Here is a 57,671-nt window from a genome sequence, read left to right as displayed (position 1 = left end):
TGGGGGCGAGAAACTCGACATCCCCGAAAATAACCGGAGGTTTGACGCAGCGGGAGCCATAGGATTGAACCCATCCATGGGATGTAAACGCGAATCCGCCCAGCTTTTCGCCGAAAAACTCGACCATGTCCGTCCGCTCGAATTCGCCGTGGACAAGCACGTCAAGCCCGATGTTTTCCTGGATCGCGATCCATTTTCCGATTTCCTCCCGGATGAACTCCCGGTAACGCTCGGGGGACCATTCCCCTTTCCTCCAGAGCTGGCGGGCTTTCCGCACTTCGGCGGTTTGGGGGAAGCTGCCGATGGTCGTTGTCGGCAGCAAAGGCAGGCGCCATTTTTCCTGCTGTTTTTTCGATCGCTCCGCAAACGGGGAGATCCGTTTCGACGGCTCCTGATCCAGCTTGGCCATCCGATCCTGAACCTGCTGCCTGCTGCGCTGAGGAGATTGGTTCAGCCGGCTTACCGCCAGGCTCGCAGCCTCGAATTCCTGCCGAACGGCATTCTTGCCTTCAATGACGGCCCGCTGCAGCCATTTCACTTCGTTCAGCTTTTCCGCCGCAAAAGCCAGCGCATCATGCAGAACGGGATCCAGCTTATGCTCTGATGCAACCGTCACCGGAACGTGAAGCAAACTGCTGGACGGCTGAACGACGATGCGGTCCTGCGGCACATAAGCCGTCAGCCGTTCAATCAGGTCAAGCTGCCGGTTCAGGTCCGCCCTCCAGATGCCTCTCCCGTCGATGACTCCCGCTCCCAGTACTTTATCCTGAGGGAAACCGTGCTGCTGAAGTCCGGCCAGGTTGCCTTCCAAACCGTGGACAAAATCAAGACCGACGCCTTGAACCGGCAAAGAAACCACTCTGTCATAAAACTCGACCGAATCAAAATAGGTCTGGAGCATGATGTTCAATTCCGGGGCTTGTTCATGCAGCACGCTGTAGATACGTTCAACCCGCGCCATTTCGTCCTCGGTCATCGTGGCGACAAGCGAAGGTTCGTCCAGCTGAAGCCACTGCACTCCCTCCGCCTGCAGTTCTTGAAGTACCTGTACGTACAGCGGCAGCAATCGGTCCAGGATGCGGTCCACATTCCCGGCGTCATATCCCTTGGACAGCTTTACAAACGTGTACGGCCCTACGATAACGGGCTTGGCCTCGATGCCCGCTTCGCGCTTTGCTTCACGATAGGCTTCCAAAGGACGGTTAACGGTTAGCACGGGCTCGCCCTCGCCCAATTCCGGGACGATGTAATGGTAATTGGTGTTAAACCATTTCGTCATCTCGCAGGCGGAAGCGGTTTTGCTCCCCCGGGCCATGGCAAAATAGGTGGACAGCGACGCCCCATTGCCGCCGCTTTTGAACCGCTCGGGAATCAAACCAAACATGAAGGCCGTATCCAGCACGTGATCGTACAGGGTAAAATCGTTAACCGGAATCCAGTCGATCCCTTTCTCCTTCTGCGTTCTCAGATGCGATAGACGGATTAGCTTCATTTGTTCAAGAAGCTCCGCTTCCTCCAGCTTTCCGGCCCAATGGGCTTCCAATGCCTTTTTCCATTCCCGGTTCTCGCCAATGCGAGGATATCCCAGGTTACCGCTTTGAATATGATTCATTTCTTCCCCTCCATAATCAGTCTGACGGTTTCTATATCCCTCTCCGATGGACAAACACGAAAAGGGACACCTCCCCCTATAGACATAGGTAAAGATGCCCCGCATACTTTAAAATCGACGCGCCGCTTCTTAACACCTCCCTATCTCCCGTAGGTACAGCAGTGTTGTCAGAACAGGCAGGTCTCCTGGCTTCCGGGTCATCGTCTTGAGGCCGTCTTCCCGATCCATCGGATCAGTGACATGTCAAAGCCCTAAACTCTTCCGTTACAGTGGCGGGACCGCGCCGGTATTTCACCGGACTTCCCTTTTAAGCAGAGATCGTAAAACCCCCGCACCTGTTCCCACATCATTCAATTAAAAAAAATCACATTATAGTCGCCTATAATTTAGATCATCATAATACACCGTGTCGAATAACGCAATCCTAATTTTATGTTTTCCGATCATTTTTGTTGGGATTTACCTGCCGAACGTTTTTTTTAATGCCTTATTAATCCATATCGCGGCTGTAGCGCCATCCCCCATGGCTACGGTGGCGAGTTCGGAGTGAACGCCTAAGTCCCCGGCCACCCAAACGTTTTTGAATGTTTGTCATTTTCGTCCTTGGATCGGCTTTTACATGCCGGTTGTGTTCAATTTCCGCTCCCAGCTGTACCGCAAGCTCCGAATGGACCTGGTTGCCGCCAAAAGAAATAAACCCCCGTTCCGCCGGCAGGACCGATCCGTCTCCCAGGCTGACCCCCTGGATCAGACCATCTTCCTTCAAAAGAATCCGGGCAATGCTTTTGTCCACATAGGTTATTCCCCTGGTTTCCATTTCTTCCATCCGTCCCGGATCAACAGGCGTCTGTTCGTGATTCACGTAAGTAATGTCCGGCGTACGGTCCCGCAGCAGAATCGCCATGTCCGCCCCCGGGTTGCCCGCGCCCATCACGATGGTTTTCCGGTCCTGCACCTCGTACCCGTCACAATCGGGGCATACATAGACCGTCCTTCCGAGAGTCGGAACCAGCCCCGGAATGTCGGGAAAACGGTCGGTCAACCCCGTCGCGAGCAGTAGCATTCTCCCCTCATACAACTTGCCGCTTTCGCCGGATAGTACAAAACCGTCCTTTATGGTCTCGGCTTTAACGATCGTATCCCGTCGAAAGGTCACGCCGAAGCTCTCAGCCTGGCCCCGCCCGCGATTCCTCAATTCTTCGCCGGGTATCCCCCCGGGCCATCCCAAAATATTATGATAGCTCCGGCATAAGGTTGAACGTCCGGTTCCCTTATCGATCACCACGACATTATACGCACTGTACCTTCCAAGCTGAATGGCCGCCTGCAAGCCGGCGATCCCCCCGCCCACAATGATGCAATCAAACATTAATGTTCACTTCCTCTTATCCGGAGTTATTGACTTTTGGTTTTCCCAAGCCGCCTGTCACCCTATACATTAAACAAAACCCGCCTTTTTTACTCCTTGCCGAATCAAGGATGAACAAAAAAACCTTGGCGCATGTTCGCCAAAGCTTTGGATAAATCCCCGTATTTTCGCTAGAACAGAAGCTGTCCCGCAATAGCTCCGGCCAATACCACCGCCCAGGGCGGAAGCTTCCAGATCGCGAGCATCACAAACAAAACGGCGGCCAGTGCAAAATCCAAAGGGGTATGGACGGAGGAAGTCCATATCGGGTCATATAAAGCAGCAAACAGAATACCTACCACCGCCGCATTCATTCCTGCGATAGCCCCTTGAAGGGCTTTATTTCCCGTGAGTCCGCTCCAAAATGGCATGGCCCCGGCAACCAGAAGAAATCCCGGGAGAAAAATCGCCAAAATCGCCAATACTGCTCCGGGAATACCTTGAATCAGCACGCCGAGATAAGCTGCAAAAGTAAACAAGGGGCCCGGTACCGCCTGCGTCGCTCCGTATCCGGCTACAAAATCCTCATGGCTGATCCAGCCTTTCGCGACCGTCTCCGTCTCCAGCAGCGGCAAAACCACATGTCCTCCCCCGAACACAAGCGACCCGGTCCGGTAAAAGCTGTCGATGAGCGAAATCCATGGATTGCCGCCGGTCCATTCGGTTAACAGCGGCAGCCCTGCAAGCAGAACCGCAAAAAGAGCAAGACAAGCAAAACCTGTACGCCGTCCGATAAGAGGCTTATCTTCGATCGCTGGCGTTTCCTTCTCCTCACGGAACAGCAGCCATCCCGCCATTCCGGATGCGGCGATGGATGCAGCCTGAACCCACGGGGTTTGCCAAAGCAGAACAAGAGCCATGCAGCCGACAGCCATGCCGGCCCTTACCCGTCCAGATGCAAGTTTGTTTCCCATGCCGAGCACAGCTTGGGCCACGACGGCTACGGCAACCAATTTCAAGCCTTGTACGAAACCCTGGGCCGAGGCATCAACCCCCCGTAATATGTAAGCAAAAGCGATGAGAAGCAGAACGGACGGAAGCGTAAATCCGAGCCATGCCACCAAACCACCGATCATTCCCGCCCGCCGGATCCCGATGCCGATGCCTACTTGGCTGCTGGCGGGACCGGGCAAAAACTGGCATAGAGCGACCAGTTCCGCGTAAGTTCGCTCGTCCATCCATTTTTTTCGTTTCACATAGGTATCGTGAAAATACCCCAAATGCGCGACCGGTCCGCCAAAAGAAGTTGCTCCAAGCTTCAACGCCGTCCACCAAACCTCATTCAGCAGCCGCAGCCGATTGGGTCGGGACTGACTGTTTACTTCGACTTTTCCGTTCACAGGCTGTTATGACCTCCTGTCCGTTAAATTCAAATGTCTGTAATTGTATTTTACCCGTTTATTATTAACCCGGTGTAAACATGGCTTTATTTACGAATGCATCTATAAAATGAATGATCCTTGAGCCCGGGGGAAAACTTAAAAAAGTACTAATTAAATGGTACCTTAAAGCTATGCAGGAGGAAAACAAGATGAGCACACCGTTCAAAAAAAGAAAACCGCGACAAATACACCGATGTCTCAACGGTAGAGTCACAGCGCAACGACCTGGTTGCCGAGGAATTCCCGGAAGGGCCTTACGGTTCCAGCCTTGAGTCGTCTCTCGGCAAGAGCAGTCCCTGGAGAGCCGATCAACGCCCGCCGAACCGGTTTGATTATGAAAACAGATCTCTGCATAAGGATTGGAGCAGGGATCACGCCGGAGCCGATGAATCCATCCAGACGGATATGGAGCAAGACTCTTGACGTATCGATACAAAAAGAATCCCCGCAAATTCAGGAACGGGGATTCTTTAATCTGTTCAGTTCTCCCAAAAAAAGGTCGCGTGCATTTTATGCCTTCTTCTCGGCACCTGAGGATACATACCCCGGCTTAGCCGCCCCCATGCCAAAAAAGAAGAGCAGGACCACGACACCGGACAAGATGAGAAGCGATGTCTTCCATCCGCCGGTGAAATCATGCATGTAACCGATCAGCATCGGTCCGACGGCCGCCAGAAGATAACCCAGCGACTGCGCCATGCCGGATAACGCGGCGGCTTCATGTACCGTGCGCGTTCGCAGCGTAAAGAACATCAGCGACAGACTGAAGTTGGCCCCGCCCGAGATCCCGACCAGCATCACCCACAACAGATTTAAAGATTGCAGACCGGAGAACAGTCCGACATATCCCGTAAACATGCATAAAGCGGATAAGAACACAAGCAGACGCTGATTGGGTCTGCGTCCGGCCAGCACGGGAATAATGAATGAAAACGGAAGACTGACGAATTGCAGTATGGAGAGCATCCATCCAGCCGAGCTGTAATCGAGCCCCTGGCTGTGAAGGATTTCGGGAAGCCAGGAAATATTGCAGTAAAAAGTAAAGGACTGCAGACCCATAAACAAGGTGATATTCCAAGCCATGCGGGAGCGAATCAAGCTCTGCCCTTTCACCGCAGACGTTGACCCGCTTACCTCGGCACGCTGTTTACGCTGCACCGTCCAGACCAGGATCGCCAATACCGACAGCGCCGACCAGACCGCAAGGGACCCCTGCCATCCCAAACCTGCCTGAACGGCCAGAGGTATGCTGATTCCGGACGCAACAGCGGCCAGCAAATTCATGGACATGGAATAGGTTCCCGTCAATAAGCCAATGCTTCGGGGAAAATCCCGCTTGATCAAACTTGGAAGCAGGACGTTCCCTACGGCGATGGCGGAACCGAGCAGAGCCGTTCCAAGCATAAGCGTCCACGGGGACGAAACCGACCGGATCCAGATGCCTGCGGTTAACACGACCATGCTGAGCAGGAGTGCCGATTCGATGCCGAATCTCCGGGCAAAACCCGGCGCCAGCGGGGACAATATGGCAAACGCCAGAAGCGGAAGGGTCGTCAGCATTCCGGCCAGCGCATTGGAAATACCCGTATCCTCGCGAATCATCCCGATTAAAGGACCGACGGAAGTAATCCCGGCCCGCAAATTTACGGCTATTAAAATGACTCCCGCGAAGATCAGCCATTTTTGAGCGGTACGCTGCCCATCTTTCTCTAGTGTTGTTTGCGTCGAAGCCATTTTTTGTAAACTCCTCACTATGTAACAATATGTAAAAATAAACTTATCATACTTTGAAGCTTTACGGCAACCGCTCTTATGCTTCGAAAAACCTCAACGAATCCATCCGATTCTCTTTCATAGGCAAGTTCTCTTCAAGATTCGATGCAATTCGCCAGGGGTGTGATTGGAACGAAAGCGGAAAAAACGGAAGAAACCGCATCATATCGATGCGGTTTGCGAAATACCGGTATTACTGGCTGGAAAGCCGGCATTCGAAAAACAAATCCTAGCCAAGCATCAACCGGTCATCGGACAGCTTATGTCCGCTGATTTGTTCAAATTCGCCGAGCAGCTGCTCGACGGTGAGATGTTTTTTGCGTTCTTCGCTTACGTCGAGGATGATCCACCCCTTGTCCATCATGATAAGGCGGTTGCCGAGACGGATCGCCTGCTCCATGTTGTGGGTAACCATCAACGTGGTCAGTTTCAGCTCGCGGACGATCTCCTCCGTCAGGCGAGTGATTAATTCGGCACGAGCCGGATCAAGGGCCGCCGTATGTTCGTCCAGCAGCAGGATCTGAGGCTTCGTAAACGTCGCCATCAGCAGGCTAAGCGCTTGGCGTTCACCGCCGGACAACATGCCTACTTTGGCGCGCAGCCGGTTTTCCAGCCCGATGCCGAGACGGGTCAGCTGTTCACGGAACATCTTGCGTTTGACGGCGGTTACCCCAATGCTTAATCCCCGCGAGGCACCGCGACGGTAAGCCATCGCCAGATTCTCCTCGATCGTCATATGGGGAGCCGTTCCCGCCATCGGATCCTGGAATACCCTGCCGATCCACCGGCTGCGCCGGTATTCCGGAAGGTGACCGATGGAATTGCCGTCAATGCTGACCTCCCCGGCATCCGGCTTCATGACGCCGGAGATGATATTCATTAAGGTGGACTTTCCCGCCCCGTTGCTTCCGATAACGGTAACGAAATCTCCCGGCTTGAGATGAAGATTTACCCCTGTCAACGCAATTTTTTCATCCACGGTACCCGGATTGAACAGCTTGGACACATGGTTCATGTTCAGCATTATACCGCACCTCCCTCGGTCTTTCCGTCCCCGGCCAAAATTTGCGCGGAACGCTTCCGTGCCATGGATTGCTGCTTCAGGGTCCTGCGGATGGTCGGCACAACGAGGGCGACGATCACGATCACGGCGGTGATCAATTTCAGGTCAGAGGCTTCAAACCATTTAACCTCGTAGGCAATCGCCACGACGATCCGGTAAATGATGGAGCCGAGAACGACCGCAAGCGTGGTTCTGAATACCGTTCCCGTTCCAAGGATAGCCTCTCCGATGATGACGGAAGCAAGCCCGATAACAATCATTCCGATCCCGGAGCTGATATCCGCAAAGCTGGACTGCTGGGCCACAAACGCACCTGATAGCGCAACCAAACCATTGGAGATGCTCAGCCCCAGAACCGTCGTAATATCGGTGTTCACCCCAAAACTTCGGATCATCCGTTTGTTGTCGCCTGTAGCCCGAAGGGACAGCCCCAAGTCCGTCCGGAAGAAAGCATCCAGAAGCAGCTTGCCGGCAATAACGATGATGGCTATGATCACGATGGGATCCAGCGTTGAAAACACCGTGTTCTCTCCGCTGAGCGAGACATTGGGCTTGCCGAGGATCCGCATATTGATGGAGTGCAAAGCAATCATCATGATAATCCCGGATAAGAGTCCGTTAATCTTGCCCTTCGTGTGGAGCAAGCCTGTGCAGATCCCGGCAAGCATGCCCCCTCCAAATGCCGCCAGGGTTGCGATCCAGGGGGATGCCCCATCCGTAATCAATACGGCTGCGATGGCCCCGCCTGTAGTGAAGCTGCCGTCAACGGTCAAATCCGGGAAGTCAAGGATACGGAACGTAATATAGACGCCGAGCGCCATGAGTGCGTACAACAGACCCAATTCAATCGGGCCATCCAATTTGCTTATGAAATCAAACATGCTCAAGACCTCCTCTAAGATTAAGCAAGGCGCGGGCAATCCTGTCCGCGCCTTGCCGTTATTCGATGATGTTGTTGTCCGGGTCTTTGACTTCCTGCTTCATGGCGTCCGTTACTTCGATTCCGTAATCGGCTGCAGCCTTGGCATTCAGGATCAAGTCCAATTTATCCGGAATCGTGATTTTCATGTCCGCCGGATTCTTCCCGTTCTTCAACACATCAACCGCCATTTGGCCCACCTGGTAACCGTGGTCGAAGTATTTGAAACCGACGGTTGCGAATGCGCCTTTTTCCACCGTATCCCGGTCGCTGGAGAAGAATGGCAGTTTGTTGGCTTTAGCCGTCTGGATAACCGCGTCCACGCCGCTGACAACGATATTATCCAGCGTGATATAGAAGGCATCTACCTTGCCGACAAGCGATTCGGCAGCCTGCTTCACCTCGGATGTGTTGGTTACCGGAGCTTTGATAAGCTCAATGCCGTACTCCTTCAGTGCTTCTTCAGCCGTCTTGGACATCACGACGGCATTGGCTTCGCCTTCGTTAATAATGATGCCGACTTTTTTTGACATTCGGAAAATGCGTGCTGACAAACTTCATCAGCTGTTTGGTTGCTTCGGGGTTCGTATCGGAGGCACCGGATACGTTACCGCCTGGTTTTTCGAGATTCGAAACCAGCTTTGCATCCAGCGGATCGGTAACCGCCGCAAAGAGTACCGGCTTCTCCGTCACATTGTCTTTTACCGTCAGTGCGGAAGGGGTTGCAATGGCGATGACCAGATCCGCTTTCGTATCCTTCAGCTTTTGGCCGATGCTCAGGTTGTTGGTAGGGTCGCCCTGGGCATTGCTGTAATCCAACTCCAGATTATCGCCCTCCGTAATCCCTCCGTCTTTGAGTGCGGCCATGATCCCTTCTCTCGTAGCGTCCAAGGAAGGGTGCTCAACGTATTGCGAGATCGCAATCGAGTAAGACTTCTTATCCGTGTCCCCTCCCGAACCGTTGGAAGGGCTTCCCTCTTCAGGCTTGTTGCCGCATCCGGCCGATGCCAGGAGCAAAGCCGACAAAGTCAATGACAACCACATGTTCTTTTTCAATCCGATAACCCCTCTCTTTAACAACCCATTGATTAAACGACACAAAGCGACACCGCATTGACGCTTTTATCGATAAAAGCGTCAAGTCAAAAAAAAATAGATTTGAACAACGGTTTATTATGCATATTTTTATATGTACGATGCGGTTCGCGTCAATTGGGATTTTTCTCTTCCTTTGCTTGTAAACTTTCTATACATTTCAGTTGACTAAGTAACGTAAATTCACTACACTTTTATAAGTACTTCCTAAGTATAAGCAGGCCTTTCAAAAATCCATAAAATAGAACAGGTGATATATATGACGAAACAACTTCCATATCAAATTTTGCTTTATTATAAATTCGTTCCCATCCCGGATCCCGAGGCGTTCCAAAGCGAACATTTGCAGTATTGCAAGGACCTGGGACTGAAGGGCCGGATCCTCGTTGCCTCGGAAGGCATTAACGGTACCGTGTCCGGCACGGTAGAACAGACTGAAGAGTACATGCGCCATATGAAAGCCAATCCGTTGTTTGCGGACATGGTATTTAAAATCGACCCCTCCGAAGGGCATGCATTTCGCAAAATGTTTGTGCGGCACCGGAAAGAACTCGTAACCTTCCGCGTAGACGAAGAGCTGGACCCCAACATTATCAGCGGGAAACGATTGTCGCCAAAAGAATTTTATGAAACACTTCAGCAGGATGACGTTATCGTTCTGGACGGAAGAACGGATTATGAATATGATCTCGGCCACTTCAGAAACGCGATCCGTCCGGATGTGGATTCATTCCGGGAATTTCCGGAGTGGATTCGCGAAAATATGAGCCAGTACAAAGATAAAACCATTCTAACGTACTGCACGGGCGGAATCCGCTGCGAAAAGCTGACCGGCTTCATGCTAAAAGAAGGCTTTAAGGATGTCGCCCAGCTGGAAGGCGGGATTGTAACCTACGGTAAAGATCCAGAGGTACAGGGGCGTCTTTTCGACGGCAAATGTTACGTGTTTGATGAGCGCATTTCCGTGCAAATCAACCGAACCGATGAAGATATCGTGGTTGGAAAATGCCATCACTGCGGCAAGCCTGCCGACCGGTACATTAACTGTGCCAACGACGCTTGCCATCTGCAGCATATCTGCTGCGATCAATGCGAAGAGCTTCATCACGGATTTTGTTCCGAAACCTGCGAAGAGACCGTAGCAGCCGGTTAATCCGCGTCCCTAGCAAGACTAAAATCTATATAAAAGGCATGCCGCGATACGCGGCATGCCTTTTAATATGGTAACATCATCATCCGACGATTAATTTTCATGATAAATGGCCAGCTCGGATTCAATGGCGGCCTTGATGTTCTCGATGCATTCCTCGGTAGTTTTACCGAAAACCCGTTTCCCGTTAACCAGTGCGTAGGGACGCAGCTTGCACAAACCGCAAAGGTTCATACAATCCGCGCGAAGCACGGCAATCTCAGGGTAAAGCTCCTCCAGATGTTCGAGATCCAAGGCACTCATCAAATTGCTGTCGCAAATTTCCACTACAACGATACCCATGTCTGATCACCTGAATTATTTTTTTGAAAACATGTTCATTTATTATGAAGAATTCAGGCGTGTTTGTCAAACGCATGCAAAGCTTAATGAAGGAGCGATTCCGCTCCATCAATGTATACTTCCGTACCGGTGATATGGGACGAGTCATCGGAGGCAAGGAACAGCACCAACTGAGCCACCTGGGACGGCTTCCCCGGCCCCTCGGCCAAAGGCTGGTCGCCTTCGGGATATTCAATGGGGATCCGGACTTCTTCAAGCTCGGGCCTTTCGTCGGTGGAATCATCGATATTCGTGGCGATCGCCCCCGGACAAATGGCATTGACGCGGATTTTGAATTGGGCCAGCTCCAATGCCGCCATCTTCATAAACGCGACCTGTCCGGCTTTGGTTGTGCTGTAAGCGGAAAATCCAAAACTGGTATATACGCGGTTTCCGTTGATGGAACTCGTGATGATAATGCTTCCGCCATTTTTCTTCAGGTAGGGGATCGCATACTTGACCGTTGCAAAGGTTCCCCTTAGATTGGTGTTGATCGTTCGGTCCCAATCCTCAATCTCCATCGTTTCAATCGGCGCCTTCGTTCCGTTGATGCCGGCGTTCGCGAACACGATGTCGATCTTTCCCCACCTGTCGGCAGCCTGCCTGAAACACTCGGTCAACGATTCCGGCTTCGAGATATCGCAGTTCCCTGCCAGCGCTTCGCCGCCTCCCCGCTCGATTTGAGCCTTCACTTTCTCAACGCGCTCGCGTTCAATATCGATAAGCAGCAGCTTCGCTCCGTGTTTTGCCATAAGAAGGGCAGCGGCACGACCAATTCCCGAACCAGCTCCCGTAACAATCGCAACTTTTCCGTCCAAACGCTTCTCTGATGGCATTGGCAACCCTCCTTGATTAGTTAGCATGATAATACATACCCTAACCGTTCGGGTTCTGAATCGAAGAAGAATCAATCAGAACCACCCGTCCAACGGGTGGTTTACACTTGGGGTATAACCCCCTGTTGCCAAACTGCGCCTAAAGACGCTAGCCTGACCTCAAATCTGTTCAGGCTCAGTGTTATTTGTCACTTCCACTTACCAGTTAAACTGGTTTATTTCTTTTTGCTACTTTTACCACTGAATGGATCTTTATACTCTTTTACACTCAGCTTATCTATTGCTTGATCATGTGCTTCTTGCTCGCGAATATACTTAGCGACGGTTGCTTCATTTAATCCTACTGTGCTTACATAATAGCCTTCCGCCCAAAATTTTCGATTCCCGTACTTATACTTTAATTGGGCATGCTTCTCAAAGATCATTAGCGCACTTTTCCCCTTCAGATATCCCATGAATGTTGATACAGCTATTTTAGGAGGTATTGCTACCAGCATGTGCACATGATCTGGCATCATATGACCTTCTATGATTTCCACTCCCTTATATTTACATAGACGCTTGAAGATCTCGATCAAGTCTCTTCTCACTTGATTATATATTTCTTTACGTCTATACTTCGGGGTGAACACGATGTGATATTTGCACATCCACTTCGTGTGAGCTAAGCTATAATTCTTGTTTGCCATTAAGACCATTCCTTCCGTTGAGCCTGAACATCTCAATGTTATCGGAATGGTCTTATTGGTGTAACCCTTGATCCCTCCACCCGCATAGCAGGTGGTTTTATGTTTCGCACGCTTCGCGTGCTCAACTGGCTAAAGCCTAAAAAAGAAGCTCTGCCGTGAGGCAGAGCTTTCGACTTTGAAATACCTTCGACCTAAATCTCGAATACTGCGGGTTTTACGCATACCGGCTTGGATTGCCGAACCGTTTGACCGGTAAACCGAAGCGTTCCGTCTTCCGAGTGAACTTCATACAGCACCAGATTGTTGCCATCCCGGTTTGCCACGACCATAAAACGGTCCCCCGGCATCAGGGAGAAATGGCGCGGATGGCCTCCCTCCGTGGAAACATACTGGACTGGAGCAAGCTCACCGGAACTTTGGTCGACGGAAAAGACGGCGATGCTGTCATGTCCGCGGTTCGAACCGTAAACCGTGCGTCCGTCTCCCGATACCGCGATCTCGGCACAGTAGCTCTCCCCTTCGAAATCTGCCGGCAGCGTTGATACCGTTTGAATCGTTTCCAGACGTCCATCTTCGGGAAGATAGCGAAAAGCCGTTATGGTCGATTTTAATTCATTGATGACGTAGGCATATTTTCCGTTTGGATGAAACGCGAGGTGACGGGGGCCCGACCCCGGCTCGATAACCGTTTCTCCATTGAACTCAAGTTTCCGCCCGTTTTTGTTGATGCGATAGGATATGATTTTGTCCAAACCCAAGTCCTGGACGAATATGTACTGGCCATCCGGGCTGAAAAAGGCCGAATGCGCTCTCGGCTGCTGGTCGGATGCTGTCTTGTATCCCTCATGGCTCTGTTCGTCCAGAAGCTGGTCGGCCACGCCTTCCCGGTTTAGCGAAATAAGATCGACCAATCCTCCGTGGTAACTCGTCACGATCAGGAATTGATCTTCGGGATCCCGCTGAATATGGCAGGTCGAACTGCTGCTTCCCTGAACGCGTGACAGTTCCTTTAATTTGCCCGTCGACGGTCGATTTCAAAAGTAACGACTTCTCCCGATTTACGGCCGTTATCGGAGGTTTCGCCGATCGCGTAAAGACGGTTGTTTTGGGTATCCACATTTAAAAATGTCGGATTCTTTATGCCGGATTGTTGATCCAACAGCTCCATGTCTCCCGTTTGCCGGTCAAATGAATAAACGCAAATCCCGTTCTCCTGGCTTTCCGCATAAGAGCCCGTAAAAACGAATGTCCGATTTTCCGATGATACCTTCAATGATATTACTCTCCTTTCAACAGCCGTCCTGTCGGAAGGCTTATGCCTTTCTATCCATGTTACACTCACGCCACGGAGGAATCAACCTAACCCTTATAGCACACGAATTGTTTGTTCTTCTTGTCGTAAGGGTATGTACTACTATACCGAACTTATAAAGGAGGAATTCCAATGACACAGCCATCCGGAGATGAGGTTAGAAACAAACAAGATACCAAAAAACGACTCCAAGGAGCAAAGGGATAAGGCAAAGAAAGGGCAGGATATCGAGCCTCAGGCCGAAGAATGGAACCCTCGCAGCTCCTCTGAGACCGATAAGAAAGACCAATCCGGCTCTTAAACTCTTAAACCCTCTTTTTAAACGCAGACTTATAACTTGCAACCTAAAAAGACCGTCCCCAACAGCCAAGCGCTCCAACTCCGGGGACGGTCTTATCATTGCATATTTAAATACCTGAATTAGCCTTCCAACAACAGCGATTCCGGATCCTCCAGCAGTTCTTTGACCGTGACCAGGAAACGAACGGCTTCCGCTCCGTCCACGATCCGGTGATCATAGGACAGGGCAATATACATCATCGGACGGTTTTCGGAACGCTCGGCGTCAATGGCAACCGGGCGAAGCTGGATCTTGTGCATTCCCAGAATGCCTACCTGCGGCGTATTCAGGATCGGCGTGGAAAGGAGCGAGCCGAACACGCCGCCGTTGGTAATCGTAAAGGTTCCTCCCTGCAGCTCGGACAGAGACAGCGTGTTGCTGCGTGCTTTATTGGCCAGATCGACGATTTCTTTCTCGATCTCCGCAAAGCCAAGCCGGTCGGCATCTCTAACTACCGGCACGACCAAGCCTTCTTTAGCCGATACGGCGATTCCGATATCGTAGAATTTTTTCACGATGATATCCTCGCCGTCAATTTCAGCGTTCAGAAGCGGGAACCGTTTCAAGGCACCTACAACGGCTTTCGTGAAGAAAGACATAAATCCGAGACTGACATCATGCTTTTCCTTAAAAGCGTCTTTGCGGCGCTTGCGGACATCCAGAATGGCAGTCATGTCGACCTCGTTAAACGTGGTCAGCATCGCGGCGGTATGCTGCGCTTCGACCAAGCGGTTCGCGATCGTCTGACGGCGGCGTGACATCCGCTGGCGTTCAACGGGCTTGCCGATGCTGTCCGCAGATGCGGCCGGAGCCGCGGAACGCTGTTCCGGCTTGCCCGCGGCGGCAGGTTTGGCGCTTTCGGCAGAATGATTCTTCACATCATCATGATAGATACGACCGATCGGGTCGCGGCCCTGTACCTGATCCAGATCAATCCCGCGCTCGCGCGCCAGTTTACGGGCGGATGGAGAAGCTGTTGGCGTTGATCCGTCTGCGCTCTCTGCCGCCGGTTTAGGCGGCTCGGGCGCAGCTTTCGTCTCCGCTTGAACAGGCGCCGGAGCTTCTTCGCCCTTCGTTGGCGCAGGCTCACTCCCTACGCCTTCTTCCGGGGAAATCTGACCGATGACTTCACCGATCGTGACATTGTCCCCTTCCTGGCAAAGGATTTTTTGAACAACACCGCTTGCCTCCGCACTGATTTCCAGATTGACCTTATCCGTTTCTAACTCGAGCAACACATCACCGATATTAACGCTATCCCCTTCTTTGACATGCCATTTGAATATCGTTCCTTCGGTGATGGATTCGCCCATAGCTGGTACAGTTATTTCGTTCACAGCCGCTTACCTCCCCAATGAGATATGTTGATTTATAGTTTTCCGATTCAGGGCAAAAGAAATGATGGTCTGCTGCTCGTACAGGTGTACGTCCTGGTATCCGCTTGCCGGGCTGGAACGCTCCGGACGGCCGCTGTAGCAAACCTCGGTTCCCTTCGGCGCAATTTCGCGAATCCGCGGCTCCATGTAACTCCAGCCGCCCATATTTTGAGGCTCTTCCTGAACCCACAAGATTTCTTTCAAATTCGGATACTGCTTCATAATCCGGGCGATTTCTTCTTTAGGGAACGGGTAGAGCTGCTCTACGCGCACAATGTGAAGCCAGGAATGATCCTCATCCTTCTGCTTCTCCAAAGCCTCTTCCAAATCCACCGCCACTTTACCGGAGCAAAGTACAAGGCGTTCCACGTTTTTAGGCGTTTGCCCCAGGCCCGGCTGCTCCAGCACCTCTTGGAAGGAGCCTTGGCTGAATGCCGTAACCGGCGAGGCGACGCGCGGATTACGGATCAGGCTCTTCGGAGCCATCAGCACGAGCGGACGCGCATCCTCTGTATTCATGATGGATGCCTGACGGCGAAGCAGATGGAAATACTGGGCTGCACTTGTCAGGTTAGCAACCGTCCAGTTGTCTTCTCCGGCGAGCTGCAGGAATCTCTCGAGTCTGGCGCTTGAATGCTCGGGTCCCTGTCCTTCATAACCGTGCGGAAGGAGCATGACCAAGCTTGATTTTTGTCTCCATTTGGAGCTGCCCGACGTAATGAATTGGTCAATGATGACCTGGGCGCAGTTTGTAAAGTCACCGTATTGAGCCTCCCAAATGACAAGCGTTTCCGGCGAATATACGTTATAACCGTATTCGAAGCCAAGCACGGAGGCCTCGGACAACGGGCTGTTATGAATCGCGAACGAGGCTTTTGCCTGCGGCAGACGATGCAGCGGGCAGAAGGTTGAGCCGTTTACCGAATCATGAAGAACAAGATTTCGGTGTGCAAACGTCGCGCGTTCCGCATCTTGCCCGGTGATCCGGATCGGCTTGCCATCCGCAAGGATCGAAGCAAACGCCAACGTCTCGGCATGACCCCAATCCACCTTCTGGCCATCTTCCAGCGCGGCGCTGCGGCGCTCAAGAATCCGTTGAAGTTTCGGATATACGGTGAAATCCTTCGGCCAGTTCAGAAGCGCGGTATTGATCGCCCGAAGCTGATCCACGGGAATGCTGGTTTTCGCCTTTACCTTCCGGTTATCTCCGGACGGCTTAAGGTTCAACAGCACATGGTCCGAGGATTCCTTCGATTTTACGCTTTCGTAAGCATCCTTCAGGCCGTTTTGGACTTTGGACTTCAGCTCGTCGGCTTCCGTCTGATTCAATACCTTCGCATCCACCAGTTTCTTCATATAAAGATTCGCCACGGTCGGATGCTGTTTCACTTTTTGGTAGATCAAAGGCTGGGTCGTTTCCGGATCGTCCGTCTCGTTGTGACCGTATCTGCGGTATCCTACGAGATCGATCAGGATGTCCTTTTTAAACCGATTGCGGTATTCGCTGGCCAGACGTGCAGCGTAGATGCAAGCTTCCGGATCATCAGCATTGACGTGGATAATCGGGATCTCGTATCCCTTGGCCAAGTCGCTCGCATAATGAGTAGAACGGGAATCCTTGCCTTCCGTCGTAAACCCGATACGGTTGTTCACGATCACGTGAATCGTTCCTCCGTTGCGGAAGCCCGGAAGTTTGTTGAAATTCAGCGTTTCCGCGACGATGCCTTCGCCAGGGAATGCCGAATCGCCATGGATCAAAATCGTTGCAGCCTTGTTGACGTCCTGTTCCGGGTATCCCGGCTTGCTGCGGTCTTCCTGCGCCGCACGCGCAAAACCTTCGACCACCGGATTGACGAACTCCAGATGGCTCGGGTTGTTCGCAAGCGTAATGCGCATTTCGTGAGCATCGGCTTCCTTTACGAAACGGTCGGCGCCAAGATGGTATTTCACATCCCCCGTCCAGCCATAATTGATGCCCATCGATCCCTCGGAAGGAACCAGATGTTTGTTCGGCGAATGAAGGAATTCCGAAAAAATCTTGCTGTAGGACTTGCCCAGCACATGGGCAAGCACATTCAGACGACCGCGATGGGCCATGCCCATCAGGACGGAGCTTACATTCTCGTGTGCCATCTCACGGACGATTTCGTCCAGCATCGGAACAAGGGCGTCGTTGCCCTCAATCGAGAAACGCTTCGCTCCGACAAAAGTCCGGTGCAAAAATTCCTCGAACTGTTCCGCTTCAAGCAGGCGTTTCAGCAGATGCTTGCGTTCATCGTTGTTCAGCCGGGTCTGATGAATCACGGACTCGGCCTGGCTGTTCAGCCAGTTACGCTCCTCTTCTTCGTGCACATGGCTAAACTCATAGGCAATCGTTCCTGTATATATTTGATACAGCCGCTGGATTGCCTCCCATCCGTTCTTGACATCTCCGGGAGCTTCCTCCCAGACGATCTCTGCAGGCAGGGCCGCCAAATCCGCTTGGCTGAGATTATACGTTTCCGGTTGAAGAAGACGGGTGTCCACTTCGGTTCCGATACCAATCGGGTCAATGTCTGCTGCCAAATGGCCGTAAGTTCTGATGTTCCACACCAGTTTGCCGGCATCTACGCTTTTCTTCAGTAAATTGCGGTCAATCGTACCCCCGGATACGTGCGTATCCGCTTTCTTTTCTTCGTTTGGCAAAGATGGAGGAGATCCCCAGCTGGCAAACAGTTCACGGAATGCCGGCTCCACGGATTGCGGATCTTTCAAAAACATTTCATACTGGTCTTGAATGTACCCTAAGTTCGGACCGTGATATTTTTGCCATGGTCCTTCTGCCATTCTGTCAAGGGTCTTCATCGCTGACTCCCTCCGTCAGATTATTTTGATAGTTCATGGACGGAAATTCTTTTACAGCCCCATTATAATACACTTAACCACCAGACCGAAAATAGCCTTTTTATATAATAATGATCTCATAAACAGATGAATTTACGTCAAATTCGTGACGTTTTCACTCATTTTTGAGCATCAAAGGCCAATTTTCTTACATTTATAGGATAACCATCCATATTTCTAGACATTTTTACCACTCCAATTGCCTGACAGCCTGGGGACCGGTTTCCATATCCAGCAGTTGAAGCAATTGTTTGGCATTCGCTGCAGCGTCCCCTCCGGAATTATTATTGAAGATAAGCCAGCATTCCCTCGTGGATTGGAGCAGCTTAAACAGGTTTTCCTTCCATTCTTCCAGCTCCTCGCGGCTGTATCGGTACAAATACCGGACCTCGCGCCAGTTCTCTTGTCCACTGGCATGCCAGCCGGCTGCATCCCGTCCGTGAAGGCGAATCATCGTAGCGTGCTCCTGCGTCGGTTCCAGTACGAGCGGAATGGAGCCGGGGCCGGCCTGCGGCTCGTCTGCGATACTGTGAATCCAGCCTTCTTCCTGCATGAATCGAAGCGTTTTTTTCCCTATACTCCGGCGTGAACCAGCTGCGGTTCCTAAATTCCAGGGCTACCGGAAATTCGTCCATCCATTCCCTGGTTACTTTCAGGATATCCACGTGTTTCCTCTCGCAGTCAAACCAAGGAGGATATTGGAACAAAACGGTTCTTAATTTTCCGTCCTTTTTCAGCACCTCAACCGAATCTTTAAAAGCCTGGAACATCGTTTTGGTGTCGGAGTAAGGTTTTTTGGCCCTGGAATGCCCGGTCATCCCCTGATAGGCCTTCACGATAAAGCCGAAACCATCCGGCGTCTGGGAGCTCCATTTAAGCATTCTTTCCGGCGAAGGAATGCCGTAAAACGTATTGTCCATCTCAATGATCGGGAAGTGTCTGGTATACGCGCGCAGTTTTTCCCCGGCCTTCGTACCCTTTTCATAGAGCTCATCATGATCTCCCCAGCCGGACAGACCGATTTGAATACGCCCTTCCCTCGTTTCTTCTATACCCATGGCCATCCTCTCCAACGTTAAGGATTAACATTTTATCTGTCTTTCATTAATTAACCCGTTCTCGCCCCATTCAAAAGTCATCTTCCCCACGGTTCGGCCCCTTGTTCCTCCGCCAGCTTTACGATCCGTTCGCAGAGGCGGTGCGTTTCCAGCGCTTCGCTCATGGAAGGATATGGGTCTTTCAACCCGGATGCGCTTTGCAAAAAATGACGTATGATATCCTCAAACCCCCGACGCTTCAGGACGGGCACCCAATCCCCGAATTTGCGCAGCTTTTCTTCCCCCTGCACAAGGTGGATCGTCGAATTCAGGTCGCGGACCATCACTTTTTTGTCCTGTGCCGATGACCTCAAGCCGCTCCTCGGTCAAGCCGCTGTCCCGGTTCATAAGACCGATCGATGTGAATCCTTGCCCCTCCAGCTTCAAAAGAACTTGATAAAGCAGCCCGTCCTTAACCAGAGCCGAAACGGAAACATCCCGGATCTGTCCGGGAGACAGAAAGGACAGGGTATCCGCCACGTGAATAAAGTCGTCAAAAATAAAACGTCTGGCATAATCCGGATGGCGCACCCGGTTTTTCTCCATATAAATGTAACTCCGTTCTTTCACGGAGGTAAGTTCGGACACCATGGGCGAATACCGGCGATTGAACCCGGTCATCAGCACGCAGCCTTTTTCCCGGGCCAGCTCGGTCAGCCTTAAGGTTTCCTCATAGGCGTAAGCAATCGGCTTGTCCACATAAACGTGGATTCCAGCATTCAGCAATGGTTCGATGACGGCGGGATGGGACTCTGTCGCCGTGTGCACGAATACCGCATTTACGCCTTTTCCGATTAACTCATCGAGTGTTTGGACCCCTTCCGTTATACGATATCGGGCTTTTACGCCCTCCAAAACGGATGTGTTTCGGGTACAAAGTACCCAATCTACTCCCTCCATCCCCGCCATTATCGGAAGATAAGCTTTCTGGGCGATATCGCCAAGCCCCATAACTCCTACTCTCATTGCATTGCCCCCTATACATGGATTACCGATCACCCTGTATTATAAAACACGTAGCAACCAAAACAAAAAAAACATGCCCCTCTTACGGGACATGTTTTTCAATAAAGCATCCTTCAAAAAGCTACAAATCATCGTTTTTGCCGGGGACCACCATGATATGATCCCATATAAATTTCTTTTCCTGCTCGTTAAATGTCGTTTTTTCGATTAAGGAATGAATGCGTTCTTCCAGATGACCAACAAGTGCCAAAAACCGTTCCAAATCCGGCAGCTGTTCTGTTGCCATGCGTTTTCCCCGCTTTCCGCATTACTGAGTGAGTCCGGGATGATGAATCAAATCCATTCATAGTTTACGACTTACAGTACCAGCATACACGAAATTCGTTAACGAAGCATCAAGCGAACGTGAAATTTCACTTCTCTTAAGAAAAAMCGTCTATCGACGTACTTTCTCAGAAGACAGACCGCATATAGCGGAAGTTTTTTCTTGCGAGATAAGGATGGCAAACCTCTGGAGTTTATACTTTCTTATCTCTAAAAAAAACGTGCCTTGCTTCTAATCTTCCATCTTCAATCTCCAAAACCCCATAAGAATACAGCGGTTGCCTCCGCTTGTCTGTCGGTGATCCGGGATTGAACAACAGCGTCTCCCCGACGTGCTTGATCAGCGGAATGTGGGAGTGCCCGAAAATAATGCAGTCCGCCTTCTGTCCCTCAAAAGCTTTCAAAGCGCGGCTTTCCGTTGTCCCTCTCGTTCCATGCCCGTGAACAATGCCTATCCGCAAGCCCCCGATCTCGAATAATTCGGTCGATCCGAAGTGTTCCTTGATTCTCCCGGAGTCGGCGTTTCCGGTTACGCCCTTCACCAGGGCGATTTCCTTTAGCGCCTCGTAAACGGACCAATCCGACCAGTCGCCGGCATGGAGGATGTAATCCGAATGGGCCAATCCCTTGAGCAGCTCCGCAGGCAGCGCTTTCGCCATCCGGGGCATGTGCGTGTCCGAGAGTACGCCGATCTTGTATTTTTTTCGCCACCGTTCACCCTCCTTAGCTTCTATCATACAAGCTTTAACCGAGACGGCAAAATTTCTGTTTGCACGTTCAATCCACAAAAAAAACCGAGCCTGACGGCACGGATTCATTTTAAACAATAGGATATTTCAGCAATACGGCATGGCCACGGATTACGCTGAATATAATGTGTACGAGCTCCTTGCAGCTCGAGCTATTCCTTCGGATGGGAGAGAATAACCATGAGCCTATTTTTAAGCTATATCATTTTGGGTTTGTCATTATCCGCCCCGGTCGGGCCGATTAACGCCGCTCAACTGGACAAGGGCCTGAAGAAAGGATTTTGGCATGCCTGGCTGTTCGGACTGGGTGCGGTAACCGCGGATATCCTGTATATGGTCCTCGTATATTTGGGTGTCGTACACTTTCTGAGCACTCCTTTCATGCAAACCTTTCTATGGCTCTTCGGTGCATTTGTCCTGATCTACACGGGGATCGAAAGTGTCATCAGCGCCGGTAAAGTAACGGTCAGTTCGGATAAAAAAGACGATTCCTTGCTGTCCTCCATGATGTCCGGATTCTTGATGTCGCTTTCCAATCCCATGACCATTTTGTTTTGGCTCGGCATATACGGTTCCGTCTTGGTTAAGACGGCTGCGGATTACGGAACCGGGGATCTTTTATTATATAGCGCCGCTGTCATATTCGGCGTTTTGCTATGGGATTTCGCCATGGCCGGCATGGCCAGCACCTTCCGAAAATTCCTCAGTCATCGCGGGATCGCATTCATTTCGGTCATTTCAGGACTTTCCTTGATCGGCTTCGGGATTTATTTTGGCCTTAGGGCCATAAAGTTATTGTTTTTCTGAAAAAAAAACATCCGTTGTCTCGTGGTAACAGTCTTCATCTCACCGGTTTCGTCCGAAGCTTGGAGCGTTTAAGCCGTTTTCGTTCCTCACCGTGCTTTTCGGATTTTCGCCATACCGACTGCATGACAAGCACAACCCCGGTGATGACGACGAGGAAACCGAGACTGATCCAGAAGCCCGGACGGCTTGTGGCATGAAACAAGGTTCCGCTGACCGCGAGCAGGATCAGAAGCATACCGGTATATCTCTTGATCTGCCCCCAAGCGGTCAAGTCCAGGTTTCGTCCAGCCGACACCAATATAAAAAACCAATTGTACAACAGCATCAAGCCGGCAGCCGTCGTCAAATACTCATAAATTTTACCGGGCATAAGCAAGGACAAGACAATGGAGACGACCAGCCCGGCTGCCGTCAGCCCCAAGGCATAGATAGGCGTTTTCCGTTTGAACATTTTCCGCGAAAACAGCTTGGGTGCGTCGTGATCCTCGGAAAGCGTCACCAGCACTGTAGTCACGGCATACAAGGCTGCCACCATCGTCGAAAATCCGGCAATAATCAAAACCGCGTTAAACACGTGAGGGACGAACGGCAAATCATAAGTGTTTAGTGCCACGATGAACGGGCTTTTGGTCGTGGGGAATTTATTCCACGCTACCATCGTAACGGCCAGGGCCAGAGACAGTAAATATATAACAGCTAAAATGAGTATCATGACCCGGCCGGACTTGGGAGCTTCTTTCGGATCCTTTAGGCGAATCGCCATGACTCCCATCACCTCGATTCCTCCAAAAGCATAAAAGGCAAAAATGAGAGATGACCATAAGCCAAGCCCCCCGGTCGGGAAGAAAGATGAAGCGGTTAGCGGTACCTTCGGCTGATTTCCGCCTTTGATCCATCCCATTAATGCCGCGACGGCAAGGATAAGAAACATCAGGATCGCGGCAATTTTGATGACGGCCAGTATATTTTCCAGACGGTCAAAACCTTTGTTGCCGATCCATATAACCAGAAGCCCCAAAACGGCATAACCTGCCGCAAAAAGCCACATGGGCAAGGCCGGGAACCAAAATCTCGAAAAAAATGGCCAGCGCCGTCATTTGGCTTCCCATAATGAGAACCTCCGAACACCAGTACATCCATCCCGTCGAAAACCCGGCCCATCGTCCATGGGCCTTTTTGGCGTATGACCGAAATGAGCCCTTCATCGGGTCCTCGGCCGTCATTCGTGACAGTACGTCAAAAACGATGAACGTGCCCGCTGCGGCCAGCACGAATGAAATCAGAATGGCCGGTCCTCCCAGCTTAATTCCCAAACTGGAACCAAGGAAATAGCCTGTTCCAATGGTTGAAGCTACGCCAAGCAGGGACAATTGCCACCATTTCAGTGTTTTTTCACGCCCTGCTCCCGATGGTTTTGCGGTTGAGCTCATGTCTATTTCCACCTTTCCAGGAATTGATCATAAGGACAGAAACGTTCCATCTCATTATGTGCTTTCGTCCGTGTGCATAATCCCCCCTGCTATCGCGAAAGTTATCCATAATAACCGTTTATTGGGGAAGGATATTCATGGCAGCGGATCGTGGCATTCCCGTTTCCCAAGATGGGGCGGCGAAGGTGAGGAAATAATAAGCGAGAGACAGAAAAAAAGCGGGCAGCTGCCCGCTTTTTGCTTCATGATTATATCATCTTTTTGATTTCATCCTTAATGGATTCCGCTTGCGGTCCGAAGACGATCTGAACCGCGCCTTGACCGAGGCGCATGACGCCGGAAGCGCCAAGCTTTTTCAGCTCCGAATCCTTAACGGCTTTGTCGTCCTTGACAACGAGGCGCAAGCGGGTGATGCAAGCATCGATGCTCGTAATATTATCGGCACCGCCGATGTTTTGCAGAACCTTGGCTGCCTTGGACTCTTTGGATGCTGTGCCTGCTCCCGCCGAAGTACCTGCGCCAGCGTCGGAAGATTCCTCCTCGGTGTCATCCTCCCGTCCCGGTGTCCTCAGGTTCATTTTAACGATCAGAATCCGGAAGAGGAAATAGTACACAACGCCGAAGGCCAAGCCTACCGGAATGAGCAGCCATGCATTCGTGGACAGCTTCATGTTGACCAGGTAGTCGATCAAACCAGCAGAGAACGTGAAGCCTAAATGCACATCCAGCATATACATGATCAGGCCGGAAAGACCTGTCAAAATCGCATGAACCACATACAATACCGGGGCAACGAACATGAACCCGAATTCAAGCGGTTCGGTAATGCCCGTCAAGAATGAAGCCACAGCCGAACCGATAAAGATGGAGCCAACGAGCTTGCGTTTGGATGGCTTGGCGGTATGAATAAAGGCCAGCGCCGCCGCAGGCATCGCAAACATCATGATCGGGAAGAAACCGGACATGAACATTCCAGCCGAAGGGTCTCCGGCAAAATAGCGCCACAGGTCACCGTGAACGACTTCGCCTGCGGCATTGGTGTAGTCGCCGATTTGGAACCAGGCGATCGAGTTAAGCACGTGATGCAATCCCAGAGGAATCAACAAGCGGTTGGCCGTACCGAATACAAAAGATCCAATGCCGCCCAGTCCCACTACCCAGTTGCCGAAGTCGGCAATCACGTCTTGAACCGGGCTCCACACCATACCGATCAGAACGGCCAAGACCATCGTCGAGGCTGCGGTAATAATCGGCACGAAGCGTTTACCCGCAAAGAAACCGAGCCAATCCGGCAGTTTGATATTGTGGTATTTATTATACAGGAAAGCAGACCATAAACCGACAAAGAAACCGCCCAGAACACCCATATTCAACTTCACGTCGTCCGGTATAAACGGCATTTGCAGCGGCACTTGCGCGAGTACTTTTGTAAGCACCATATATCCGATAAATGCTGATAAAGCCGCTACAGCGTCTCCGGCGAACCCGATCGCAACGCCGATCGCGAAGATAAACGGCAGATTGTCCAGAATCGCAAGGGCACCGGAGGTCATGAACGGAGTGACATAATGATTCAGAAAACCTCCTAGCGCACCCAAAGGTATATCTTTTTGATAGTCGATCAATCCAAGACCCTGCAAGATACCTGCCGCAGGCAATGTGGCCACCGGCAGCATAAGGGACTTACCCAGCTTTTGTAATTTAGCCAGCATGTAAATCATCCTTTCCACTTCAATAATTTAGCATTGTGTTGAAAACGTTTACATAATGCGTCGAATGAATAACCATTTTTTTCTTCCCATCCGGGAACGAAAAGACCTCTGTGGATCCTCCTCCTCGCGAGTTCTTGTATTCAGCATTTTAAGGCTTGCGATATGGAATCCCATCAGCTCCGCTGAACGCTTATGAATTCTATATCCACAAAAAAAGCCAAGAAGAATGGCGACTATAAATTATAGTCCGCATCTTCTTGGCTCATGCCCATTGTTTATGGTAACACGCCTTAAAACGTATTCTTTTGATGTTGTTATCTTAATTCAGGCTTTCCATATTGTCAATAACAAAAAAATCATTTTTTAGGAATTAAGGGTGATGCTTAAGACGGAATCCGAGCCTGCAGTCACATTTCCGGTATGTCCTTCAACGGAAGATGTGAGCTCATCGGCATTGGTAACAATGACCGGGGTCACGACCGGATAGCCGGCGGCCTTAATGGCGTCAATATCGAATTCAATAAGCGTCTGGCCGGCTTTAACCGAGTCCCCTACATTCACATGGCTTGTATAGCCTTCCCCTTTCAAACCGACGGTGTTGATGCCGATATGAAAGAGATACTGCAGGCCGGTTGCTTTCTCCTCCAGCATGACGGCATGTTTCGTTTTGATGACATGCGCCACCGTTCCGTCAAAAGGAGCGACCAAACGCCCTTCCGATGGCTCTATCGCGATGCCCTGGCCCATGTGTCCTGCCGCAAATGCTTCATCAGGCACCTGGGATAAAGGTACGACTTTACCCGTGAGAGGAGAATTTACCTCGACTTTTTTTAGCGGATTTCTTTTTGAAGCGTTCAAACATTATGATTCCTCCTTGGTCTGTTGCTGCTTATGTTGTTTTGCGTCCTCTAAACAGTCTGTACAAATGCATGGCCAAAAAGCAAACCTCCGCCTCCGGCACAGGTCTGCCCAGATCCAACTCCATCACTTCGGCCAGCCGCTTGGCAAGGCCGTATTCGCTTATAAACTGGCTTTTGATCTGATCCGCGAACGGGTTGTCCACATTCACCGATTGGTTCAGGATACGGTCTACCGAGAATCGCAGATGCATCAGCAGCCGGACATGGTCCATGCTGCCGCTTTCAAATGCGACGCCCCGCTCCCGCTCGATGATTTCGATCAGGCGCCCAACTATATTGGATGCCTTTACCAATTGCCCGACAGGCACATGGCTGACGGCGGAGTATACGTGATAGGTGAGAAAACCCACTTCATCATCGGGCACCTCGATATCAAAGGCCTTGCCTATCATATCGGCCGCCTTCTGGGCTATTTCATATTCTCGGGGGAAGCTGATCTTGGTTTCCTCCAAAAACGGATTGATAATATCCATACCCTTGCGGATCCGGTAAATCGTAAACTGGATGTGGCTCGGAAGAGCAAGGTATACCTTGTCATTCAGCTTTCCCGGAAATTCCTTGGTGATACTGTTCAGAATTTCGTCGGTAATTTCCAACACCTTCGGATCAAAATCCTCCAGCAAATGGTGATACTGACTCCATTGCTCCCGGTCTTCCAGTTTAAACAGCTTCTCAACGCGGGGATCATCCGAGGTGATCGTTCCTCCCGTTTTGGCCCCAAAGCCGATTCCTTTGCCAAGTATTACGTATTCAAGTTCTTTTTTCCCGCCGCCCTGTACCATAACGACATTGTTGCCGATCACCCGTATGACCTTAAACGTCTCCGTCCCGCTCATGCACATCCCCCTTTCTATAAGCTTAAACCGATTTTGGCAGAAGGATTCACAAAAAATAGAAAAGCCAAGAAAAGGCCTTTGAAAATCAAAGGCTTCCTCTTGGCTAATGCCCGCAAACGGTAACACGCCACTCCCCAGTGTTATAAGTTATATGATAAAGCATATGCAAATGACCGTCAACCGGAGGGCATGTCAGTCTCGTGTCAAACGGAAAGGAGCAGGCGGAAAAGAGGCATGGTCGTCATAGCGCCTACATATTTGAACCACGCAGGGAAATACTGTGTAATGCCAATCATGACACGTGGAAGGAGGCCCTCATGGATCATACAGCATACGCCTGGTACCTCGTAGGCATACTTATCGTCAGCGGAGTGATCCTGTTCGTGCTGGATGCCAAATTTGCCCGTTCGGAGAACCGGCAAAAAGAACGGGCCATTGTCCGCTCGTTCGGATGGGTCCATCTCGGCCTTTCCATTATCGGCCTGGGTGTCCTGCTGTTCTATCTGTTACTTCTTTAAAAAGGTGTTTTTGTTATGGTATGGCTCCAAAAAACATTTTTACGACTGCAGATCCAGCAGGCAAACCCGGATGGCGGCGATAATATCGCTAAGCTGTGCCGGCTTGCTCATATAACCGCTCGCTCCGGCCGCAAGGCACTTGTCTTTGTCCTCTTTCATGGCTTTGGCGGTTAACACGATGACAGGCAGCTCTTTGAAAGGGGGATTCTCGCGAATACGCTTCAATGTTTCGAATCCGTCCATTTCCGGCATCATGATATCCAGAAGAACCACGTCAACGTTGTCTTCCGTTTCCAGGATTTCCAGACACTCATAACCGTTCTGCGCCGTCAGCACCTTCATGTTGAATTTCTCCAGCGCATTGGTCAGACCGTACACGTTCCGGATATCGTCATCGACGATCAGAGCCGTCCTGCCTTCCAACTGAAGGGCTTCCTCCATTCCGTCCATATCGTCTTCCAGCAGCAGGGCTGCGTTCCAGCGCGGATTCTTCTCCGTTGTCGCCGCTACTTCGGGAAGGATAAACAGGGTTTCCTGAACATCAGCCTCTGTGCGTGCCGGGAGAAACAACGTGAATTTGCTGCCGATCCCCTCCTTGCTTTCCACCGATATATGGCCGTCAAGCAGCCTTGCCAGCTGCAGGGAGATCGAAAGACCGAGACCGGTTCCTCCAAACTTTCTTGCCGTTGCTCCATCCCCTTGCCGGAATGCTTCAAAAATCGGTTTCAAATTCTCTTCGGATATACCGATGCCGGTATCGAGCACCTCGAATATCACCGCTTCTTCATTCAGCTGGTAATCGTTAAGCTTTACGGAGCCAGCGGTTCGAATGGACAGCTTCACGAATCCCTCGTCGGTAAATTTAATGGCGTTCGAGATGAGGTTTCTCAGAATCTGATGCAGCCTCATTCCGTCACTGTATATCATATCCGGTACGGACTTGTCCATGTCAATCTCGAAGCGAAGCTGTTTGCTCTCCGCCGACTTGGCGAAATAATCGCGCATGGCCTCCGGCAGCTCCGTCATATTGACGTAATCTCTTTCGATCTGCATTTTGCCGGCCTCTACCTTGGACAAGTCCAGAATATCGTTAATCAAATTGAGCAGTTCGCTTCCCGATTTGTGTATGACGGCCGCGTAATTTTTTCTCCTCTTCCGTCAGGTTTCCCTGTTTGTTCTCCGATAAAATCTGGGACAAAATCAGCATGCTGTTCAACGGCGTACGAAGCTCATGGGACATATTCGCCAAAAACTGAGACTTATACTTGGAGCTTTGTTCCACCTGCTCCGCATAGCGTTCGACTTCCTTTGCGGCAAGTTCGGCGGCATTTTTTTTGAACCTGCAGGCGCTCATTAAGCATTTGCGTTTCCGCGGCATGCATTTGGAGTTCTTCCGTCCGCGCTTGAAGCTCTTCGGTCTGGGATTGGAGTTCCTCCGACTGAACTTGAAGCTCTTCGTTCAGCGCTTGGGATTCACGGTATAACTGCTGAATCTCCATCTTATTATACATGGAATTCATCGCTGCCCCGAAGACATGAAGCAGCTGCTCCAACAGCTGTTTCTGCGTTTCATCCATCGGCTTGAAGAGAGCCATTTCCAAAACGGCGAGCACTCTTCCTTCAAACATGGCAGGAGCCACGATCACGTTTTTCGGCTCGGAATCCCCCAGGCCCGACTCGATCCGGACATAATTCGGAGGAATATCGTCAAAGTGGAGAATCCGCTTCTCCACCATACACTGCCCGATCAGACCTTCCCCCGGCAAGAAACGATCCCTCACCTTGTCCCACGGTTCCCCGTCGGGATCGGCGAAGGCCGCAGCTTTGACAAGCTCAATATCATTGCGGTTTATGAAGAGGGCCGCATAGGGCACGCCCAATACCCCCGCTGCCCGATGCGTAAAAAATCGGGTCATGGTATCCAGGTTATCCGCATTTTGAAGAAGAGTCGACATGACATTAACCTGGTCCTTTACCCAAGCTTGGCCGCTGACATTCTCAAGCAGCTTGTTCGTGTTTTCCGCCAGATCGTATACCTCATCGCGCGTATTCACCCTAATCCTGCGGGACAGGTTGCCGCCGTCCGCTATATCCGAGATCATCCCGGCAACCTCGGTAATCGGCTTTACAATGCTCCTGGAAATAACAAAAGCAGCTGCCACGACTGCCAGTGCTATGGCTGCCCATAAGCCGTACATGGTTACGATCAGGTTCGTATTGCTTCTCTTCATGGCCTCAATCCGATCCGAGGTCAATTGTCTTTCGGTGCTGCGAAATGCGGAAAACTGACTTCTCATCGTCTCCATGGCAGGCTGGCCGGGATCGTTGATAAAAAAAATGAAGCGCCTCTTCATCGTGACCGGCCTGCTTCAACCGGACCGCAGGCTGACCGGCAATCTCAATCCATTTATCGATGTTCTCTTTGATATTCGTTAGATCATTCAACTGGCTTTCATTGTCTTTGATCATTTGGTAAAGCTTATTATAATTCGTTTCCCAAGTGGACAAGGCCTCTTTATACGGCTCCAGATAAGCAGGATCTCCCGTAATGACATATCCGCGCTGTCCGGTTTCCAGCTCAAGCATGTTCTTCTCTATCTCATGGGTAAGGCGGTGAACCTCGACATCATGCTGTCCAATAAAATCGGCTTCCTGTTGAAGGGATGACAAACGCCCGGAAACAACCCACAGAAACACACCAAGACACAAAAGCACCAATACGTAGCCGAGGACAATCTTCATGCGTATATTTAGTTTAAGGTTGCTAGGCAAAGTCCAACCTCCCCGTATCCATCAATCTAGTGCCATATATAATATAGTAATTGTTATAAAAATGGTTTACAAGCCATAAGCCGAGCCCTCTCGCCGGTTGTGACTTTCGTCGTAGGCCGATGGCATACTACGGTTTTACCTGTTGAGCTCGCGAGTTGTTTTTGATTTCATGCCGTTGTTATTTGGAAGATTACCGGACCCTATCACATACATATAGTACAAACAGTCTCAATTTACGTTGAAAGGCGGTACGCCGATATGCGCTTTCAAAAGCCGGATGACCGGGGTCACCATGATCGGATCATATGGAATGCCATGAAGCATCGAAGCCACACATTAACCGGATCCCGGGCTGATCTTGCGCCGGATATGATTTCCTGTTTGAAGTCGCTTTCCATGACCGATGCCGTTTTCCGTCGGGGACACGGAACGGCTCCGCACCGCCATCCGGATTCGGACGAACTGCTCTATGTCCTGTCCGGAGACATCAGTTTTTCCAGTCTCGATCCCGTTACGGGCATCCACCAATCCTCCATCCTGACCCCAGGCAGCGCAGCTTTTATAACCGCAGGGCAGTGTCACTGGTTCGTGGGCCTTACGGAAGAGTCTCGGATTCTTTCGATTTATAACGAAGCAGAGCCTCATGTGATTGAAGTCTCGGACACATGGAATCGTCAAAATAGAAAGCAAGGGGATACGGAAGAGAATGGGGGGGCCCGGGCAGTCCCGGTTCACCATAAACGGAATAACGGAAACGGCGATCATGCACATGATACCGTATCCGGAGGCGGCATGGCTGCAAGACGGTCATCGAACCCAGCCCCTCCTTGGGTTTATCGGGGGATGTAAAGGAAAAGGGGCGCCCCGGGTCAACGGACCTTCGGGACACCCCTTATGCCAAAACTGAATTTCCGTGATTATCGACGGCATTAACCTGATAATCATCCGGGTCATCTTTATGTAATGAATTAATCAATATAAAATTGCTGTTCCGGACGGATTCGCTTCTTAAGAATAGCCACGTCGGCTTCGAGCCTGGCCACAACCTCTTCTACCGCGACCGGATCAATCGCCGGTCTTTCCGTCTCCGGTTTGATCCCGGCCTTCAGGTCACGGATGATGATCTGCTGTTCCTGCCACTTATCCATCAGATCGGAAATGGTCGCGTAAAACCGCTCGTAATCCTTTATGACGTCATCCAGGAAGGAATCCACTTCCTCGGCGTCATAACCCCTCAGCTTGTTCGAAAATTCTTTTTCATGGATAGACAAAGCGTCCAGTTGAATGCCCAGCTGTCGGAAAAGCTTTTTTTGTTTGTCCAATCGGCGTTTCATATGTTCATCCATACGCGCATACCTCCAAATATTGGTGCAGGCCCTGCTCCTGTCCCTTTCTTTTTTTATATCACATCCCGGGCAGGGATTAAAACCGTTTGCTTGTTTTTTGGAGAAAGTTCCAAAATCGTCTGTAAGCTTGCCATGCAGCAAATGATTGCTTCCCTCTCCATCGGGGTAAGGAAATTACAAGCGGGTCCCTACACGGCATCGGGAAGGAGAGTAACTGCAATGAACCATTTAAACCACGAACAGCTTCATACCTTGAAACAGATGCTTTTGGATGAAAAAAAGTTTCTTGAGAACCATTTTGAAGCAAGCGGCGAAAAGAACGCCCTTCTTGGAGACTCGCTCCGGGTATCCACCGGCGAGCTGAGCTCGGTCGACAATCACCCTGCCGACGTTGGCACGGAAACGTTTGAACGTGGGCGCGACCTTGCCGTTAACGAAACGTTGAATGACGAGCTGGATCAAATATCGGCAGCCTTGGACCGTATGGAAAAAGGAACTTACGGAACGTGCGCGGAATGCGGGTCAGAAATTCCGTACAAACGGCTGGAAGCCCTCCCCTATACGGCCTACTGCGTGAAGCACGCGCCCGATAAGCGCCTTTCCGGCAGCCGGCCGGTTGAGGAAGACGTCATTACGCCCCCTCTGGGGAGAGCGGGCGTGGGCCGCCGGAAAACGGACGGACGTTTTGACGATGCCGAAGCGTGGGAAGCAGTCGAGGATTTTGGAACCGCAACTTCTCCGGTCAGATCTTTCAAACCGGACAAAGACGATGACGAATAGAAACGTCTCTCGTCCTATCAAGCGAAAGCGCTTTTCGCCGGAAGTTTGCAATGCCGTAGCCTTTCAGGTATTCACGCAAGCCGGCACCGCGCATCCGCGGTGCCGGCTTGTTATGATCATTCGGAGTCATTCCTGATCGTCGTCGCAAAAAATTCGTATGACCGGTAATCCCCGCCCTTTTTCTTGCTTTTGTAGGGCTCGCACAATTGGTTAATTCGTTCAAAAAAGCTGCGGGCTTCCTCATCCGTCATATACAGCGTAGTGTTATTCATCATTGCATGAGGTTTCTGCGATGCTTGAACCTGCTTGAAAAACCGCTGTTTATTCTGTTCATACAGCTCGGACAGCAGTTTGAAGGTTTCGGAACGGAGCATTTCATCCGCGGAAGGCTCATTATGCGATTCCTTACGCTTGATTTCAATCGCACCGGAGAACGGTTCGTAATATTTCGCGACGATTCCGTTAATTTCTTTGGTGGAAACCATATTCAAAAGGCCGATTTTCTCCAGCTTTTTCACATGATAATGTACTTTGGCCGGAACCTCCCCCATTTCATCGGACACTTCCTTCACGGTTGCCGGACGATCCAGCATGTAGAAAGCATTCAAAATTTGGAGCCGGTAAGGATCCGAGTATATTTTTATTTCCTCCAGCGTAGTCAGTACCTTTTTCTCCACACCCGAACACCTCTGTTATACGATTCACTTGTATTTACTTCATTATAGGCGGCGCGGATGCAAATATCAAAAAAGATCAGACGGCACGGAAGCTTTTCTTGCGGAAGAGGAAGGCAACCGGAATGACCATAAGAACTCCCATCCACAGATAAAGGGTTTGCGGAGTACTGTATTTGGCGACCCATCCGGTGATGACACTGCCGAGCGGTATCGCAGCGGTACATAGGACCGCGACAACGGAACCGATTCTTCCGAGCATTTCTCTCGGCGTCACTTCCATGACATATGTGGACAATGGCGTGCCGGCAAGCGTAACCGCAAACCCGATAACGGACATGCAGAGTCCCGCCGTTTCCATTTGCAGACCCGGGAGCATTGCAGGCAAGTACAAGCTGCCGTAACCCGCACCCAGCATCAGGGTACCCGATAGGATCAGCGTGCTCTTGCGGAACCGTCCTCCATAGTTTCCAATCCAAAGCCCCCCGGCTATCATGCCGATCAGCATCGCGGTCCCCAGGATACTCATTCCTCCCGCGCCGGCTCCCAGGCTCTCTTTCACATAAACAGGTTGAAGAACATTGATCGGCGTGAGGCAGAAGTTAATGAATGCAGAAAATAGGGTCGTCGTAAACAGAAGCGGATGTTTGCGGATAAAGGCCATGGCTTCGAGCATATCCCCGAATACATTTTTCTTCCTTATCACATCCGGCTTTTCCTTGAAATCGTTCCCCTTTTCCATACGTTCCCCTTCCTCCGGATTTCGCATAAAACCGATAACGGCCGCAGAGAGAATAAATGTGGCGGCATCGACCGCTATGGTTCCCGCTATGCCGATCAAGGCGATCAGGGCACCCGCGACCGATAGACCGATCAGTTCGGAAGTTTTGCTCAGGGACGAGGAGAACGAGTTTCCCGCAAGTAATTTGTCCTTGGGGAGCAGTCGCGGCACAAGCGACATTTCGGCAGGCCTGGAGAAGCATTCCAGCGTGGAGTTCAGAAAAGTGATTACGAACAGATGCCAGACTTGAAGCTGGCCAATCGCGTACAACAAGGCTGTAAGGGATACGAACAAGCCCCGTCCGGCATACGTCAGGATTAGAACGGCTTTTTTCGGCCATCGGTCGACCAAAGCGCCGGTAAACAGACTGAAGATCAAGCCGGGCAAAAAATTAAAAGCAAACAGGGATCCCATAAGCAGTTCAGAGCCGGTCAGGGCGTAGACCATCCAGCTGTATGCTATGGAATCGACGGAATCCCCGAATCTGGAAATCGTCTGGGCCAGCATATAAAACATATAAGGCCTGATTTTGATCAACTGGCGAAAACCTTGCTTTTCAACAACGGCAGCGTTCTCCATGTCATTGCTCCTCTTCATTAAATAAATTATATCGTTAAAATTATTTTATTGTTAAGTTTATTTTATCGATATTCGTTTCAAATGCAATAGGCAAAAAAAATAAACCGCTGGTTTCAGCGATTTATTGTCCTGCCGTTCTTGTTTAACGGCCTATGGTAACCCGGGTCGATGTATGAATGGATTTCAAGCAGGCGTCGATCACCCGCATATTGTTTATGGCGTCCTCCGGGCCGTATGGCAGCGGAATGCCATCCAATACGGCCGCGGCCAAGGCATCCGCCTGCAGCGCGAAATGATTGTGGGCTCCGAGTTTCTCTTCGCGTGTCCCTTTTGCCGTATGAATCAAAATTTGGGCCTGGTCCTCCATTCTCTCCCAGCCGAATGCCGATGGCAGCTCTATTCTCCCCTCCGTGCCGGCAATTTCCAGGCTGCATCTGGAGTATGCCCACATGCCGCATTCAAAGGTCAAACCCAGTCCCCGGTCGAATTCAAGCATGCCGTGCGCCATCATGTCCACGCCATCATGTTCCTCCGAAAAGAACGCATGGGCGGTAACGGCCTTCGGCTCCATGCCATAGAACATTCGCGCCGCGGAAATCGGATAGCACCCGACGTCATAAATGGATCCGCCGCCCATTTCACGGCTGTATCTGACATTGCTTTTATCGTCCGCGTTATTAAAGGTAAAGCTTCCGTGGATGCCGCGTATTTCTCCGATTTCCCCCTGATCGATCAGTTCCCTGACCCGGGCATGTTTGGGATGATAGCGGTACATAAAAGCCTCGGCAAACACGACCTTATGCTCCCGAGCCGCTTCCGCCATCTGGCGTACCTCCAATTCGTTGAGGGCCGCAGGCTTTTCGCACAAAACATGTTTTCCCGCTTGAATGGCTTTAATGGTCCATGGCTTGTGCAAGTGGTTAGGAAGCGGAATGTATACGGCATCAACGGCGGGATCATGAATCAATTCTTCATAGGAACCGTAAAAGGTCGGAATGTTGAACCGTTCAGCCACCTCGGCAGCTTTTTCAGCATTTCGGCTGGCAATGGCGGCTGCTTCACAGCGTTCGGATTTCAGGATGCCGGGAATCATCGAATTCCTTGCGATTCTTGCCGTACTCATAATCCCTAAGCGCAGTTTTTTGCCCATGAAGCGATTCCTCCTTTGGTTGCATTAATAATTGTCTGTCACCGCTTTGTTCAGTATTCCCAGACAGCGGTCCAGATCCGTTTTCACTTGTTTTTTTATAAAGCTTGGCCTTCTCCTGGCCGTCATCCGTAAAATGATATAGCACGATTTCCTGAAAATCGACTTTCGGGTCGTTGCCCTTCAGCTGTTTCGTCCGGTAAAATATTCCTTCCTGCACCAGTTCGTGAAGCGCCCTGTAAATCTCGCTTTGCGGCGGCGAATATCCATAGTTTTTGAACTCCTGCCTCATCTCCTCCAGCATCTGATAACCGTAACCCCGCTGCTGCTCTACCATCGTGATCAGGTAAACCTTGATAAATGCCCTTTGAGCGACCATGAATGCCATGAATGCCGCCTCCTCCCGGTAAAGATTCACTTCTTTTGTGTACCATTATAAACCACAGTTTTCCAATTTGCACAACAGGTCTACACTCCCTTTTAACCAAGGATTGCGGTTGGTAAAAGCGTTTATGATGGAGTTTGTGTGAAGGATGCGAGAAAGTGTTTTCAAAGCTTTTGCTATTATGAATTTTTTCATATGTTGAAATTTTAATCTGTTGTCTGTCGTTAAAAAAATTGGAAAACATGAGAAATGGAACCCAAATAAAAAAACCGCCTGCCTGGTCATGCCAGCCTGCGGTTATCGCGAATGGGATTTAATGGGCCGTTGAGCCTCTTTTGATCAATTTCCCCTTATATACTTTTTTCTGAAAAGGTTCGGTTCGGTCTCCTTTTATTCTGTTCTTCAAGCGACGGACCAGGTCCCTGGACATCTCTTCAATGCTGTTCGAGATCGTGGACAGCTGCGGCTCCGTAACAAGCGAGACCGGATGATTGTCAAAACCGAAAACCGCAAACTCATCCGGCATTTTTATGTTATTCGCCGAGGCGGATTTAACCAAACCGGCCGCCACAAAATCGCTTCCCGCAATCGCTCCGTCAGGATGGTCCGGGCTGTGAAACAGCTTTGATCCCAGCCCGATTCCATCTTCAATCGACGATATGCCGTCAAATATATAATTTCCGTCGCACGGAAGCCCCCTCGATTCATGAGCCCGCATAAACCCTCTTAAACGCGACCGCTGGGACGGATGATCCAAATGGTCCGAACAGAATATCAGCCCGGTCTTCCCGCTTTTCAGCAGGAAATCCGTTGCTTCGAAAACGGCCGCTTCCTCATCCATGCAGAACACGTCAAACCGGTCTCCCGGAAAATCCTCATTGCAAGCGACCACCGGGTATTCGTCTGCGTATGCCGCGATTTCCCGGTCCGAAAAAATAGACGAAGCCAGGATCACGGCATCCAGTTCTTTGTTCCGCAGGTGGGCATATACTTCCTCCTCCAGCTTCCCGTTCCCGAAGGTCTGGTAGACGGCCGTCTTTAACCCATGGTTGTTGCATTCCAAAGACAAGGCGCTGACCAGCTGGCTGAAATAGGGGTGATCAAGCGTTGGGACGATGATTCCGACCTGATTGGACTGCTGAAGCCGAAATTGGACGGCGCGGGCATTTTGGGTGAACTGAAGCTCTTCAACGGCTTTGAGGACTTTTTGCCTTTTCTCTTCCGAGACATAGGGATGATGGTTCAAGACTCGTGAAACCGTCGATTTCGAAACTCCGCTTAACCGTGCAATATCATAGATGGTTGGCATGACTCCTCCAATAAAAAAATAGTTGACCTGGGAACAATCCCACCGTTTATCCTGGGGGTAAATCATAGAATGGGAGTGTACAGAGATGTCGCTAAAATTCAAAAAGCCGTTTTCCAAGCCTTGCGAAACGAGATATTTATTGATGCTTGATTTTGACGAGACTTATTATCCTCATGCCTGTTCATCCCAACAACTGCAGGATCTGTATCGCCTGGAGCAGTACCTTGATTTCTTGTCCGGCACGTTTTTTTCTGAAAATCGGCTGGGTTACGGGCAGCGACCTGAATCAAATCGCCGCTAAGATGGAACGCTCCCGCATGAACTTCAGTCCCCACTTCATAGCAAGCAATTTGGGCACGGAGCTGTACGAAGTAACGGAAGAAGGAGACTTGATGCCGAATCCGATCTGGGAGCAACGGCTGGCGAAAACCCGTTTTTCCGGCAGCCTGGTCACCGGGCTCGTTGACGAATTGCGTTACGAATACGGAATTAAACTGCAGGAACAAACCAATTTTGGCCAGGCAAAGTATAAACACAACTACTATTATCTTATGGAATCGGAGGCAAAATCCTCATATGACTTAAAAATCATCAAACATTTATCAAAAATAAACGGAATCGCTTTAAACGTGAACCGCTGCAATCCTGCGGCGGGCGACCCTGACCGGGCTTATGACGTGGATTTTATTCCGCAGGGAACCGGCAAGCAAGAAATAGCATCCTTCATGATGGACCACTACGGCGTACGCCGGGAGAACACGATGGCATTTGGGGACAGCGGCAACGACATCGGCATGCTGCAAGCGGTCCGCCATGGTTATTTGGTGGGCAATGCAACCGACGAAGCGAAAGGGCTGCACGAGAAGATTTGCCCGTTTTCCCATGCCGCCGGCATCCTGGAAATTTGCAAATCCATCTTTCAGGATGAACCTTTCATCGAATCCGTCCAGAATAAATAATTCGCGTTCCTCCAGCCATGAATGAGAGCCTTGCGGTAACGCCAAGTTACATGTCCGCAGGGGTTCCCGCGGTTTTAACGGTCATTCTTTTTCTCCGGCTCCTGCCGCCCGGAACGCCGGCTAACCATTTGCCGAAAGGAAGCAAGGAGATCAGCCGGGCTCCCGCATAAGCCAGCATGGTGCCAATCCCCCAGGAAAACAGGATTCTTGCCCAGGATGGCGCCGCCACGAACCAGGCCTCGTCGGCAAGATAACTGATTCTCAGCGTCAAGAGATGCATCAGGTATGCACCGAAGGAATATAGCCCCAGGGAAGACAACAGCCGGTTGACCACAGGCCCGCCATGGCGGCAGATCCAGACCGAAACATCATACGTCACGAAGATCGAACAGATGAGGAACACAGCCATCCATGGCCGAAGCAGCGACAAGGAATAAAAGGTTATCCCCGCCCCTTGCGCCGTTAGGATCTCCCCGATTCCCTTCATCAGAAGAGCGCCGAAGAGGAAGAAAAACAGAGGCCAATAGAACGGACGGGCCTTCCTTATCCAGGTTTTCCAGACACGCTGGTTCATTCCGGCTGCTGCTCCGAGCATGAAATAAAACGAATAAAAGAAGGCGTTTCGGTCCGCATAGGTGGTAAACAAATCGCTCCATACCGGAATATGAAGTTGTCCCATCCAGCTTCCGATATCGGTAATGTGAGCGGTCACGAGAACATACAATCCTCCTGCAACCAACAGCAGAATGACGTTCATTTTAAGGGTAAACCGCCGGGAAACACCAAGTAACGCGGAGCGAAACAGCGGATACAGCAGATAGAACTGAAATAGCATGATGATATACCATAAATGGGAACTCGCTTTTCCGGTCAACAGATTAAGGCCAAGATCGGCCCAGCCGTCAAGCGAACCCGGATGCAATCCGCGGTTCACGGCCATATGGATAATGGTCCAGACCGCAAACGGAACATATATATCAAGAACCCTTTTTCGGACAAACGTTCCATAATTCAACTGCTGGGGATCATTATAAAAAAAGAACAAGGCCCGTGATGAAAATAAAGGCCGGGACGGCAAATTTGACCGCCAACAGCATGGCAGCCATCCCGACTCCGTCCGCTAGGCCCATTCCCTCCTCTACCGAATAATGAGCTATCGAGTGCTGGAGGACGACTGCCAAAAAAGCGAGACCGCGCAGGCGCTCGATCTCCGGAATTCTCTCTTTCCGCATTCCTTCTCCTCCATTCTTTCCTGAACTTATACATCATTATAAGACATCATCCCCCGGATCTTCGACCGGGGAATGATTCCAAGCGGTATCTTTGCGCTTTGTCCCCGAAAAAAAGCCCGGTTCCTTCCAGGAACCGGACCTGAGATGAGAACGCCTATTTATTTATAAAATGGTGCCTCTTGGAGGAAGCCCATCGTCAACCCCGTCATACCGGTGGGCATTCAGGGATTGGTTGGAACGGAAAACGTCATAAATATCGGCATTCCGCTGCCCGGCATCCACAAGGACAAGAATGCGGCCTTCATTTACATAGGATTCATACTCCTTGGCTTCCATCTTCGGGAATGCCAAGGCCGATCAATCCTCCAACAAGTCCGCCGGCTCCCGCGCCGACGGCCGCTCCTGCAAGCGTTGCGGCAATAGGTCCGGCGGCGATGATCGGTCCGATGCCCGGTATCGCCAGAGCGCCGACGCCGGCGAGCAGTCCGGCCACCCCGCCGAGTATTCCGCCGGTCGCTGCCCCTGCCGCCACGCCCTCGGGCGCTTTCGTCCCCGTTTCTTCGGTGACGGTTTCCACGTCCCGCTTATCCTTGGAAAGGATTGAAATGGCTTCCGTAGGGACTCCTCTGCGCTGAAGCTCTCCAATGGCCCTCACGGCCTCATCTTCCGTAGCAAACACGCCAACGATTTTCTTTTCCATGTTGCATTCCCTCCTTCAGTCGGTTTGGGTCACCCATCATTACCCGCCAGAAGGAAAGGCAAAACGTCAGCCCTGCATCTTCGGCCGCGTCCGGTTGGTCGGTATGGCTTCTCGCGGATCATCCGGCCAATAGTGTTTCGGATAACGTCCCTTCAAATCTTTCTTTACCTCAAAGTAGCCGCTGTTCCAAAAGCTCGACAGGTCCGAGGTCACCTGAACGGGCCGCTGGGCCGGCGACAAAAGATGCAAGGTCAGCGGGACCCTGCCCCCGGCAATGCGCGGCGTTTCCTGCAATCCAAACAGTTCTTGGAGCCGGACAGCCAGTGCAGGCGCTTCCGGTCGGTCATAGCTTACCGGGATCAGCGAACCGCTGGGCACTTTAATGTGTGTCGGCGCCTCGCTCTGCAGTTGTTTCCGCTGTTCCCAGCTAAGAAGATGCTCCAGCAAAGTCCCGGTATGAATCCGATGCAAATCCTGCCGGTTGCGGACACCCTCAAGATAGGGGCCGAGCCAAACCTCCATCGTATTCAGCAGCGCCTCGTCGGCAACATCCGGCCAATCCGGATGATGATGCCGCATGAATGCCATGCGCTGTTTCATTTGAAGGGCCTGTTTGCTCCAATGAAGGAGCTGCAGGCCCTCTTTCCTTATGCCTTGAATTAGCGCTCGGGATACCTCTTCCCCGGAAGGGCGGGAATCCGGGCGCTCCTTCATGACGATGGCCCCCAGCATCTTCCGTGTTCTGGCCCTGACGCTTCCGGATTCCGAATCCCAGTACACTTCTTTGACTTCGTTCATATCCTTGCCATAATGCGTTTCGATGATGGACTCCTCTAAAGGTGCCGCCAGCAAAATGTTTCCGTCCGCCCCCTGATCATCGATCGAGGCTGCGACGATATAATTGGAGCGGCTCAGCTGCTGCACCGAAGCCAAAACGACCCCGCGTCCGCTGCGAAGAAGGAAACTCCCGCCTCCGCGGTTTTTCCCGATCCGGTCGGGGTAAGCAAAGGACAACAGCAGCCCGCACATGTCAATGCGCATCTCTTCTTTCGAATCGGCTCCGAGCTTGTCCTGCAGATGGCGGATATCCTGCAGCATGCGTTTGAAGGATGCCGCTTTGCCTTCTGCCAGCCCGTCTTTGCCGTTCCGCTCCATGAACAGAAAATGTTCGACTCTCGTTCGGATATCCCGGTCCTGGTAAGCCTCGGAACCGCTTATAATGTCGCGCTCCTGAAGCAGAACGGCAAGCCTGCAAGCCAAAGCCCCCAGACCGAGCTCTTTACCTTTAAGGAGCAGATGGGCCAGGCGCGGATGAAGGCCTAGTCCCGCCATGTTCCGTCCATGCTGCGTCACCGATCCGGCTTCATCCAGAGCGCCCAGCTGCCGCAGCAGCTCCCTGCCCTGCCGGAACAAAGCGGACGGCGGCTCATCCAGCCAGGACAGTTCCGCCGGATCCCTCACGCCCCATACGGCGAGTTCCAGGGCAAGCGGAGCCAGATCCGTCTGCAAAATGTCCGGCGTGTCGATGTCTCGCAGCCGCGACTGCTCCTCCGCGCTCCAAAGCCTGTAACATACGCCAGAGGCCAGCCGCCCCGCCCGTCCGCGTCGCTGATCCGCCGAGGCCTTGGATACGCGCCGCGTCACCAGCTGCGGCAGACCGGTTCTCGGCGAGAATACCTCTGTCCGCATATAACCGCTGTCCACTACGGTTCGGATGCCTTCGATCGTCAGGCTTGTCTCCGCAATCGAGGTGGACAACACGACTTTTCTACGGCCTTCGGGGTCCGGCCGTACGGCTTGGTCTTGTTTATCCGGGGACAGCAGACCGTACAGTTCCCGGATCACAACGTCTTCCGGAAGCCGGCCGTTTCGCAGCGTATCGGCGGTCCGCCGGATTTCTCTGACCCCCGGAAAGAAAGCCAGAACATCGCCCGAATTCTCTGACAGCGCACGCAAAATGACCGCTGCCGCAGCCTGCTCCGTGTTCTGGGACGAAATCGGAGGAGCGTAGACGGTTTCCACCGGGAATGAGCGTCCGGCACAGCGAATGACCGGGGTTTGGCCCAGAAGCTTCGCGACCGGCTCCGCCTCCAAGGTGGCGGACATCACGAGCAGCTTCAAATCCTCCCGGAGCACCGACTGCGATTCCAAGGACAGAGCAAGTCCCGTATCGGCATGAATGCTCCGTTCGTGGAACTCGTCAAAAATAATCATGCCGATCCCGGACAGCTCCGGATCGCTCTGAAGCATCCGGGTTAGAATTCCCTCGGTCACCACCTCGATGGCCGTTCCTTCGCTAACGCGACTGTCCATGCGTACGCGGTAACCCACGGTTTGTCCGACTTGCTCCCCAAGGGAAGCCGCCATGAACGAAGCCGCCGATCGGGCAGCCAATCTGCGCGGCTCCAGCATGATGATTTTCTTGCCCTCAAGCCACGGCTCGCCAAGAAATGCAAGCGGCACCTGCGTCGTTTTGCCCGCCCCCCGGCTCTGCGATTAAAACCGCAGAGCCATGACGGCGAAAGGTTTCTTTTAACTCGGGCAGTACTTGGTGTATAGGAAGTTCACTACTTTTCATGTATCCGTATCCTGTCTATAAATTGGTTGTTTGTTATTTATTATATGACACATCCGACGGGCCTCCAAGACCTTGCTTTCGTCCTCCTCTGGAAAGCAAGATCGACCCTGCGGTACAATAATAAAATAAGCACGATAAACGAAAAACCGACTCGGAAGGTGAAATTATGCAGCAATCCTCATCGTCAACGGCGCTTCGAGGGCGTTTCGCTCCTACTCCTTCGGGAACCATGCATGTAGGCAACGCGCTTGCCGCTCTGGTGGCCTGGCTCCAAGTAAGAAGCGCCGGCGGAACCTTCATTTTGCGGATAGAGGATATAGATACAGCTCGCTCCAAAGCCCATTTTATCGAGCAGATCGTGAATGATCTGAAATGGCTGGGCCTGGACTGGGACGAGGGGCCCGATATCGGCGGACCTTATGCACCGTACGTGCAGAGCAAGCGGCTAGAGCTGTACCAAGAGGCTCTCCGTATTTTGAAGGATAAAGACCTCCTGTACCCTTGCTATTGCAGCAGGGCGGATATATTGTCGGTTTCCAGCGCCCCGCATGGACTTTCTTCGGAGGGGCCTGTTTATCCGGGAACGTGCCGCAGTCTTGGGCCGGAGGAAAGAGCCCGTCGGGCAGAATCCAAACAGCCCTCCCTCCGGTTTAAAGCTCCCGGCCGAACGATGTCCTTCGTTGACGGAATTGAGGGCCCTCTGCAAATGCTGGGCGATGCCGGAGGCGACTTTGTCGTTAAACGGGCGGACGGCATGTTTTCCTACCAGCTCGCCGTTGTCGTGGACGATGCGCTTATGGGAATCACCGACGTGCTCCGCGGCGCGGACTTGCTTGATTCCACGCCCAGGCAGCTGCTGCTTTATGAAGCGCTCGGCAAACGCCCCCCGCGGTTTGCCCATATCCCGCTCCTGGTGGATGAGGAAGGAAGAAGGCTCGCCAAACGAAGCCGCGGGCTGAGCCTTTCAAACCTTAGAGACGAAGGAATCCCGGCGGAGCAAGTCGTGGGATGGCTGGCTTACGCCTCCGGCCTGCTGGATAAACCCGAGCGGGTGCAGCCTGCCGAGCTGGTCGGCCATTTTTCCTTATCCCGAGTGACCTCGCGTCCGATCATGATGACCGATCACATGTACAGCCTCCTGAGCTAAATGTTCTTCCGACTCCTGAAGCAAAAACGCCTTTCAATGCCTGGTTGTCAGGTTCAGGAAAGGCGCTTTTTTTTTGCAATCTGCGGATTAACGGTGTTTTTTCGGGTCGCGTTCAGCTTACAATAGCCGGTCTTTAATCCGCTCCTCATATTGAAGGAAGGCACCGCTGCTTCCAAGACCTCTTTGTTCCATCAGCATCTGCAGGCGCAGCGTCTTCTCGTTCAACAGCTTTCGGTGCTTCTCTCGTTCTCCTTCGCTGCCGCAGGCATTCACAAGGTCAAACAACCGGACGCATTCATTTCGGAGCGCGACTTCCTCAGGAACGAAACCGGCATTTTTCATGATGCGATAGGACATCCGCAGGTCTTCGGGGATATGGGAAAGATCGTCGACGTTCAGTTTTTTTCCGGCATAAGACAGATTGTCGAATTCCCCGTTTCGTACGGCTTCTTCAATCTTTTGCTCGGCGAGCCGTGAAAACATGCTCAAGACGGATACCTCCTCTTTCCTGGAATACTATAATCATACCGAAATCATGCTGTCATGAACACTCTCCAAACAAGAAAACCGCCTCGTTTCCCGTTACCGATGAAAACAGAAAGATCCCCCGGCATCATGAGATACAGGGGGAATTTTTAAGTCCTCCAAAAACAAAAATGGTATGGAACGTTTGTTTATTCCACCATGAAGCTCCAATCCATATGCATTCGCCGTTTGCCCTTAATGAAGGAGCGATTCCGCACCGTCGATAAAGATCTGCGAACCGGTAATATGCCGGGATTCGTCCGAGGCAAGGAACGCAACGAGATCGGCCACGTCCTCCGGCTGACCCGGCCCTTCCGCCAGAGGCTGCCCGCCCTCCGGAAATTCGATCGGAATCGTGATCTCTTCCAGACCGCCCTGCTTCTTCGTGCTCTGATCGATGTTGGTGGAAATCGCTCCCGGACAGATGACATTGACGCGGATTTTGAACCGGGCCAGCTCCAGTGCCGCCATTTTGGCAAAAGCGACCTGGCCGGCTTTGGTCGTGCTGTACGCAATCATGCCGAAGCCGGTGAATACCCGTGTACCGTTCACGGAGCTGGTGATAATAATGCTGCCCTTGCCTCTTTTTTTCAAATGCGGTACCGCGTACTTTACGGTAAGGAACGTACCGTTCAAATTGACGCGAAGCGTTTGCTCCCAGTCCTCGGGCTTCATTTCATCCACGGGCGAGAGAACGCCGTTAATGCCGGCATTTGCAAAAACGATGTCAATCCCGCCAAAAATCTCGACGGCTTCCAGTACTGCCTTTTCCACGCGTTCGGGATTCGAAATGTCCACGTCAAATGCTCGCGCACACTCTTGACGGATGGACGAAAGCTCTTTTTCCACCTCCAACGTGCGGTCATCCTTCAAGTCAAACAAGGCGACATTGGCGCCTTCCTTGGCCAATCTGACGGCGGTCGCTCTTCCGATCCCTGAACCCGCTCCGGTGACGATCGCGGTTTTTCCCTGAAATCGGCCGTATTCTTGCTTCATGTATGCCCATCTCCTTTAACGTAACGTTGTGAACGTATCTGTCACAAGATTACCCAAAAGGACGGTAATTATAATCTACAGGGCTTTTTTTTCGATCTGACTTCATGGAAGGACTTCGGTGGATTTACACATCAATACGGCGGAAGATGATTGCAGACAAATGATAAGACAGAACAAGCAGCAGCCCGGATATCCCTATCCCCATCATGATAACCATCCCGCTGTCGATATGAGTTGACGTTACCCATTCTTGCGAATTCTGAATAACTGCATTGATGGTGAAGGTCACCGTGAAGGCAACCAACATGACGACCATTTTCAGAATCTGGCCGCCTTTCGGACCCAGCCAATAATAAAGCGGGTAATACAGGGTAATAAACATGATCAGGCTGATACCCGACACGCAGATTTGAAACAACGTGTAACTCAGTTCTCCGCCCGTAAGGAGGAAAAAAGCCGATTGAAGCAAATAGGTGGCTGCAAGACCCGTCAGCATAAAAAAAGACCGATGACAAATACTTTCCGAGAATGATTTCCCGGCGCGAAAGCGGCAAACTGAACGCATATTTATGAAACGGGTTCAAGTCGATGTTGGAAATGAGAATGATCAGCATGGCCGGCAGCATAACCCCAAGCAGGTTGCCGTTATTGCCAAAGGAAAAAAATACGAGCCACAATAAAAAAAAACCAGGCATACTTGCGTAAAACGATCCAGTCTTTACGAATGAATAATGCCAGATTGCCCAAAGAGCCCCTCTCCTCTCGATGTGTAATACATAATATCCTCCAAGGTTGGCCGTTCATAAAGAACGGAATCGCCAAACAGCCTCACGGCTTCCCCCCTGTCCGGCGACAGCGCTTCAAATCCGTGCGCGGTCTCCCGAAGACCCGCAAAATGCTGCCGGATATCGGCATCCAGAAGCTCGGAAACGCCTTTTACGATGACGTACCTGTCAATCACATCGTCTTTGCTGTCGCTGAATACGACCTTTCCCTGATTCAAAAAGGTTATGTAATCAGCGATGCGGTCCAGATCGTCCGTATTATGGGTTGAAAACAGAATCGTCCGACTCTCGTCCTGGATATATTCGCCGAACAGTTGAAGCAGTTCTCTCCTGAACACCGGGTCCAATCCGGCCGTCGGCTCGTCCAGGATTAACAGCTTCGGGTCGCGGGCCATCGCCAAAGCGATGGAAAACTTCATCTTCATCCCCTTCGAGCAATCCTTCAGCCTTTTCTTTTCCGGCAGCTGAAAAATGTTCATGAGTTGGCGAAGCTTGGGCTCGTTCCAGCGCTTATAGAACGGTGCCGTCATCCGGACGATCTCGCCCAGCGTTAAAAAATCATAAAAAATATTCTCGTCGGAAACATACCCGATGTCTTCCCTAAACGCTCCTTCATCCGTGCTGATCCGCTGGCCGTGCATGAATATCTCGCCCCGGTCCGGTACAATCATGCCCATGATCATCTTGATCAACGTGCTTTTCCCCGCACCATTCGGCCCGATGAGCCCTGTGATATAACCTTTCGGTATGCTGAAGGATATCTCGTCAAGGCAAAAGGAACCGTAGGATTTATTCAACCCCTTCAGCTCGAGTGCAGGAATATCACGGACTTCCATTTTTTCCGAATGAATCATTCGCGCTCCTCCTTATCCAATGTGTATATCATTTCCATGAGCTCTTGAAGTTCCAGAGGAATGCCCCGACTTTCCTCCAAAAGCTCTCTGATCTTGTCCTCCACAGCACGAAGACGCTGCTCCCTGATCATCTCCCGGTTGGCGCCGGATACAAATGAGCCCCTGCCCACCATGGATTCGATCAGTCCCAATTGCTCCAATTCGTTGTAGGCCCGTTTGGTCGTAATGACGCTGATGCCCAAATCCTTCGCCAGCTGCCGGATCGAAGGGAGCGGATCGCCCGGCTTCAGTTCTCCTCGCATAATGCTCTGCCTGACTTGCCTTTCGATTTGAACATAAATAGGCTCGCCGCTGGAATGTGAAAGTAAAATATGAATGTTGCTCACCGCCTGCCTTTTGCTTCAATATTTTCTGATGCGTACATCCCGAACAAGTGTGTATATAAAATAATCAATGTATATATACAATATACACATTAAAATAAGGGGTGTCAATGTTTGGTTAAACGCATCCTTTACAAATCGGCCGATAACCCGATGATCTGTTCCGCCGCAGCCTAAAAAAGCCGGACCTAGAAGGCCCGGCTTTCATGGTTCATTCAATTTGATACTCTCGGGTCGACTTGCCTACCACGATATTTCCAAAAAAGATGCGTCGTCCTCCAGGCCGCCTGTGTGCAAGGAGTTCATCAGCACCTGGACCTGGTCGTCCGGCACCGCTTCCGATATCGGATCCAGATCGTTCAAACCATCGCTATACATCAGCAGCCGGTAACCTGACGGGTTATCCAGCCTGCATTCATATACGTTCGGCTTGCCTCCGACCGGCCCGCACCGTGTGGACCAGCGCTCAGAAGTGTGAAACCTGCCGCCGAAACGGGAAGTGAGCTCCATATGATGCTGAAACATGCGAAGGCGGGAATCTCCCTGCCAGGCCATCCACATTTTTCCTTTTCTCTGAAATCGACCGGGGAGCTCGATACGCCCGCATATGTACATGGCTTCACTGCCTTGGCGTTGTTTCTCCAGGAGAACCTCTTTGAGCAGCTGCGGGATGTTATCATCCACCCGCAGACTGGCGGATTCCCGCGCAGCTCCTTGGGAAAGCTCCATCAGTTTGCTTTCAAGCTGCTGCAGGCCCAGCTCATTTCCGGACCGCAACCAACTCAGAAGACCGCTGCCCAAATACCGGGAAGCAAAATCCCCACGGAAGCTTAAACCGACGCCGTCGCACAGAACGAAGCTGCACACTCCCCCGTCAATGGCAAAAGCCATGTAGTCTTGACCCTTCTCTGACAACATTACGGTTTCAGCCGCTCTTCCGTAAGCATACCTGCACAGAAATTGCCGTTTGACCGACGTAACCGGTTGTTCGAGCGTCTGCTTGCTCTCGTAAACATAGGAATCCGCAGCTTGATCAAGTCCTCTGGGCTGCCGGCCCGCGTTGGAACATCTCATAAGCGCCTACCTTACCGGCGTTGCCGCAGACATCTGGAATCCAATGGATACCAGCTCTGCGCATGTGCCGGGCAGCATCATCAGAGCGCCGGGGCTTAATTGATAATCCGCTTCGACTAACATCTCCCGGTAGCTTTCCGGCAGAACGGATGACATCATTTTAAGCTTTCGGGCATGCTCATCTTCCAGATTGGTGTCCGGCAGAATTCCTTTCCAGCGGCGAGGCTCGCTCACCGGCTGACTCATCAGATGATCCGAAATGAAAATGTTCTCGACGAGCACGTTCCCGTCCGGAACGCTCAAACTCATGATTCTGCGGGCCATCGGCTCAGGGTCGTCCCCGGTTGCCACTCCGTCCGTCATATGGCAAACAAGCGGGGCCGGACAATCCTGCATATTCGGGATTTCGGCCTGCAGGATTCTCTCCGCCTGCAGAAATGCCTTCGCGGAATCCGAAAACCGCTTGGGGGTCAAATCCGGCAAAGAGCCGACGGCCGCGATTTCATCAATTCCCTTAATGCCGTTCAGCAAGTCGTAAACGTCATCGCTGTAGGCAAGGATAGCGATCCGGTAGCGGGGCGTAAGCCGATTGCCCTTGGTCGAACGAAACACCATCTGCCGGATCGCCAGGGACAAGGCATCATAAACGACATCGATCCGCCTCCGTCCCTCCATCAGCATGTTCATCGAAGCGCTGATATCGATTAAGTAAATAATAAGCGCTGGGGTACGCTGAGAAGCTTGAATCGTATAGTTCACGTGTAAACACCTCTGCATTCGGTATGTCAATAACTTGGCAGCCAGAAATTGCTGTCTTCCAAAAAGAGGGTAATGGAGTTTGCACGTATACTCAATTTGCCTACGGTTTTATAATATGCCGCGTCTTTTTGGTACATGGACAAGAAATCGCGGGCAAAATTCCTTGCCCGGGACAGATTTCCGGCTACCTGAGCATTATACACTTTATTATACGTGGCGATCAGGGTCACCACGTTTTCGGACCTTTGCTTTCTCAGCTGCTCCGCTCTGGCTGCCTCCATTTTCGCCTGCTGCCTGCGCGCCTCTTCCTTTCGGCGGGCCGCTTCTTTTCTGGCTGCCTCGGCAGCCCGGGCTTTAGCGTCGGCTTCCGCAGCTTGCTTTTTTCTCTTTTCTTCCAGCTGGGCCAAGTACTGTTCGTATTTTTTCTGCTGGTCGTACTTATCCTGAAGCGCCTGCTTCTTCTTATTGGCTTCAACCTTGGCCAGATAAGCCTCGTATTTGGCCTGCTTCTCATATTTTTCCTGGAGTTCGGCTTTTTCGGCTGCCTGTTTGGCCTTTTCCGCTTCGGCAGCCTTTTTTGCGGGCCGCTTCCGTTTTTTTGCGTTCTTCTTCCTGTTTTAACGCTTCCGCTTTTTTTCGTTCTTCTTCCGCTTTCTTCTCAGCGGCCTGCTGCTCCTTCAGGCGGGCCTCCTCGGCGGCCTTGGCTTTCCTTTGCGCCTCAAGCTTGGCTTCTTCCTGCTGGCGGCTCTCCGCTTTCTCCGCCAAAATCTGGTTCACCGTAAAAGCCGAACCCGCCAGAATGGCGACGGCAGCCGCAGTGGAAATCATGAATTTCTTCGAACCAACGACGGCCCTCCAGCCCTTCTTGGCTGGCTCCGGCGGATACAACTTTTCCTCCAGACCCTTGATCGCAGCGGCCAGCTCCACTTCGAGCGGACTGTCCTTTTTTACGAAATGATAGGCAGACCGGAAAATTTCAAGCGCTCCGGCAAGGTTGCCGGCACTCTCCAGATCTCTTGCCTGATGGAACAAACGGCCTACAACGTTGTCGTTCACTTCCCGGTTGCCGGGGGTAATGCCGAGCGTCTCGGCGGCATGCTGTTCGGCTTGAACAGGATCAACCCGGGGCTTATCTTCCGAGCCGGCAGCCATGAGTTTCGAAGTCCCGGCCGCCTCGATAACCGGCTCTTCCTCCGAAAGCCCTGAAAGCCCGACCAGCCATTCCCCGAAGGTAGGGCAGCTGCTTAAATCCTGGCTGTCCCAGGCGCGTCCGAACAGATCCGCAATGCCCGTGCCCCATCGTTGACCCAAGGATTTTTTTAAGCAAAAAGTACCGCTCGCAAGGCGTCTGCATCTCATGCTGATCAAAATAGCTCTCGCCCCAAGCTTTGGTCACGATGGCCGGGTCGCTCCAACCGAGCATTTCGGCAATGATTACCGCTCCGGCAAAGCGATCGGCGTATGCGCTCCATAAACCGCTGTGTACCGTCCGATGCGCCGCGTAGCCCGGGGAACCGGCCAGCAGCACATCGGGACGGTCCATTTTGGGACTATAGATCTGCTCCACGTCCACCAGCTCGACTGCAGCTGAGCCTTCAGGCAGCTTCACTTCCGAAAAAAACGGAAGCATGACGTTTGGCGCCGACAAGTCGCAATGCGCCAAGCCGCGCTGTTCCATACTCGAACCGATGGCAGCCAGCGCTTTAGCGAGCAGCAGGCTATCGCCGCGTCCCAGGGTTCGCTGATCACTGATTACATCGAACCAGGTAATCCCGTAAACCCATGGCATCATTACGGCATACAGCAGGTCCGGGTATTCCGCAATCAAGTCTCCGTTTCTTTCGGGAGTGAGCACATCTCGGCTGCATACCATCAAACCGGGGATTTCCCGGTAATTCGCCATATGCTCCGATTGATACACCATGGCGGGGATCCGGAATTTCGGAAAGAACACCTTCAAGGCTTTAGCCTCGTGAATCTTTCCGTCTACTGGCAGAAGCTGGTATACAATCCCTTGCCTGCCTGCCTGAGCATAGGCCAGACCAGGAGCCGCGGGATGCTGTCCCACCGTATAGGCCGTTCCGTTTATGATTATTTCATCGCCCGGATTCGGCTGAAAACTCATGAATATCCTCCTCTCGGCATCTTTCATACGCAATTGTTAAAGATGATTCTTACATAAAGCTTCTGGATTGCAAGAAAACCGGGAGTCGTCAAACACCCGGTTTTCTTCTCTATGAACCTATTATATAGCAAAAAGGACCAATTGAAAATTAGCGAGATTCGTCCGCCATGCGGAATTTTTGGGCAATGGCTTTCAGCTCGTTGCTGATGCTGTCAAGCGTCTGCACAAAAGAGTTCATCAGACGACTTGCTTCCTGGAATTCCTGGAAGAAACGCTGTTTGGTCATACCGTCCCATTGGCCTTCCATACCATTCACGGATTGAGTCAGGCTGTTAACGATTTGCTGGCTTTGCTCACCGCTTTGCTTAAATTGATTTGCTACTTGTTCTACTTGTTCAGGCGTAATTAAAATGCGACCTGCCATGTATGTACCTCCTTTGTATTATCGGTTCTGATCAACAATTGTCATCTTATCCTATGTTGGTAAGATTTACAAAATGTCCTCAGACCTAAATTCCAATTACCCCCAACGACCCATAATTGAAACCCAAAATACACAAGGAGTAATCAAATTAGTTGGCGATGCCAGATTGGAAGGATCCGTAAATGTCCATCCTTGACCGTTAAGGGCGGCCTGCTTTGCCGAATTCCCTCCGTCTCCGCTGCTCATGCCGACTGCGGCGGCCGCGGAGCTTGGATTCGAGATAACGGATGAAGAAAGCCCCGATTCCGGCAAAATGGAGCTTCCCCCCTCCTGCTTGGAGGCCGCAAACAGGGCTGTCGGCGACACCCCGCCTACCAAAGCGTGCTCCAGTATCGTATTGTACTGATGATCCGTTTCCTGGAACAAATCCGCTTTTCCCTGCAAATGCTTGCCCATGTTTGCCAAGAGAGCTCCCAGATGCTCTCCAAGGCGTTGGGCCGACTGCCATTCATCAATAACCGCAGCTTTTAAGGAGGTCTCCCACACCAGCGAGTTGATCGCCTGGCTAAGCTGATTCGTAATGGCCGTAATTTGATCGCCGGATTGCAAAAGCTGACGGCTTAATGTCCGGAGCGATTCCGGTTCGACAGATATACGCATTGGTCCTCACCTTTCTAACGGGCTCTCGTTACTGTTTCAGCCACATAAGGAGCATATGATGAAACTGCTCCTTGGTTGCAGGCGCTGCGGTCAGCCAATCCTGATCGCCCTGAAGACTCATCCGCAGCAACCAATTCATGGACTCATTTGCGACAAACGCTGCATTTTGACTCTCCCAGTTGTACCCGTTCCATATGGACAGCTGAAGTTCCCCCGAAGAAACCCGATTTTTCAAACATTTTGCCAGTGCTATCGATCCTTCCGCATCGTCAGTCAATCTTGCCAGCCTGTCGCTGATTTCATCGCTGTTCGTATCGGAAGCACAGGTGTAAATATCCGCAAATTCTTTACGGCTCAGCAGCAATGCGGGTATCTCCCCCAAAGGTTGATCGCTGAGAGCCAAATCCTCCACAAGCTTATTGCATGTATCTTCAATCGAGCCCAGCTCGCTGAGCATGTAGCACGAATCGTTTTCTCCGCACTTGCTTACTTGTATTACATTTTCGTCGGTTACGTGCAAATATCCTTCAAACGATTTGCCGCTATTCTCGTACTTCAACCAACAGGCACGCTCCGCCAGCCCCGCGATGGCTACGCGGGATAACACTTCGGGCGGTATCGATAGTTCCCCGCTCTCCTCGCGTATCAAATAACGCTTATCCAGAAGGGATCTTTTCGCGGCCTCCCATTCCCCGGCAATTTCCTCCGCCAGATAACCGCTGAAGGGGTCTTCTACCCCAAGCAAACGGTCCGAGCCAAGAATGCCCGCGAGAAAGAAAAATTCCTTATTGTCAAGCGTTATCGTATCCTGCTTGGAAGCATGAATCGTCAACATTATGAGCCACCTCCCCTCAAACTACAACATGCCATCGGTCGCGAATTTCTGTGACCCATTTTTGGGCGTTCCATATTTCGTCGAACGGAACTGCGCCTTTAATTCTGGAAAATTTTCGTTTTACGTAGTACCCCTGTCCCGGCGGAAGCAATTTTAGGCCCCCGGGACTATTGGCAGATTCTGAAAACGGGATTCTAAAGAACGACAAATCGTTCGAATCCAGGGTCCCGAATAAAAATCCGGATTGCGACGCTTTAACGTCCGTAAACCAATCCACCCCAAAGGTCGGAAAATCAGCCGGAACGCCGGAAAGGACGACATGCACCTTCCGGTCTCTTCCAAGTCTCACAATCGAAGACAGCTGATCTTTTATTGTAAAATCATTGAGCTGCTTACTCATGACATCGGCATCATCGATGAATAAAATAATAGCCGAATCGTTTCCTTCTTTTGTGCGGTTCTGCACTTTTTCATAGAGCCCGGCAATCAGCGGGGCCAGCTCCTCTTCGCTTTCGGCATGACCGCGCACATGCGGCAGATGCCTGAGCCGGCTGAGTCCGCTGCTTCCATAACGGGTATCCACCGTATAAATCTCCAGCTCTTCGGGAGATGCATGAAGAGCAAGGGATAACATCCAGCTTAGCAGGAACGACGTTTTGCCGCCCTCCATCGGGCTGGCCACGATGAAATGAGGCCCTTCTTCCAGATTAACCAGGAATGGGGACAGATCGTCCGTCGAGAGTCCGACCGGAACCTGGAACCTGCCTGCGCCCGAAACCTGTTCGTAAGGCTGATCCATTCTTAACAGCTCGGACAGGCTTATTTTTTCCGGCAGCGGGTTGATCGAAGGGGCTCTTTCGCCGCTCCATGAAGCGCTGATTCGCTGAATAAGGCTCCGAAGCTCGGCGGAGCGCTGTCCTTCATCCTGTCCCGGCGCAGGGAGCGCCGTTTGGAACTCCATCGGCGGAACCTGGCCTTTGACAAGGCCTCTTCCCGGCGGAAGCTGGCTCGGCGCTCTTGACGGACGTCCGACCGCGTAATAGTAATCGGCCGGGTCCGCCAGTTCAAAGGAAACGGCATGGGATATATTGCTTCGGACTTTTTCGAACATATCGGATATCCGGTTTGCGGTGATGACAAAGGTGATGCCGAGACTGCCGCCTTCGCGCAGCAGGTATTCAAGCATATCGTTTTCATCCGGATACGAGTTCCGGAAATTTAGGTAACCGTCGATGACGATGACCAGTTGCGGCACGTTGATCGACATCGAGCGGCGATAGGCCGCGATGGTTTTTACCCCCGCGTCCGCTATCATATCCTTGCGGATACCGGCGGTTTTCGTCAGGAATCGGAACAATCGTTTGATCCGATCCTCCTCTTCCGCATTCATCACGCCTCCGATGTGGGGAAGACCGGAAAAGTCGCGCATCATCCGGCCCATGTCCACCAGATACCCATGCCATTGGTCGGGTGAGTATCTTACGGCCAAAGACATAAGCATGGTCTGTATAAAAGTCGTTTTTCCCAGGCCCGGCATCCCGTAAACCGCCCAATGGCCCTGCTCCAAGTTCAGCTTCAAAGGTCTTTGGCACTGGTTCGGCAGATCATCCAACATACCGGCATAAGCGGTTAAAGGGGCATCGCCGAACACCGCGGCCGACCCTTCGGTTTCCTCCGCCAGAATTTCATCCAGATCCAGGACTTCCGGCAGAGGCGGCAGCCAAGGCCCTTGAAGTCTCTCGATCCCTTCTTCCCGGGCGATATCCGCCAGACGGTCGATAAATACTTGGAGCTGTTTAGGCATTTCCTCCCGATGTGCTCCCGAAGGATGAGAAGGCATCAGCATCGGTTCCATTTTCCCGTTCAAACGGACTTCCTTGATGTTGATCAGGCCTTCCGAATCCTGCTTCTCGATATAAGGAGCGCCGCTCCAGGCAAACTGCATCTCCTCAAAAACCTCGTCGCTTCCGACCTGGAAATACCCTCGGCCCGGCTTATTGATCCAGGCCGCATTCGGTATTTTCAGCATGTCGCGGCTGTCTCCCTCGCTTTGAACGCGGAGGCAGATTCTAAACCGCGAGTTGCTCCAAATCTTGTCGTCCACGACCCCGGCCGGCTTTTGGGTGGCCAGGATCAGGTGCACTCCTAACGTTCGGCCGATGGCGGCTATGCTGATCAGCTCATCCATAAACTCCGGCTGGTCCTTTTTCAGCTGGGCGAATTCGTCGATAATGATGACCAAGTGCGGCAGCGGTTCCCCATGCCTGCCGCGAAGCAGTTTATAATACTCGTCAATGTGCTGCAGATTACCCGCGTCGTTTAGAATTTTTTGCCGCCGGACAAGCTCGGCTTTTAACGATATTTTGGCGCGTTCAATCAGATTGTTGTCCAGGTTAGTGATGGTACCGACCACATGGGGAAGATGAAGAAACGTATTGGACATCCCCCCGCCCTTATAGTCGATAAGCATGAACGCAAGATCATGCGGATGGAACTCGGCCGCAAGCGACGCGACGATCGATTGGATCACTTCGCTCTTCCCCGATCCCGTCGTTCCTGCGATCAATCCGTGCGGCCCGTGGCCGCCCCGCTCGATTTTATCATGCAGGTTCAGATTGATTTTTTTTATTTCCGGCCCGGACGCCCATCGGGACGGGAAGCGTATCCGGATACCGGTTTTGCTGCCAACGCCTCTTGACATCAAGCTCCATGATCTTCTCGATTTCCATCATTTCAAACAACGTCAAAACCGGCGGGATATCCGAAGCGGAGGAACGCTTCAGGCGGATAGGAGCCATGTAACGCGCTAAAGCCTCCATCTGTTCGCGGCTGATGCTGTCCGATTCGTATGACTGCTGGCCTATATTTCCGGCCTTTTTGATGGTATAAGCTCCCTCAGCCCGCTCGACCTCGACAATGAGCTGGCAATGCATGGGCAGGCTTTCCTTGCGGTCCGACAAAATAATGGTCACCGCGTCAACGGCTTCCCCGTCCTCCAAAAGAAGCGGAAGCAGCGGCTCTTCTTCGATGAGATGGCTGTCGGAAAGAATGACGACGTACGCCGGAATCTCGACGGACTTCCTGCCGTACTCCGATCGGTTGCTTTTGCGGCGGTACAGCTGCATGAAAATCTCATCCGCCAGCTGATGGGCGCTGCTGCGCCGGTCAGCCAGATATCTGATGGAACGGTCATCGTCCCAGGAATGCGGAAACCAGCGAAGCCAGTCCCACTCATGAGCTTCCTTTTCCTCATAAAAAGCGGCGATCTTGACCTCGTCAGGCGAATGGCGAACGGTGGTTTGAGCCAGTATGACACGCAGCGCATTCAGCACGTTCTCGCGTCCTCCAACCACTCCGACCACCTTGGATTCAAACAGGGGCAAAGTGATTGATGCTTCCTCGACCGTCTCAAATTCGGAAGCCAAATCCTCGGCAGCTTGAATGAGGGGATCCTTCTCATAGCCGTCAGCTCTCGGGGGGCGCACCCGTATATGGAACGGTACCGTCCCTTTTCCGATACGGGCCTTCAAAAAGTCGTCGTCCTCGGGCGATCTTTCCCAGAGGCTGCTGCTCCGGTTTTTCGCGACTTGAAAGCATACATCCGGATCGCCGTGGATTTCGTACATCAGCTCCACCTGGTCCTTCTGCCGTTCTTTCAGCTCCTCGCGATGCAGATTAAGCTGCGAACGGTACATGAGGTTCCGTTCCGCCAACTTCCGCTGGTATGTTTTTTTTGTTACCCAGATACATAAAAAAAGGGAAGCGTATATGAGGTGAGCATCATAAATATAGAAAGCAAAAAAAAAAGTAGTTGTTGCTGCCCATTTTTCCGCTCATATTCAAATAAACGTAGAAACCGATCGTAACGGCGGTCATAATAACGGGAATGATAATCGAAATTAATGAAAATGAAGGCTTGTTGGGCTCTGAAGGAGGTCTTAATATCTCCATCTCTTCCATATGAAGCGCAGGCTTGATTCTTGGCGAACGCTGGTACAAGACGTTCATCGTGGTCCTCCCCCTTAAAATCTCGGAAACAGTCGAAATTTAATATGTATGATGTGATTCTAGCAGAAATCAAAGGGTTATTTACCCCAATTCATGTTTCTTGAAACAGCGATCTTCTTCCGTACACGGGCGCTTCCTCATCGGTCGTAGAGAAGGCCCGTTGAAGGCGAATGTATGCACCTTCCCTGAGTCCCGCCTCCACGATCGTGGGAACTTCTTCCACGGTAAACCAAAGGCCTTCCGGAAATTTCGCTTCCAATATATATTGAATGCCGG

General features: G+C 51.6%; 48 protein-coding genes, 11 pseudogenes and 1 riboswitch (2 of these 60 running past the window's edge). Of the genes and pseudogenes, 8 read left to right on the top strand and 51 right to left on the bottom strand.

What is annotated here, in order from left to right; all coding sequences use genetic code 11:
* The 3 genes and pseudogenes from metE to XI25_RS13860 form a co-directional block, all read right to left on the bottom strand.
* Positions 1 to 1,612 carry the 5' portion of a 5-methyltetrahydropteroyltriglutamate--homocysteine S-methyltransferase gene (gene metE, locus XI25_RS13870; protein WP_046679112.1) on the bottom strand. It extends 689 nt beyond the left edge of the window, so 1,612 of the gene's 2,301 nt are visible here — the first part of the coding sequence; it begins with the start codon at positions 1,610 to 1,612; the stop codon falls past the left edge of the window.
* 158 nt (positions 1,613 to 1,770) lie between these two features.
* A riboswitch (cobalamin riboswitch) is annotated at positions 1,771 to 1,966 on the bottom strand.
* A gap of 105 nt (positions 1,967 to 2,071) precedes the next feature.
* Positions 2,072 to 2,981, bottom strand: a pseudogene (locus XI25_RS13865) (NAD(P)/FAD-dependent oxidoreductase).
* Between the two features lie 170 nt (positions 2,982 to 3,151).
* Positions 3,152 to 4,360: a chromate transporter gene (locus tag XI25_RS13860; protein ID WP_046679111.1), complete on the bottom strand. Its 1,209-nt coding sequence runs from the start codon at positions 4,358 to 4,360 to the stop codon at positions 3,152 to 3,154.
* A 207-nt stretch (positions 4,361 to 4,567) separates the two neighbouring features.
* Between XI25_RS13860 and XI25_RS34645 the strand changes: the two are divergent.
* Positions 4,568 to 4,825, top strand: a pseudogene (locus XI25_RS34645) (hypothetical protein); the annotation flags it as partial.
* Positions 4,826 to 4,912: 87 nt separating this feature from the next.
* Here XI25_RS34645 and XI25_RS13855 read toward each other — a convergent pair.
* The 4 genes and pseudogenes from XI25_RS13855 to XI25_RS13835 form a co-directional block, all read right to left on the bottom strand.
* On the bottom strand, positions 4,913 to 6,136 hold the full coding sequence (locus tag XI25_RS13855; protein WP_046679110.1) for a CynX/NimT family MFS transporter: 1,224 nt from the start codon (positions 6,134 to 6,136) through the stop codon (positions 4,913 to 4,915).
* A gap of 268 nt (positions 6,137 to 6,404) precedes the next feature.
* A complete protein-coding gene (locus XI25_RS13845; protein ID WP_046679108.1) occupies positions 6,405 to 7,199 on the bottom strand; it encodes an ABC transporter ATP-binding protein in 795 nt (264 codons plus the stop codon).
* The gene (locus XI25_RS13840) at positions 7,199 to 8,119 is read right to left on the bottom strand and encodes an ABC transporter permease (RefSeq protein ID WP_046679107.1); all 921 of its coding nucleotides are present in this window, start codon (positions 8,117 to 8,119) and stop codon (positions 7,199 to 7,201) included. Before XI25_RS13840 ends, XI25_RS13845 begins: the two co-directional genes overlap by 1 nt.
* Before the next feature lie 58 nt (positions 8,120 to 8,177).
* Positions 8,178 to 9,213: pseudogene (locus XI25_RS13835) on the bottom strand (ABC transporter substrate-binding protein).
* Positions 9,214 to 9,511: 298 nt separating this feature from the next.
* On the opposite strand from XI25_RS13835, the gene trhO reads away from it, so the two are divergent.
* Entirely contained in the window at positions 9,512 to 10,405 is an 894-nt protein-coding gene (gene trhO / locus XI25_RS13830) for an oxygen-dependent tRNA uridine(34) hydroxylase TrhO (RefSeq protein ID WP_046679106.1), read from the top strand.
* Between the two features lie 90 nt (positions 10,406 to 10,495).
* Here trhO and XI25_RS13825 read toward each other — a convergent pair whose 3' ends face one another.
* The 10 genes and pseudogenes from XI25_RS13825 to XI25_RS13785 form a co-directional block, all read right to left on the bottom strand.
* Positions 10,496 to 10,744, bottom strand: a complete 249-nt coding sequence (locus tag XI25_RS13825) for a DUF1450 domain-containing protein (protein WP_046679105.1) — start codon at positions 10,742 to 10,744, stop codon at positions 10,496 to 10,498.
* 83 nt (positions 10,745 to 10,827) lie between these two features.
* On the bottom strand, positions 10,828 to 11,619 hold the full coding sequence (locus XI25_RS13820; RefSeq protein ID WP_046679104.1) for an SDR family oxidoreductase: 792 nt from the start codon (positions 11,617 to 11,619) through the stop codon (positions 10,828 to 10,830).
* A 215-nt stretch (positions 11,620 to 11,834) separates the two neighbouring features.
* Positions 11,835 to 12,308, bottom strand: a complete 474-nt coding sequence (tnpA, locus tag XI25_RS13815) for an IS200/IS605 family transposase (protein WP_046679103.1) — start codon at positions 12,306 to 12,308, stop codon at positions 11,835 to 11,837.
* 191 nt (positions 12,309 to 12,499) lie between these two features.
* Positions 12,500 to 13,581 (bottom strand): annotated as a pseudogene (locus XI25_RS13810) (lactonase family protein).
* A 459-nt stretch (positions 13,582 to 14,040) separates the two neighbouring features.
* Complete coding sequence (gene odhB / locus XI25_RS13805) at positions 14,041 to 15,297, bottom strand: 2-oxoglutarate dehydrogenase complex dihydrolipoyllysine-residue succinyltransferase (protein WP_046679102.1); 1,257 nt, start codon at positions 15,295 to 15,297, stop codon at positions 14,041 to 14,043.
* Between the two features lie 6 nt (positions 15,298 to 15,303).
* On the bottom strand, positions 15,304 to 18,180 hold the full coding sequence (locus XI25_RS13800) for a 2-oxoglutarate dehydrogenase E1 component (RefSeq protein ID WP_046679101.1): 2,877 nt from the start codon (positions 18,178 to 18,180) through the stop codon (positions 15,304 to 15,306).
* 226 nt (positions 18,181 to 18,406) lie between these two features.
* Positions 18,407 to 19,283 (bottom strand): annotated as a pseudogene (locus XI25_RS13795) (DUF72 domain-containing protein).
* A 216-nt stretch (positions 19,284 to 19,499) separates the two neighbouring features.
* Positions 19,500 to 20,282, bottom strand: a complete 783-nt coding sequence (locus XI25_RS13790) for a Gfo/Idh/MocA family protein (RefSeq protein WP_235439870.1) — start codon at positions 20,280 to 20,282, stop codon at positions 19,500 to 19,502.
* A 121-nt stretch (positions 20,283 to 20,403) separates the two neighbouring features.
* Positions 20,404 to 20,568, bottom strand: a complete 165-nt coding sequence (locus tag XI25_RS33355; RefSeq protein ID WP_160308914.1) for a hypothetical protein — start codon at positions 20,566 to 20,568, stop codon at positions 20,404 to 20,406.
* A 232-nt stretch (positions 20,569 to 20,800) separates the two neighbouring features.
* The gene (locus XI25_RS13785) at positions 20,801 to 21,343 is read right to left on the bottom strand and encodes a metallophosphoesterase family protein (protein WP_046679100.1); all 543 of its coding nucleotides are present in this window, start codon (positions 21,341 to 21,343) and stop codon (positions 20,801 to 20,803) included.
* 192 nt (positions 21,344 to 21,535) lie between these two features.
* Here XI25_RS13785 and XI25_RS13780 point away from each other — a divergent pair, with 192 nt between their 5' ends.
* Entirely contained in the window at positions 21,536 to 22,162 is a 627-nt protein-coding gene (locus XI25_RS13780) for a LysE family translocator (RefSeq protein ID WP_046679099.1), read from the top strand.
* Positions 22,163 to 22,196: 34 nt separating this feature from the next.
* On the opposite strand, the pseudogene XI25_RS13775 reads toward XI25_RS13780, so the two are convergent.
* The 4 genes and pseudogenes from XI25_RS13775 to XI25_RS13760 form a co-directional block, all read right to left on the bottom strand.
* A pseudogene (locus XI25_RS13775) lies at positions 22,197 to 23,592 on the bottom strand (amino acid permease).
* 248 nt (positions 23,593 to 23,840) lie between these two features.
* Positions 23,841 to 25,304, bottom strand: a complete 1,464-nt coding sequence (locus XI25_RS13770; protein ID WP_046679098.1) for a PTS transporter subunit EIIC — start codon at positions 25,302 to 25,304, stop codon at positions 23,841 to 23,843.
* 363 nt (positions 25,305 to 25,667) lie between these two features.
* Positions 25,668 to 26,162 carry a PTS sugar transporter subunit IIA gene (locus XI25_RS13765; protein ID WP_046679097.1) on the bottom strand — a complete coding sequence of 165 codons (495 nt, stop codon included), beginning with the start codon at positions 26,160 to 26,162 and terminating at the stop codon, positions 25,668 to 25,670.
* A gap of 31 nt (positions 26,163 to 26,193) precedes the next feature.
* Positions 26,194 to 27,060 (bottom strand): PRD domain-containing protein, encoded by an 867-nt coding sequence (locus XI25_RS13760; RefSeq protein ID WP_046679096.1) that lies wholly within the window; start codon positions 27,058 to 27,060, stop codon positions 26,194 to 26,196.
* Positions 27,061 to 27,377: 317 nt separating this feature from the next.
* On the opposite strand from XI25_RS13760, the gene XI25_RS13755 reads away from it, so the two are divergent.
* Positions 27,378 to 27,578 carry a CLC_0170 family protein gene (locus XI25_RS13755; RefSeq protein WP_046679095.1) on the top strand — a complete coding sequence of 67 codons (201 nt, stop codon included), beginning with the start codon at positions 27,378 to 27,380 and terminating at the stop codon, positions 27,576 to 27,578.
* A 39-nt stretch (positions 27,579 to 27,617) separates the two neighbouring features.
* Here XI25_RS13755 and XI25_RS34640 read toward each other — a convergent pair whose 3' ends face one another.
* From XI25_RS34640 to XI25_RS34625, 4 genes are read right to left on the bottom strand one after another with little or no spacing between them, the layout of a single operon-like run.
* Positions 27,618 to 28,676 (bottom strand): response regulator, encoded by a 1,059-nt coding sequence (locus XI25_RS34640; RefSeq protein ID WP_235439869.1) that lies wholly within the window; start codon positions 28,674 to 28,676, stop codon positions 27,618 to 27,620.
* Positions 28,669 to 28,785: a hypothetical protein gene (locus XI25_RS34635; RefSeq protein ID WP_235439880.1), complete on the bottom strand. Its 117-nt coding sequence runs from the start codon at positions 28,783 to 28,785 to the stop codon at positions 28,669 to 28,671. The genes XI25_RS34640 and XI25_RS34635 overlap by 8 nt, the downstream gene beginning before the upstream one ends.
* Before the next feature lie 52 nt (positions 28,786 to 28,837).
* Positions 28,838 to 29,875: a GAF domain-containing protein gene (locus XI25_RS34630; protein WP_235439868.1), complete on the bottom strand. Its 1,038-nt coding sequence runs from the start codon at positions 29,873 to 29,875 to the stop codon at positions 28,838 to 28,840.
* Positions 29,814 to 30,350: a CHASE3 domain-containing protein gene (locus XI25_RS34625; protein WP_235439867.1), complete on the bottom strand. Its 537-nt coding sequence runs from the start codon at positions 30,348 to 30,350 to the stop codon at positions 29,814 to 29,816. The genes XI25_RS34630 and XI25_RS34625 overlap by 62 nt, the downstream gene beginning before the upstream one ends.
* A gap of 258 nt (positions 30,351 to 30,608) precedes the next feature.
* On the opposite strand from XI25_RS34625, the gene XI25_RS13745 reads away from it, so the two are divergent.
* Complete coding sequence (locus XI25_RS13745) at positions 30,609 to 31,199, top strand: cupin domain-containing protein (RefSeq protein ID WP_046679094.1); 591 nt, start codon at positions 30,609 to 30,611, stop codon at positions 31,197 to 31,199.
* Positions 31,200 to 31,318: 119 nt separating this feature from the next.
* On the opposite strand, the gene XI25_RS13740 is transcribed toward XI25_RS13745, so the two are convergent.
* Entirely contained in the window at positions 31,319 to 31,696 is a 378-nt protein-coding gene (locus XI25_RS13740; RefSeq protein WP_046679093.1) for a DivIVA domain-containing protein, read from the bottom strand.
* Positions 31,697 to 31,915: 219 nt separating this feature from the next.
* Here XI25_RS13740 and XI25_RS13735 point away from each other — a divergent pair, with 219 nt between their 5' ends.
* Positions 31,916 to 32,476: a TraR/DksA C4-type zinc finger protein gene (locus XI25_RS13735; protein WP_046679092.1), complete on the top strand. Its 561-nt coding sequence runs from the start codon at positions 31,916 to 31,918 to the stop codon at positions 32,474 to 32,476.
* A gap of 116 nt (positions 32,477 to 32,592) precedes the next feature.
* Here XI25_RS13735 and XI25_RS13730 read toward each other — a convergent pair whose 3' ends face one another.
* From XI25_RS13730 to XI25_RS13710, 5 genes and pseudogenes are all read right to left on the bottom strand, one after another.
* Positions 32,593 to 33,153: an ArsR/SmtB family transcription factor gene (locus XI25_RS13730; protein WP_046679091.1), complete on the bottom strand. Its 561-nt coding sequence runs from the start codon at positions 33,151 to 33,153 to the stop codon at positions 32,593 to 32,595.
* A gap of 76 nt (positions 33,154 to 33,229) precedes the next feature.
* Positions 33,230 to 34,510, bottom strand: coding sequence for an MFS transporter (locus XI25_RS13725; RefSeq protein WP_046679090.1), 1,281 nt, complete (start codon positions 34,508 to 34,510; stop codon positions 33,230 to 33,232).
* Between the two features lie 142 nt (positions 34,511 to 34,652).
* Positions 34,653 to 35,660: a Gfo/Idh/MocA family protein gene (locus XI25_RS13720; protein ID WP_046679089.1), complete on the bottom strand. Its 1,008-nt coding sequence runs from the start codon at positions 35,658 to 35,660 to the stop codon at positions 34,653 to 34,655.
* A gap of 24 nt (positions 35,661 to 35,684) precedes the next feature.
* Positions 35,685 to 36,045: pseudogene (locus XI25_RS13715) on the bottom strand (helix-turn-helix transcriptional regulator).
* A gap of 310 nt (positions 36,046 to 36,355) precedes the next feature.
* Positions 36,356 to 37,351 carry a LacI family DNA-binding transcriptional regulator gene (locus tag XI25_RS13710; RefSeq protein ID WP_046679088.1) on the bottom strand — a complete coding sequence of 332 codons (996 nt, stop codon included), beginning with the start codon at positions 37,349 to 37,351 and terminating at the stop codon, positions 36,356 to 36,358.
* 173 nt (positions 37,352 to 37,524) lie between these two features.
* Between XI25_RS13710 and XI25_RS13705 the strand changes: the two genes are divergently transcribed.
* Positions 37,525 to 38,310, top strand: coding sequence for an HAD-IIB family hydrolase (locus tag XI25_RS13705; protein ID WP_235439866.1), 786 nt, complete (start codon positions 37,525 to 37,527; stop codon positions 38,308 to 38,310).
* A 46-nt stretch (positions 38,311 to 38,356) separates the two neighbouring features.
* Here XI25_RS13705 and XI25_RS13700 read toward each other — a convergent pair whose 3' ends face one another.
* The 4 genes and pseudogenes from XI25_RS13700 to hrpB form a co-directional block, all read right to left on the bottom strand.
* Positions 38,357 to 39,325 carry an acyltransferase gene (locus XI25_RS13700; protein WP_235439865.1) on the bottom strand — a complete coding sequence of 323 codons (969 nt, stop codon included), beginning with the start codon at positions 39,323 to 39,325 and terminating at the stop codon, positions 38,357 to 38,359.
* Between the two features lie 13 nt (positions 39,326 to 39,338).
* Complete coding sequence (locus XI25_RS34620; RefSeq protein ID WP_235439864.1) at positions 39,339 to 39,542, bottom strand: hypothetical protein; 204 nt, start codon at positions 39,540 to 39,542, stop codon at positions 39,339 to 39,341.
* 162 nt (positions 39,543 to 39,704) lie between these two features.
* A pseudogene (locus XI25_RS13695) lies at positions 39,705 to 40,242 on the bottom strand (general stress protein).
* Between the two features lie 66 nt (positions 40,243 to 40,308).
* Positions 40,309 to 42,820: pseudogene (gene hrpB / locus XI25_RS13690) on the bottom strand (ATP-dependent helicase HrpB).
* Between the two features lie 166 nt (positions 42,821 to 42,986).
* On the opposite strand from hrpB, the gene gluQRS reads away from it, so the two are divergent.
* A complete protein-coding gene (gene gluQRS / locus XI25_RS13685; protein ID WP_046679087.1) occupies positions 42,987 to 43,967 on the top strand; it encodes a tRNA glutamyl-Q(34) synthetase GluQRS in 981 nt (326 codons plus the stop codon).
* Positions 43,968 to 44,084: 117 nt separating this feature from the next.
* On the opposite strand, the gene XI25_RS13680 is transcribed toward gluQRS, so the two are convergent.
* From XI25_RS13680 to XI25_RS13620, 16 genes and pseudogenes are all read right to left on the bottom strand, one after another.
* Positions 44,085 to 44,456 (bottom strand): DnaJ family domain-containing protein, encoded by a 372-nt coding sequence (locus tag XI25_RS13680; RefSeq protein ID WP_046679086.1) that lies wholly within the window; start codon positions 44,454 to 44,456, stop codon positions 44,085 to 44,087.
* A 231-nt stretch (positions 44,457 to 44,687) separates the two neighbouring features.
* Positions 44,688 to 45,488 carry an SDR family oxidoreductase gene (locus tag XI25_RS13675; RefSeq protein ID WP_046679085.1) on the bottom strand — a complete coding sequence of 267 codons (801 nt, stop codon included), beginning with the start codon at positions 45,486 to 45,488 and terminating at the stop codon, positions 44,688 to 44,690.
* A gap of 124 nt (positions 45,489 to 45,612) precedes the next feature.
* Positions 45,613 to 45,984, bottom strand: a complete 372-nt coding sequence (locus tag XI25_RS13670; protein ID WP_268794508.1) for an ABC-2 transporter permease — start codon at positions 45,982 to 45,984, stop codon at positions 45,613 to 45,615.
* 67 nt (positions 45,985 to 46,051) lie between these two features.
* A pseudogene (locus XI25_RS35795) lies at positions 46,052 to 46,114 on the bottom strand (hypothetical protein); the annotation flags it as partial.
* A gap of 92 nt (positions 46,115 to 46,206) precedes the next feature.
* A complete protein-coding gene (locus XI25_RS13665) occupies positions 46,207 to 47,127 on the bottom strand; it encodes an ABC transporter ATP-binding protein (protein WP_046679084.1) in 921 nt (306 codons plus the stop codon).
* Positions 47,124 to 47,504: a GntR family transcriptional regulator gene (locus XI25_RS13660; protein ID WP_046679176.1), complete on the bottom strand. Its 381-nt coding sequence runs from the start codon at positions 47,502 to 47,504 to the stop codon at positions 47,124 to 47,126. The genes XI25_RS13665 and XI25_RS13660 overlap by 4 nt, the downstream gene beginning before the upstream one ends.
* 249 nt (positions 47,505 to 47,753) lie before the next feature.
* Positions 47,754 to 48,584, bottom strand: coding sequence for a hypothetical protein (locus XI25_RS13655; protein WP_046679083.1), 831 nt, complete (start codon positions 48,582 to 48,584; stop codon positions 47,754 to 47,756).
* Positions 48,585 to 48,590: 6 nt separating this feature from the next.
* Positions 48,591 to 49,343, bottom strand: coding sequence for a vWA domain-containing protein (locus XI25_RS13650; RefSeq protein ID WP_046679082.1), 753 nt, complete (start codon positions 49,341 to 49,343; stop codon positions 48,591 to 48,593).
* A 26-nt stretch (positions 49,344 to 49,369) separates the two neighbouring features.
* Positions 49,370 to 51,468, bottom strand: a pseudogene (locus tag XI25_RS36885) (hypothetical protein).
* A gap of 148 nt (positions 51,469 to 51,616) precedes the next feature.
* Positions 51,617 to 51,892, bottom strand: coding sequence for a WXG100 family type VII secretion target (locus XI25_RS13640; RefSeq protein ID WP_046679081.1), 276 nt, complete (start codon positions 51,890 to 51,892; stop codon positions 51,617 to 51,619).
* 96 nt (positions 51,893 to 51,988) lie between these two features.
* Positions 51,989 to 52,552 (bottom strand): WXG100 family type VII secretion target, encoded by a 564-nt coding sequence (locus tag XI25_RS13635; RefSeq protein WP_235439863.1) that lies wholly within the window; start codon positions 52,550 to 52,552, stop codon positions 51,989 to 51,991.
* A 28-nt stretch (positions 52,553 to 52,580) separates the two neighbouring features.
* Positions 52,581 to 53,387, bottom strand: coding sequence for a hypothetical protein (locus XI25_RS13630; RefSeq protein WP_046679080.1), 807 nt, complete (start codon positions 53,385 to 53,387; stop codon positions 52,581 to 52,583).
* Between the two features lie 16 nt (positions 53,388 to 53,403).
* Positions 53,404 to 56,088, bottom strand: a complete 2,685-nt coding sequence (essC, locus tag XI25_RS13625) for a type VII secretion protein EssC (RefSeq protein WP_442950390.1) — start codon at positions 56,086 to 56,088, stop codon at positions 53,404 to 53,406.
* Positions 55,988 to 57,082 carry a hypothetical protein gene (locus XI25_RS36880; RefSeq protein ID WP_442950389.1) on the bottom strand — a complete coding sequence of 365 codons (1,095 nt, stop codon included), beginning with the start codon at positions 57,080 to 57,082 and terminating at the stop codon, positions 55,988 to 55,990. Before XI25_RS36880 ends, essC begins: the two co-directional genes overlap by 101 nt.
* Positions 57,083 to 57,167: 85 nt before the next feature.
* On the bottom strand, positions 57,168 to 57,395 hold the full coding sequence (locus tag XI25_RS36875; RefSeq protein WP_442950388.1) for a hypothetical protein: 228 nt from the start codon (positions 57,393 to 57,395) through the stop codon (positions 57,168 to 57,170).
* Positions 57,396 to 57,486: 91 nt separating this feature from the next.
* Positions 57,487 to 57,671, bottom strand: partial view of a hypothetical protein gene (locus tag XI25_RS13620; RefSeq protein ID WP_046679079.1) — the 3' portion only. It continues 127 nt past the right edge of the window; only the last 185 of its 312 coding nucleotides appear in the window; its start codon lies off the right edge, out of view — the gene reads right to left on this strand; the stop codon is at positions 57,487 to 57,489.

The organism is Paenibacillus sp. DMB20 (assembly GCF_000987955.1).
Lineage (GTDB): Bacteria > Bacillota > Bacilli > Paenibacillales > Paenibacillaceae > Paenibacillus_AQ.
The sequence above is the reverse complement of the archived record's forward strand: the minus strand, read 5'-3'. Positions and strand labels throughout refer to the sequence as shown.

What these genes read in the sequence shown, in the direction of transcription:
- XI25_RS13670 (WP_268794508.1), bottom strand. Translation starts at nt 45,984, where the DNA reads ATGCTGACGGGTCTTGCAGCCACCTATTTGCTTCAATCGGCTTTTTTC.
- XI25_RS34630 (WP_235439868.1), bottom strand. Translation starts at nt 29,875, where the DNA reads ATGAGAAGTCAGTTTTCCGCATTTCGCAGCACCGAAAGACAATTGACC.
- XI25_RS13785 (WP_046679100.1), bottom strand. Translation starts at nt 21,343, where the DNA reads ATGATAGAAGCTAAGGAGGGTGAACGGTGGCGAAAAAAATACAAGATC.
- trhO (WP_046679106.1), top strand. Translation starts at nt 9,512, where the DNA reads ATGACGAAACAACTTCCATATCAAATTTTGCTTTATTATAAATTCGTT.
- XI25_RS13630 (WP_046679080.1), bottom strand. Translation starts at nt 53,387, where the DNA reads ATGTTGACGATTCATGCTTCCAAGCAGGATACGATAACGCTTGACAAT.
- XI25_RS13755 (WP_046679095.1), top strand. Translation starts at nt 27,378, where the DNA reads ATGGATCATACAGCATACGCCTGGTACCTCGTAGGCATACTTATCGTC.
- XI25_RS13655 (WP_046679083.1), bottom strand. Translation starts at nt 48,584, where the DNA reads ATGAGATGTTCCAACGCGGGCCGGCAGCCCAGAGGACTTGATCAAGCT.
- XI25_RS13720 (WP_046679089.1), bottom strand. Translation starts at nt 35,660, where the DNA reads ATGGGCAAAAAACTGCGCTTAGGGATTATGAGTACGGCAAGAATCGCA.
- XI25_RS13635 (WP_235439863.1), bottom strand. Translation starts at nt 52,552, where the DNA reads ATGCGTATATCTGTCGAACCGGAATCGCTCCGGACATTAAGCCGTCAG.
- XI25_RS13820 (WP_046679104.1), bottom strand. Translation starts at nt 11,619, where the DNA reads ATGCCATCAGAGAAGCGTTTGGACGGAAAAGTTGCGATTGTTACGGGA.
- XI25_RS13770 (WP_046679098.1), bottom strand. Translation starts at nt 25,304, where the DNA reads ATGCTGGCTAAATTACAAAAGCTGGGTAAGTCCCTTATGCTGCCGGTG.
- XI25_RS13855 (WP_046679110.1), bottom strand. Translation starts at nt 6,136, where the DNA reads ATGGCTTCGACGCAAACAACACTAGAGAAAGATGGGCAGCGTACCGCT.
- XI25_RS13710 (WP_046679088.1), bottom strand. Translation starts at nt 37,351, where the DNA reads ATGCCAACCATCTATGATATTGCACGGTTAAGCGGAGTTTCGAAATCG.
- XI25_RS13800 (WP_046679101.1), bottom strand. Translation starts at nt 18,180, where the DNA reads ATGAAGACCCTTGACAGAATGGCAGAAGGACCATGGCAAAAATATCAC.
- XI25_RS13790 (WP_235439870.1), bottom strand. Translation starts at nt 20,282, where the DNA reads ATGAGAGTAGGAGTTATGGGGCTTGGCGATATCGCCCAGAAAGCTTAT.
- essC (WP_442950390.1), bottom strand. Translation starts at nt 56,088, where the DNA reads ATGTCAAGAGGCGTTGGCAGCAAAACCGGTATCCGGATACGCTTCCCG.
- XI25_RS13825 (WP_046679105.1), bottom strand. Translation starts at nt 10,744, where the DNA reads ATGGGTATCGTTGTAGTGGAAATTTGCGACAGCAATTTGATGAGTGCC.
- XI25_RS13705 (WP_235439866.1), top strand. Translation starts at nt 37,525, where the DNA reads ATGCCTGTTCATCCCAACAACTGCAGGATCTGTATCGCCTGGAGCAGT.
- XI25_RS13735 (WP_046679092.1), top strand. Translation starts at nt 31,916, where the DNA reads ATGAACCATTTAAACCACGAACAGCTTCATACCTTGAAACAGATGCTT.
- tnpA (WP_046679103.1), bottom strand. Translation starts at nt 12,308, where the DNA reads ATGGCAAACAAGAATTATAGCTTAGCTCACACGAAGTGGATGTGCAAA.
- XI25_RS13840 (WP_046679107.1), bottom strand. Translation starts at nt 8,119, where the DNA reads ATGTTTGATTTCATAAGCAAATTGGATGGCCCGATTGAATTGGGTCTG.
- XI25_RS34620 (WP_235439864.1), bottom strand. Translation starts at nt 39,542, where the DNA reads ATGCGGAAAGAGAGAATTCCGGAGATCGAGCGCCTGCGCGGTCTCGCT.
- XI25_RS36875 (WP_442950388.1), bottom strand. Translation starts at nt 57,395, where the DNA reads ATGAACGTCTTGTACCAGCGTTCGCCAAGAATCAAGCCTGCGCTTCAT.
- XI25_RS34635 (WP_235439880.1), bottom strand. Translation starts at nt 28,785, where the DNA reads ATGCTGATTTTGTCCCAGATTTTATCGGAGAACAAACAGGGAAACCTG.
- XI25_RS13745 (WP_046679094.1), top strand. Translation starts at nt 30,609, where the DNA reads ATGCGCTTTCAAAAGCCGGATGACCGGGGTCACCATGATCGGATCATA.
- XI25_RS13725 (WP_046679090.1), bottom strand. Translation starts at nt 34,510, where the DNA reads ATGGAGAACGCTGCCGTTGTTGAAAAGCAAGGTTTTCGCCAGTTGATC.
- XI25_RS13675 (WP_046679085.1), bottom strand. Translation starts at nt 45,488, where the DNA reads ATGAAGCAAGAATACGGCCGATTTCAGGGAAAAACCGCGATCGTCACC.
- XI25_RS13780 (WP_046679099.1), top strand. Translation starts at nt 21,536, where the DNA reads ATGAGCCTATTTTTAAGCTATATCATTTTGGGTTTGTCATTATCCGCC.
- XI25_RS36880 (WP_442950389.1), bottom strand. Translation starts at nt 57,082, where the DNA reads ATGTACCGTTCGCAGCTTAATCTGCATCGCGAGGAGCTGAAAGAACGG.
- XI25_RS13740 (WP_046679093.1), bottom strand. Translation starts at nt 31,696, where the DNA reads ATGGATGAACATATGAAACGCCGATTGGACAAACAAAAAAAGCTTTTC.
- gluQRS (WP_046679087.1), top strand. Translation starts at nt 42,987, where the DNA reads ATGCAGCAATCCTCATCGTCAACGGCGCTTCGAGGGCGTTTCGCTCCT.
- XI25_RS13845 (WP_046679108.1), bottom strand. Translation starts at nt 7,199, where the DNA reads ATGCTGAACATGAACCATGTGTCCAAGCTGTTCAATCCGGGTACCGTG.
- XI25_RS13665 (WP_046679084.1), bottom strand. Translation starts at nt 47,127, where the DNA reads ATGATTCATTCGGAAAAAATGGAAGTCCGTGATATTCCTGCACTCGAG.
- XI25_RS13760 (WP_046679096.1), bottom strand. Translation starts at nt 27,060, where the DNA reads ATGAGCGGGACGGAGACGTTTAAGGTCATACGGGTGATCGGCAACAAT.
- XI25_RS13640 (WP_046679081.1), bottom strand. Translation starts at nt 51,892, where the DNA reads ATGGCAGGTCGCATTTTAATTACGCCTGAACAAGTAGAACAAGTAGCA.
- XI25_RS33355 (WP_160308914.1), bottom strand. Translation starts at nt 20,568, where the DNA reads ATGGCAACAGAACAGCTGCCGGATTTGGAACGGTTTTTGGCACTTGTT.